Here is a 55,852-nt window from a genome sequence, read left to right as displayed (position 1 = left end):
GTGAAGGACCCACGAAAGCCAAGAGCGGCCCCCACATCTCGCCAAAGACCGGGGCCGCTCTTGTTCATCCAATCCACTCGAACTGGAGGTTCTCCAGGATGCCCCATCCCATCCCGATCCGGCGAGAGCGCGGCGGCCGGCCGCGGCTGCTGGATCTGTTCTCCTGCGCCGGCGGCGCAGGCATGGGCTACCACCAGGCCGGCTTCGACGTCACCGGCGTCGACATCAACCCCCAGCCGAACTACCCCTTCACCCACCACGTCGCCGACGCCATCGACTACCTCTCCGCGCATGGGCACGAGTACGACGCCGTCCACGCCAGCCCTCCGTGCCAGCACTACAGCCCGCTGAACGCCTACAACCACAAGACCTACCCCGACCTCATCGCCCCCGTCCGCGACGCCCTCCAGACCGTCGGCCTGCCATACGTCATCGAGAACGTCGAGACCGCCGCCAGCGAACTGCGCGACCCGGCGCTGCTGTGCGGGCCGATGTTCGACCTGAAGGTGTACCGGCATCGGCTCTTCGAGACGAACTGGCCCCTCACCACCCCACCCCACCCGGCCCACACCGCCGCCTGCACGCGAAACGGCTACCTGCCCACCCAGGCCAAGCCGTTCATGACCATCACCGGCGGCCGACACTCCCGCGCCTGGCAAAACGCCGCCAGCGACGCCCTCCAAATGCCGTGGATCAAAGTCCCGCCCAGCGGAGATATCCCCCGCGGCATCCGCGAGGTCTGCGAGGCCATCCCACCCGCCTACACCCACTGGATCGGCACCCAGCTCCAAGCCCGGACCTCTCTGGAGGTGGCCGCGTGACCACCCTCCCCACCATTGACCTGGCCGGCCTCGACCTGCTCGCCCACGCCGTCGCGGCGGCCGAACGCGGGTGGCACGTCTTCCCGCTCCGCCCCCGCGACAAGCGGCCCGCCGGCCACGCCGCGGCCCGCTGCCCCGGCACCAGCCGCTGCGCCAACGGCCACCGCACCCCCGAACAGCGCGCCACTACCGACCCGGACCTGCTCGCCGCCGCCTGGACCCACGCCCCGTACAACATCGGGATCGCCACTGGCCCGTCCGGGCTGCTCGTGGTCGACCTGGACACGCTCAAGCCGACAGACGAGGAAGGAACGCCTGACGGCGTGACTTCCTTTGAGGCGCTCTGCGAGCGCGCCGGGAAGGCCGTCCCCACCACCTACCGGGTGCGGACCGCGCGCGGCGGGATGCACCTGTACTTCACCCAACCCGAAGGCGCCCGTCTCGGCTGCACCGCTGGACGCCTCGGCAAGCACGTCGACACCCGCGGCTGGGGCGGGTACGTCGTCGCCCCCGGCAGCCACACCCACGACGGCGCCTACACCGTCATCGACAGCATCAGCCCCATCCCGCTGCCCGGATGGCTTGCCGACGCGCTCGCGGCCCGCCCCAAGCCCGTCAGGGACGTTCCGGGGCCGCTGACGGTGAACGGGCCCCGGTACGCGAAAGCGGCTCTGGACGACGAGGTCCGCAACGTCGCCCATGCAGAAGCCGGGACCCGCAACGCCACACTGCTCAGGGCCGCGAGGGCTCTGGGGCGATTCGTCGCGTCGGGCGACCTCGCCCGCGGGGACGTTGAGCGGGCTCTTAGGAGCGCGGCGGCAAGCAACGCGACCCAGCCGCAGCGCTACTACGACGACGTCATCACCCGAGGGCTGGACTGGTCAGTCACCAACAACCCCGCCGGCAGCCGGAGGGCGGCATGACCAACCCCCCTGCCCCGCCTCTAAGAGCTTTTCACCAGCGTCGCGTTCCGAAGGGCGCCAACCAGCCCCAGCCCGAACGGGCGGTGGGCGCCCCGAAGGGCGTCGCCGAAGGCGTCCCCAACAGCCCTGACCTGCACCTGCCCGCCGATCCGCTCAGCAAAGGCCTCGGCCTGCTCCTGGCCGAAGGGAGGACCACCGCATGACTACGCACGACCCTGAACTGTGGGCGGGGTTCGACGAGATGACCGCCGAGGACCTCGCCGGGCCTGTCTGGGACGAGCCGGTGCCTATCAACACCCGCGGGCAGCTCCCCGCCTTTCCCGTCGATGCGCTGCCCGACTGGCTCGGCAACATGACGGCCGGCGTCGCCGAGGAGACCCAGACGCCCGTCGACCTCGCCGGGTGCCTCGCGCTCGCCGTCATCGGCACCGCCGCCGGCGGCCGCCTCACCGTGACCGTGCGCGGGCAGTGGAGCGAGCCCGTCAACATCTACACAGCCGTCGCGCTCCCGCCCGGCAACCGCAAGAGCGCCGTCTTCGGCCTCATGGTCAAGCCCCTGCTCGCCGCCGAAAAGGCCCTCGTCGAGCTCACCGCACCCCAGCGCGCCGAGGCCGCCGCATCCGCGCGCATCGCGAAGGCCGCCGCCGAGCGGGCCGAGAAGCAGGCCGCCAACGCCGAGGCCGACAAGATGGCCGAGCTGACCGCCCAGGCCGCAGCCCTGTCCCAGGCCGCCGAGCGCGCGGTCGTCCCGGCCGAGCCGCAGCTCATCGCCGACGACGTCACCGCAGAGAGCCTGACCACCCTCCTCGCCCAGCAGGACGGACGTATCTCGATCATGTCTCCCGAGGGCGAGATCTTCGAGATCATCGCGGGGCGCTACTCCGGCGCCCCGAACATGGGCATCTTCCTCAAGGGCCACGCCGGCGACCTGGCCCGCGTCAACCGCCAGGCCCGCGACGCCCAGCACATCGAGAATCCCTCGATCACCATGGGCCTCGCCGTCCAGCCTGAAGTCCTCGACTCCATCGGCCAGATCAAGGGCGCCGACGGCCGCGGGCTGCTCGCCCGGTTCCTCTACTCCAAGCCCGAGTCCCTCGTCGGCTATCGCAACCTCACCCCCGAGCTCCTCAGCCCCGACACCGCCGCCACCTACGCCCACAAGCTCGGCCGCCTGGCCCTGACCCTCGCGGCCTGGACCGAGACCGCCGAGCTCACCCTCTCTCCCGAGGCTGATGCGGTTCTCCTCGCCTACCAGCGCGTCACCGAATCCCGCCTCCGCAAAGACGGCTCCCTCGCCCCGATCCTGAACTGGGCCAGCAAGCGCGACGGAGCCGTCGCCCGCATCGCCGGGCTCCTCCACCTTGCCACCCATCCCGATGACGCGTGGAACCGGCCGATCGCCGCCGAGACGATGGCTGACGCCACCCGCCTCGGCGACTACTTCACCGCCCACGCCCTCGACGTCTTCGACGCCATGAAAGCCGACCCCGCCCAGGAAGCCGCCCACACGCTCCTGACCCACCTCAGCGAGAACCGCACCGCCACCTTCACCCGCCGCGACCTCTTCCGAGCAATGCCCCGCAGCGAGTTCCCCGCCATGAGCGACCTCGACCCCGCCCTGAACCTCCTGGAGGAACACGGCTGGGTCCGCCAACAGCCCCCAGCGCCCCGCACCACCCGCGGCGGCCGGCCGCCCTCCCCCCGCTACGAGACCCACCCCCGCCTCACCCCCAGCGCCTGAAAACCCCGAAACCCGTGACAGAACTGACAGAACCTCCCGACTAGCCGCCTGACCTGCGGAAACAGCCGCTCTCGGAGCTCTGACAAAACCTCCGAAAACTCTGACAGAACTCAAAAAACCTCGACCCGTCCGGGCCCGCCCACGCTGACACAACCTAGGTTTCCGAGGTTCTGTCAGAGTTTTTTGAGGTTTTGTCACGACAGTTGAACCGGCCAAACCCCCAGGTCAGAGGTCATACGGCGAGGTTCTGTCAGTTCTGTCAGCACTTTCCGGGGTTCTGGCACCCCGGACCGAGCTGAAGGAGCCCCATGGCAACCGCCAAGACGCCCGCTCCCGCGGAGCCGATGCCGCTTCAGCGGCGACTCCACCCTGTGCCTGACGCTGCATACCTCCTCGGCTTCGAGCGCACCACCGTGTGGGAGGAGATCCGCCTCGGACGCCTCCGGACCGTACGCGTCGGGCGCCGGCGCCTCGTCCCGACCGAGTACATCGACGAGTACGTCGAGATGCTGAAGCGCGAGTCCGACGCCGCCTGAGACCAAGAACCGCACACCGAGGCCGCACCCATCGGGTGCGGCCTCCTGTCATTCGAGAGGCAACGCACCCCATGCCCACCAACGAACCCTCGCCGCGCAAGAAGGCAGGAAACGGCGAAGACTCGATCTACTGGGACAGCTCCAAGAACCGATACATCGGCGCCATCTCTCTTGGTTATGGACCCAACGGAAAGCGGCGGCGCTCGAAGGTTTCGGGGAAGACGAAGACGGAGGTTCGCAGCAAGCTGCGGAAGCTCCGGAGCGAGCTGGTGGAAGGGGTTCGTACCTCGCCGAAGAACACCGTCGAGGACGTCGTCAACAGTTGGCTCACACGTGGGCTGCGCGGCCGCGAGGAGAGCAGCATCAAGGTCTACCGCAGCTTGGCCGCCAACCACGTCGTCCCGGACCTGGGTAAGGCCAAGGTGCACGAGCTCTCGCCCGACGAAGTCGACGAGTGGTTGACGGCGAAGTCTGACGAACTCTCCCACGAGAGCCTGAAGCGAGTCCGATCCATCCTCCGCCGGTCCCTCGCCCAAGCTCAGCGCGAGGGAAAGGTAAGCCGGAACGTCGCCGAGTTCGTTGAGCTCCCTCATGGCCAGGAGGGACGTCCCAGCAAGTCCCTGTCCCTGGAAGAAGCCCAGGCAGTCCTTCAGGCCCGACAAGGAACCTGGATTCACGCCTACGTAGTCCTCGCGCTGCTCGTCGGAGTCCGGACCGAGGAGGAGAGACCGCTCACCTGGTCCCATGTACACATCGACCCGGAGGGTGACGAACGCCCCTACGTCGACGTGTGGCGCTCGGTGAGGAAGAAGGGGGAGACGAAAACACAGAAGAGCCGACGATCACTGACCATGCCGCATTACGCCGCTGTCGTTCTGGCCAAGCATCGACAGCGCCAGCTCGAAGAGTGCGCGGCCCGAGGAGAGGAATGGTCCGATCATCGATTCGTCTTCGCTCACTCAGACGGATCGCAGCGGAGCTCGACCAACGTGCTACGAGCGCTGCGGTCCCTACTCAAGGCGGCCGGCTTCGCGGCTCCAGAGCGTTGGACGACGCGGGAGCTGCGCACCAGCTTCGTCTCGCTGCTTTCCGATCACGGTACGCCGATCGAGGTCATCGCCAGGCTCGTGGGGCACAACGGGACAGCTACGACCGAGACTGTCTACCGCAAGCAGATCCGCCCCGTGATCACGGACGGAGCGGAAGCCATGGACGAGATCTTCAAGGCCTGAGAAGGAGCGCTCCCGCTAGCCGGTGGCTCCCCTTTTGGCTCCCTCGGCGCCAGTCCCGGCACCCGAGGGGGCCCTGACCTGCGATCACGGCGGACTCGCTGTAATCGATCGGTTACCGCTGAGGTAATGCGGGGCGACCCGGGCGCCCCGGCCGAGAGCCCAGGCCGCCGGCCCCCGGGCGGGCGCCGTACGTCGGCGCCGCCTGCGCTCACCAGGGGGCGCGGCGAGCGAGGCAGACGTAGGCCGCCAGGGTGACCACGGCAGTTCGTGCGGCGCGGCTCCGCGTGTCGGCATTCGAACAGGAGTACTATTCACGCGTGGCTGAGACCCTCCCCTTTCCCGACGACCTGATCCAGGCCCAGCAGCGCCTCCACGAGGCCCACGCCGCGTACGCGGCGTTGTGCCGCGCACTGCCCTGGTCGGTCGAGCCGCTGCCCGGTTGGCCCGGCACGAAGCACCCCCACACCGATCAGGTCATCGGTGGACGAGAGCCGTCCCCCGGCTACACCCCCGAGCAGGAGGCCGAGGAACGCCGCCTGTGGGAGCTCATCCGTGAGCTGTCCGTCCAGGTCTGCACGCACCCGTACTGGGACAGCCTCGACAAGGGACCCGCGCGGGTGGACGCACGGAGCCGGCTCAAGCACCACCCGAAGGCCCAGCCGGACGCGGCCGGCACCACGGAGGCCGCGTGACGCGGTGTCCGTATGTCGGACAGCGTGTCCGCCAGGACCGAACATGGTGGGAATCCGGCGCTCCGCATGATGCGATAAGCGCATGAGCATCACTCTCACCACCTGGTCCCTCGAGCAGACCTCGCCCGCCGACCTGCGTCCGGTCCCCGCCCCCGAGGGCCGGGACCTGAGGATCGCGCGGGCCGAGGTGCCCTCGGCGGAGTTCAGCCGCTTCCTCTATACCGCGGTCGGCGGCGACATCCGCTGGACCGACCGCCTGTCGCTGACGTACGCGCAGTGGCAGGAGATAGTGGAGAAGCCGGGCGCCGAGATCTGGGTGGCGTACGAGAGGGGGACGCCGGCCGGGTACGTGGAGCTGGATCCGCAGGACGACGGTGTGGTCGAGATCGTCTACTTCGGACTGATCCCCGGCTTCCGGGGCCACGGGATCGGCGGCCACCTCCTCTCGTACGGGGTCGAGCGCGCCTGGGACCTCGCGGAGCGCTGGCCCGACCGGGAGCCGACCAAGCGGGTGTGGCTGCACACCTGCTCGCTGGACGGCGAGCACGCGATGGCCAACTACGAGCGACGCGGCTTCCGGCTGTTCGACACGAAGGTGGAGCAGGTCGAGGAGGTCGAGACGCCGGGGCCCTGGCCGGGCGCCCACGCCTGAGCCACGCGACCACCCCCGGCGCCGCCCCACCGCGCCACGCCCAGCCGCGAGCCTCCCGCCGCCACAGGCGACACGCACCACCGGCCCGCACCGCTCGCCGCCCCAGGCGACACGCACCACCGGCCCGCACCGCTCGCCGCCCCGGGCGACCCGCACCACCAGCACCACGCGGACCACTCGCACCACGCGCACAACGCGCACCACGCGCACCACCCCGCCCCACCCCGCCGAAGGGGCCCTGAGCTGGGCCCCTTTCGCGTGACCCACACCACACCGTCTCGTGCAGCGAGACGACACTGTCCATATTCTGGACGAAGCTGGACTGGGTCCAAAGTCCCGTGACACGCTTCCGTCATGTCTGGAACTGGAATTGCCTTGGTGAGTCGGCGGCACGTCGACCTCGGCCGCATGTCCAGCGCCATCTGTTCGGCGCGCTGAGTACTTCAGCAGCGCCGCACATTCTCCTGACGTCCCGTTCGCTGCGCACTGCCGCGCCACCCTCACATCCGAGCGCGAGTGTGCAGGTCAGAGCCGCCCTCTCGCAGTCCCGAAGGACATATCGCCATGGCCGCCACCCCGGAAAACCCCACTCCCGCCACCGCCCGCCGCAAGGCCGGGCGGCACCGTGGCGAGGGTCAGTGGGCCGCGGGGCACTTCACCCCGCTGAACGGCAATGAGCAGTTCAAGAAGGATGACGACGGTCTCAATGTGCGGACACGTATTGAGACGATCTACTCCAAGCGCGGATTCGACTCCATCGACCCCAACGACCTGCGCGGACGCATGCGCTGGTGGGGTCTCTACACGCAGCGTCGCGAGGGCCTCGACGGCACCAAGACGGGCGTCCTGGAGCCGGAGGAGCTGGACGCGGAGTACTTCATGCTCCGGGTCCGCATCGACGGCGGCCGGCTGACGACCGAGCAGCTGCGCGTCATCGGCGAGATCTCCGAGGAGTTCGCGCGCGGCACCGCCGACATCACCGACCGGCAGAACGTCCAGTACCACTGGATCCGCATCGAGGACGTGCCGGAGATCTGGCGGCGCCTGGAGGCCGTCGGCCTGTCGACGACCGAGGCCTGCGGTGACACCCCGCGCGTCATCCTCGGCTCGCCGGTCGCCGGGATCGCCGAGGACGAGATCATCGACGGCACCCCCGCCATCGACGAGATCCAGCGGCGGATCGTCGGCAACAAGGACTTCTCCAACCTGCCCCGTAAGTTCAAGTCCGCGGTCTCCGGCTCGCCGCTGCTCGACGTGGCGCACGAGATCAACGACATCGCCTTCGTCGGCGTGGAGCACCCCGAGCACGGTCCCGGCTTCGACGTCTGGGTCGGCGGCGGCCTGTCCACCAACCCCAAGCTGGGCGTGCGGCTGGGCACCTGGGTCTCGCTCGACGAGGTGCCGGACGTCTACGAGGGCGTCATCTCGATCTTCCGCGACTACGGCTACCGCCGGCTGCGCAACCGCGCGCGCCTGAAGTTCCTCGTCGCCGACTGGGGCCCGGAGAAGTTCCGTCAGGTCCTGGAGGACGAGTACCTGAAGCGCAAGCTGACGGACGGGCCCGCCCCCGCGGAGCCGGCCGGCCGGTGGCGTGACCACGTGGGCGTCCACAAGCAGAAGGACGGGCGCTTCTACGTGGGCTTCGCCCCGCGCGTCGGCCGGGTCGACGGCGCCACGCTGACGAAGATCGCCGAGGTCGCCGAGGCGCACGGCTCGGGCCGGGTGCGCACCACCGCCGAGCAGAAGATGATCGTCCTCGACATCGACGAGTCGAAGGTCGAGTCGATCGTCTCCGCGCTGGAGTCGCTGGACCTGCGGGTCACCCCGTCGCCGTTCCGGCGCGGCACGATGGCCTGCACCGGCATCGAGTTCTGCAAGCTGGCCATCGTCGAGACGAAGGGCCGCGGCTCCTCGCTCATCGACGAACTGGAGCGCCGCATCCCGGACTTCGACGAGCCGATCACCATCAACATCAACGGCTGCCCGAACGCCTGCGCCCGTATCCAGGTCGCCGACATCGGTCTCAAGGGCCAGCTGGTCCTGGACGACGACGGCAACCGGGTCGAGGGCTACCAGGTGCACCTGGGCGGCGCGCTCGGCCTGGAGGCCGGCTTCGGCCGCAAGGTCCGCGGTCTGAAGGTCACCTCGGCCGAGCTGCCGGACTACGTCGAGCGGCTCCTCAAGCGCTTCCAGGCGGAGCGCGAGGACGGCGAGCGCTTCGCCACCTGGGCGGCGCGCGCCTCCGAGGAGGCCCTGTCGTGAGCGAGCGTGCCGCGCCGTTCCACTGCCCGTACTGCGGGGACGAGGACCTGCGTCCCGGCGAGCAGGGTCACGGCACCTGGGAATGCAGGGCGTGCAGTCGAGCCTTCCAGCTGAGGTTCCTGGGGCTGCTCGCCCCGGGTACTTCGAGCAATTCCGTTGGAGGGGAAGAGATATGACCATCAGTCAGGACGCGACCGCGGCCGACCTGAAGGCACTCGCCGAGCAGGCCGGCCGCGAGCTGGAGGACGCCTCCGCGCTGGAGATCCTCCAGTGGGCCGCGGACACCTTCGGCGAGCGCTTCTGCGTCACCTCCTCCATGGAGGACGCGGTCGTCGCCCACCTCGCCTCGCGCGCCAGGCCCGGCGTGGACGTCGTCTTCCTCGACACCGGCTACCACTTCGAGGAGACCATCGGCACCCGTGACGCGGTCGACGCGGTGATGGACGTCAACGTCATCACCCTGACCCCGCGTCAGACGGTCGCCGAGCAGGACGCCGAGTACGGCCCGAGGCTGCACGACCGCGACCCCGACCTGTGCTGCGCGCTGCGCAAGGTCAAGCCCCTCGAAGAGGGTCTGACCCGGTACGCCGCGTGGGCGACCGGCCTGCGCCGCGACGAGTCCCCGACCCGGGCGAACACCCCGGTCGTCGGCTGGGACGAGAAGCGGCAGAAGGTGAAGATCTCGCCGATCGCCCGCTGGACGCAGGACGACGTCGAGGCCTACGTCCTGGAGCACGGGGTGCTCACCAACCCGCTGCTCATGGACGGCTACGCCTCCGTCGGCTGCGCCCCGTGCACCCGCCGGGTCGCCGAGGGCGAGGACGCCCGGGCCGGCCGCTGGGCCGGCCGCGGCAAGACCGAATGCGGGCTGCACGGCTGATGACCACCACCCCCCAGACCTCCCAGGAGAACCACGTGACCGGTGCCACCATCTGGCTCACGGGCCTGCCCAGCGCCGGCAAGACCACCATCGCGTACGAGCTGGCCGGCCGGCTGCGCGCGGAAGGGCAGCGCGTCGAGGTCCTCGACGGCGACGAGATCCGCGAGTTCCTGTCCGCGGGCCTCGGCTTCTCCCGCGAGGACCGCCACACCAACGTGCAGCGGATCGGCTTCGTCGCCGAGCTGCTCGCCTCGAACGGCGTGAAGGTGCTGGTCCCCGTGATCGCCCCGTACGCCGACAGCCGCGAGGCCGTCCGCAAGCGCCACCAGGCCGAGGGCACCGCGTACGTCGAGGTGCACGTGGCCACTCCCCTGGACGTGTGCTCGGTCCGCGACGTCAAGGGCCTGTACGCCAAGCAGGCGGCGGGCGAGATCAGTGGGCTCACCGGCGTCGACGACCCGTACGAGGCGCCCGAGACGCCCGATCTCCGGATCGAGTCCCAGAACCAGACCGTGCAGGAGTCCGCGGCGCAGCTCCACGCGCTGCTCACCGAGAGGGGTCTGCTGTGACCACCGTCGCCCATGCTCACGACACCACGGACAGTCCGTTCGCGCTGTCGCACCTCGACTCCCTGGAGTCCGAGGCCGTCCACATCTTCCGCGAGGTGGCGGGCGAGTTCGAGCGGCCGGTGATCCTCTTCTCCGGCGGCAAGGACTCCATCGTCATGCTGCACCTGGCGCTGAAGGCCTTCGCCCCGGCGGCGATCCCCTTCTCGCTGCTGCACGTCGACACCGGGCACAACTTCCCCGAGGTCATCGAGTACCGCGACCGCGTGGTCGCCGAGCACGGGCTGCGGCTGCACGTCGCCTCCGTGCAGGACTACATCGACGCGGGCAAGCTGCGCGAGCGCCCGGACGGCACCCGCAACCCGCTGCAGACCGTTCCGCTGACCGAGGCCATCCAGCAGCACCGCTTCGACGCGGTGTTCGGCGGCGGCCGCCGCGACGAGGAGAAGGCCCGCGCCAAGGAGCGGGTGTTCAGCCTCCGTGACGAGTTCTCGCAGTGGGACCCGCGCCGTCAGCGGCCCGAGCTGTGGCAGCTGTACAACGGCCGGCACGCCCCCGGTGAGCACGTGCGGGTCTTCCCGCTGTCGAACTGGACCGAGCTGGACGTCTGGCAGTACATCCAGCGGGAGCGGATCGCGCTTCCGGAGATCTACTTCGCGCACGAGCGCGACGTGTTCCAGCGCAACGGCATGTGGCTGACGGCCGGCGAGTGGGGCGGTCCGAAGGACTCGGAGACCGTCGAGACCCGGCTGATCCGCTACCGCACCGTCGGTGACATGTCCTGCACCGGCGCGGTGGACTCCGACGCCACCACGCTGGATGCCGTGATCGCCGAGATCGCCGCGTCCCGGCTCACCGAGCGGGGCGCCACCCGGGCGGACGACAAGCTGTCCGAAGCCGCGATGGAAGACCGCAAGCGCGAGGGGTACTTCTAACCATGAGCACGTCCACCGAGCAGCCCACCGGCGGGCACGCCGAGCTGGCCGCCACCACCCTGCTGCGCTTCGCCACCGCTGGGTCCGTCGACGACGGCAAGTCCACCCTGGTGGGCCGGCTCCTGCACGACTCCAAGTCGGTCCTCGTCGACCAGCTGGAGGCCGTGGAGCACGCCTCGCGTTCGCGCGGCCAGGAGGCCCCCGACCTGGCGCTGCTGACCGACGGTCTGCGGGCCGAGCGGGAGCAGGGCATCACCATCGACGTGGCGTACCGCTACTTCGCGACCCCGCGGCGCCGGTTCATCCTGGCCGACACCCCCGGGCACGTGCAGTACACCCGGAACATGGTGACGGGCGCCTCGACGGCCGAGCTGGCCGTGGTCCTGGTCGACGCCCGCAACGGCGTCGTCGAGCAGACCCGCCGGCACGCCGCCGTCGCCGCGCTGCTGCGCGTCCCGCACGTGGTCCTGGCCGTGAACAAGATGGACCTGGTGGACTACCAGGAGTCCGTCTTCGCCGCGATCGCCGAGGAGTTCACGACGTACGCGTCGGAGCTGGGCGTCCCGGAGATCACCGCGATCCCGATCTCCGCGCTCGCCGGTGACAACGTCGTGGAGCCGTCCGCGAACATGGACTGGTACGGCGGCCCGACCGTCCTGGAGCACCTGGAGACCGTCCCGGTCAGCCACGACCTGACGGCCTGCCACGCGCGCTTCCCGGTGCAGTACGTGATCCGCCCGCAGACGTCCGAGCACCCCGACTACCGCGGTTACGCGGGCCAGATCGCGGCCGGCGCGTTCCGGGTCGGCGAGGAGATCACCGTCCTGCCCTCCGGCAAGACGTCCACGATCACCGCGATCGACGCGCTCGGCGAGTCCGTGGACATCGCCTGGGCCCCGCAGTCGGTCACCATCCGGCTCGCCGACGACATCGACATCTCGCGCGGCGACCTGCTCGCCCCGAGCGCCGACGCCCCGGCGACCAGCCAGGACGTCGAGGCGACCGTGTGCCACGTGGCGGACCAGCCGCTCACCGTGGGCCAGCGGGTGCTGCTCAAGCACACCACCCGCACGGTCAAGGCGATCGTGAAGGAGATCCCGTCCCGGCTCACCCTGGACGACCTCTCCCAGCACCCGAGCCCGGGGCAGCTGGTCGCCAACGACATCGGCCGGGTCAAGGTCCGCACCGCCGAGCCGCTCGCGCTCGACGCGTACGCCGACTCGCGCCGCACCGGCTCGTTCCTGCTGATCGACCCCGCGGACGGCACCACGCTCGCGGCCGGCATGGCGGGCGAGTCCTTCGCCACCACCAAGACCGTCACCGCGGTCGACGACGAAGAAGGATGGGACTTCTGAGCATGTTCACGAACATGTACTCCACCTTCGCCAAGGAAGGCGGCCGGGTGGGTTCCGGCACCCTCGGGGCCGGCATGGGAGGTGTCGCCCGATGTGCGTGCTGACCTCCGTGCGCCGCTCCGGCGGTGCGACGCCGCTCCACCCGCTCCACCCGCTCCACCCCGAAAGACATAGACACCGACTGCGAAGTCGCTGAACCGAGGGGAACCCTCCCGTGCCTGCCACCACCCGTACCACCCTGCACCGCGGCCTGGCCGCCGCGGCCGCTCTGCCCCTGCTGGTCGGAGCGCTCGCCTCTTGCGGCTACGGCTCCGAGGCCAAGAACGACGAGAAGAAGGTGGCAGCCGAGGGCACGAAGCTCTCCGCCGACACCGTACGGCTCGGGTACTTCCCCAATCTCACGCACGCCACGGCCCTGGTCGGCGACCAGGAGGGCATCTTCCAGAAGGAGCTGGGCGGCACCGTCCTCCAGCCCACCACCTTCAACGCCGGTCCGTCCGAGATCGAGGCGCTGAACGCGGGCTCGATCGACATCGGCTTCATCGGCCCCTCGCCGTCCATCAACGGCTACACCAAGTCCAAGGGCACCAACCTGCGCATCATCGGCGGCTCGGCCTCCGGCGGCGTGAAGCTGGTGGTCAACCCCGAGAAGATCAAGACCCTGGACGACGTGAAGGGCAAGCGGATCGCCACCCCGCAGCTCGGCAACACCCAGGACGTGGCCTTCCTCAACTGGGTAGCCGAAAAGGGCTGGAAGGTCGACTCGCAGAGCGGCAAGGGCGACGTCTCCGTCCTCCGCACGGACAACAAGATCACCCCGGACGCCTACAAGGCCGGCTCCATCGACGGCGCCTGGGTGCCGGAGCCGACCGCGTCCAAGCTGGTCAGCGAGGGCGCGAAGGTCCTGCTCGACGAGTCCGACCTGTGGCCGGACAAGAAGTTCGTCATCACCAACATCATCGTGTCGCAGAAGTTCCTCAAGGAGCACCCCGACGTGGTGGAGGCCGTGCTGCGCGGCTCGGTGAAGACCAACGAGTGGATCAACGCGAACCCGGAGAAGGCGAAGGCCTCGGCCAACGCCAAGCTGAAGAAGCTCTCCGGCAAGGCCCTCGGTGACAAGGTCATCAACAACGCCTGGCCGTCGATCCAGTTCATCGACGACCCGCTGGCCGCCACCCTCCAGGCGCAGGCCGACCACGCCGTGAAGGCGGGTCTGCTCAAGCAGCCCGACCTCAACGGCATCTACGACCTGAAGGCCCTCAACAAGGTCCTGAAGGCCGCGGGCAAGCCCGAGGTCTCCGACGCCGGCCTCGGCGTCAAGTAAGCAGTCCGAAAGCGCTACCCAGGAGGTGACGACCATGGCCACGACCACGACGCTCGCCAAGGCCGAGGACCGCGTCCGCGCGGCCGGGCACGCCGCGCGCATCGAGCACGTCTCGAAGTCCTTCGGCGGTCCCGCCGGCGGTCAGCTCGTCCTCGACGACATCTCGCTCGATGTCGCCCCGGGCGAGTTCGTCACCCTCCTGGGGGCCTCGGGCTGCGGCAAGTCCACGCTGCTCAACCTGGTCGCCGGGCTCGACCGGCCGTCCGCGGGGTCCATCGAGACCCCCGGCGGCCGGCCGGCCCTGATGTTCCAGGAGCACGCCCTTTTCCCGTGGCTCACGGCGGGCAAGAACATCGAACTCGCGCTGAAGCTGCGCGGGCTGCCGAAGGCGGAGCGCCGCCCGGAGGCCGAGCGGCTGCTCGAACTCGTGCGGCTCGGCGGCTCGTACGGCAAGCGGGTGCACGAGCTGTCCGGCGGCATGCGCCAGCGGGTCGCGCTGGCCCGGGCGCTCGCCCAGGACAGCGACCTGCTGCTGATGGACGAGCCGTTCGCGGCGCTCGACGCGATCACCCGCGACGTCCTGCACGACGAGCTGACCCGGATCTGGCGCGAGACGCGGCTCTCGGTCCTGTTCGTCACCCACAACGTGCGCGAGGCCGTGCGGCTGGCCGAGCGTGTCGTCCTGCTCTCCTCCCGGCCCGGCCGGATCGCCCGGGAGTGGACCATCGACATCCCGCAGCCGCGCCGCATCGAGGACACCGCCGTGGCGGAGCTGTCCGTCGAGATCACCGAACACCTGCGTGGGGAGATCCGCCGTCATGGCCAGCACTGAGACCACCGCCGACGCCGTCAAGGCCGACGACCTCGCCGGCCTGGAGGCCGGACTCGACGCCCTGGACAGCGTGCAGCTCCACCGCACGCCGGTGCGTGAGGTCCTCCTGAAGAAGGTCCTGCCGCCGGTCCTCGCGATCGCGCTCGTCCTCGTGGTCTGGCAGCTGCTGGTGACCGCGAAGGTCGCCGAGGAGGGCAAGCTGCCCTCGCCCGGCGCCGTGTGGGACAGCCTGACCACGATGTGGCTGGAGGGCACGCTCCTCGAGGTGCTGTGGACCAGCGTGTCCCGCGCGCTGCTCGGCTTCCTGCTCGCGCTGGCGATCGGCACCCCGCTGGGACTGGTCGTCGCCCGGGTGGGCGTGATCCGTACCGCGATCGGCCCGATCCTGTCGGGTCTGCAGTCGCTGCCCTCGGTGGCCTGGGTGGCGCCGGCGGTGCTGTGGCTGGGCCTCAACGACAGCATGATGTACGCGGTGATCCTGCTCGGCGCGGTGCCGTCGATCGCCAACGGCCTGGTGGCCGGCGTGGACCAGGTGCCGCCGCTCTTCCTGCGGGCGGGCCGGACGCTCGGCGCGACCGGGCTCAAGGGCGCCTGGCACATCGTGATGCCGGCCGCGCTGCCGGGCTATCTCGCGGGCCTGAAGCAGGGCTGGGCGTTCTCGTGGCGTTCGCTGATGGCGGCGGAGATCATCGCCTCGTCGCCCGACCTGGGCCTCGGCCTCGGCCAGCTCCTGGAGAACGGCCGCAACAACTTCGACATGCCGGGGATCTTCCTGGCGATCATCCTGATCCTGCTCGTCGGTGTCGCCATCGACCTGCTGTTCTTCAGCCCCCTGGAGCGCGCGGTGCTGCGCCGCCGCGGCCTGCTGGTGAAGGCCTGACCATGACCGCCCCGACCCTCCTCGTCATCGCCCACGGCAGCCGCGACCCGCGGCACGCGGCGACCGTCCAGGCGCTCGTGCGCCGGGCCGGTCTGCTGCGGCCCGGGCTGCGGGTGGAGACGGCGTTCCTGGACTTCAACCTGCCGTCCGTGCCGGGGGTGCTCGACCGGCTCGCCGCGGACGGGGTGCGGGAGGTCGTGGCCCTGCCGCTGCTGCTCACCCGCGCCTTCCACGCGAAGGCGGACATCCCCGCCGTGCTGCGCCAGGCCCCGGCCGGGCTGCGGGTGCGGCAGGCGGACGTCCTGGGCCCGTCCCCGCTGCTGCTCGCGGCGGTGGAACGGCGCCTGTACGAGGCCGGGCTGACGCCCGGCGACAAGAGCACGACCGGGGTCGTCCTGGCCTCGGCGGGCTCCACCGACCCGGAGGCGATCGCAGTGATCGCAGAAACGGCGCGGGAGCTGCGGCGCACCGGTTGGTGCTCCGTGCGGCCTGCGTTCGCCTCCGCATCTCTTCCGCGCACGGACGAGGCGGTCCGCGCCCTGCGCGCGGAGCCCGGCGTCCGGCGCGTGGCGGTCTCCCCGTACGTGATCGCCCCGGGCCGTCTCCCGGACCGCATCGCCGACGGCGCGGCCGAGGCCGACGTCCTCGCGGACGTCCTGGGCCCCTCCCCGGAACTGGCCCGGCTGCTGCTCGACCGCTACGAGGAGGCCGTGCGCGCCCCGGAGCGGGTGGCGGTCGCCGGTTAGGGCTTACGGCCGCTCGCCGCGAGGGCCCGCGTGAAGGCCCCGGCCTCGGCGGGGACCGCGACCGGGGCGGCGAAGCCCTCGTACGTGCGGTACATCTCGGCGTAGCGCTCGACGACGTCGAGGAGGTGGCGGCCGGTGTCCTCGGGCAGGGTGAAGTCCTGGCCGGTGGCTTGGGCCAGGTCCCAGCCGTGCAGCGCGAGTTCGGCGACGAGCATGGCGGCGATCTCGCCGGCGGGCAGGGAACTTCCGCCGCCGAAGTCGATGTCGCCCTCCCATGCCTCGGGCTTGGCCCAGGCGGCGAGGGCCCGGTCGAGCTGGGCGGCGTACCGCTCGGACCAGTCGGCGTCGGCGGTGAAGTCGCGGGTCACCAGCTCCTCGGGGAGCTCGGTGCGCAGGGCGCGGCGTTCGAGGCCGTGCGCCGTGTAGAGGACGAGGTGGTTGGCGAGCTCGCGGACGGTCCAGTCGGTGCAGCCGGACGGTCCGGCGAGCTGCTCGGGGGTGATGCCGCGGGTGACCCGGGCGGCCTCGGCGGCGCAGGCGGTGAGGTGGGCGTGGATCTCGTTCATGCCGTCCACGCTAGGGAGCCCGCTCGGCGCCGGTCTTGAACTTTCGCGACACCCGGGCGCCGCGGCCGGCGCCCGGCCGGTCGGTCAGCCGAAGTCGAGGCCGCCGGTGCGGGTGCGCTTGAGCTCGAAGAGGTCGGGGTGGCCGGCCAGGACGCGGAAGCCGTCGAAGAGTTCGGTGGCCTTCTTGCCGCGCGGGATGGCTCGGAGCACCGGGCCGAACCAGACGGTGCCGTCGACGTGGATCGTGGGGGTGCCGACGTACCCGCCGGCCTCGGGGTCCATGCCGGCGTTGTGGCTGCGGCGGACCACCTCGTCGTAGGCCGGGTCGTGGGCGGCGGCGGCGAGGTCGGCGGGAAGGCGGAGTTCGGCGAGCGACTCGGCGATCACGGCGTCGAAGTCCTTGTTCTTCCGCTCGTGGATGCGGGTGCCGTACGCGGTGTAGAGCGGGCGCAGGATCTCCTCGCCGGCCTTGTCGGCCGCGGCGGCGGCGACCCGGACGGGGCCGATGGAGGCGTCGACGAGGGTGCGGTACCAGTCGGGGAGTTCGTTGCCCTCGTTGTGGAAGTAGAGGCTCATGAGCCGGAAGCGGAGGTCGATGTCGCGGTGCCGCTCGACTTCGAGGATCCAGCGGGAGGTGATCCAGGCGAAGGGGCAGGCGGGGTCGAAGTAGAAGTCCACGGTCGTCGTCATGCGGGAAGAGTAATCCGGGTTTGGCCCGGCGCTCCGGGCCATTCAGGCGCTGTTCGACTGGGCCATTTCAGCTGTGCGGGCCGGTCATCTCGACGAGCTTGACCACGGTGTTCCAGTTCCGCGCCGTGACCGTGAGGCCCTTGAAGAGGGCCGGCCGGGAGAGGGCTTCGCCGAGCTTGGAGCGGCCCAGCCCCTCGGGGGCGTAGAGGTAGAGGACCCGGTCGCCGAGCGCGAACTCCTCGGGCAGGAAGGCGTCCCGGTCCAGTCCGGCGAATCGCTTCTCGTCGACGGCGCCGGAGAGGTAGAAGGCGTGGAGCTGCTTGCCCTGGAGCTCCGCGGCGGGGAAGGGACAGTTCTCGACGACGGCGACGAGGTAGTCGTGGTCGCGGACCAGACAGTCGACGGTGAATCCGAAGCGCTTCTCGATCGCCGCCTCGACGGCCTGCCGCACGGTCTCGTCGGAGTGGTCCGCGCCGGCGGTGAAGACGGCGTTGCCGCTCTGGAGGTAGGTCTTCACGTCCCGGTAGCCGAGGCCTTCGAGGACCGAACGCAGCTCCGCCATCGGGACCTTGCGGTGTCCCCCGACATTGATCCCACGGAGCAGCAGGGCGTACGTCGTCGTCATGGTCACACCATAGGGCGGCCGCCGCGCCCCGTGGGGGAGGGCACGGCGGCCGCCGTTCAGGGGTTCGCCGTCACTACTCGACGATCTTCAGGAGCCGGTTGGCGGTGCCGGGGCTCGCGTTGCCGATCTTGTCGGGCGTGGCCCCGGTGATCAGCGCCTGGGCGACCTGGTCCGGGGTGGCGTCCTGGTGCGCCGCGAGGTACACGGCGGCGGCGCCCACGACGTGCGGGGTGGCCATCGAGGTGCCGGAGATGGTCTTGGTCCCGGTGTCGCTGTCGTTCCAGGCCGAGGTGATCTCCGAGCCCGGGGCGTAGAGGTCCACGACCGAGCCGAAGTTGGAGAAGTCGGACTGCTGGTCGTCCTTGGTGGAGGAGGCGACGGTGATCGCCTCGGGCACGCGGGACGGGGAGCCCTGGCCGGCGTCGGAGGACTCGTTGCCGGCGGCGACGCCGAAGGTGACGCCGGAGGCGATGGCCTTCTTGACCGCGTCGTCGAGGGCCGGGTCCGCGCCTCCGCCGAGGCTCATGTTGGCGACGGACGGGCCCTGGTGGTTCTTGGTGACCCAGTCGATGCCGGCGACGACCTGCTCGGTGGTGCCGGAGCCGGCGTCGTCCAGGACGCGGACGGCGACGATCTTGGCCTTCTTGGCGATGCCGTGCTCGGTTCCGGCGATGGTGCCGGCCACGTGCGTGCCGTGGCCGTTGCCGTCCTGGGCGGTGTCGTCGTTGTCGACCGCGTCGAAGCCGTACGAGGCACGGCCGCCGAAGTCCTTGTGGCTGATGCGGACGCCGGTGTCGATGACGTACGCGGTGACGCCCTCGCCGGCGCCGTCGGGGTAGGTGTACTTGGAGTCGCCGGCGGTGTCGGTCTGGTCGACCCGGTCCAGGCCCCAGGAAGGCGGGTTCTCCTGGGTGGCGCTGATGGAGAACTTTCGGTTCTGGACGACCTTGGCGACGGCCGGGTCGGCGGCGAGGCGCTTGGCCTCGGTCTCGGTGAGGCCGTTGACGGAGAAGCCGTTGATGGCGGAGTCGTAGCTGCGGCGCAGGGTGCCGCCGTACTCCTTCGCCAGGTCGGCCTTGTTCGCCTTCTCGTCGAGCAGCACGACGTAGCTGCCCGCCACGGCGCCCTCGACGCCGAGGCCGTAGACCGTTCCTTCGGCGGGCGCGGGGGCCGCGCCGGCGAACGGGCCGGCGAGGACGGTGACTCCGGCCGCCGCGGCGATCGCGGTCGTAACGGCGATGATCCGGACGCGCTTGCGGTCACGCTTGTGTATTGCCATGAAGAGGGGTCTCCTCGTCAGGATTTGTGGGGGGTAGGGCCGTTGGAAGGAAACCCTCCGGCGGCCCGTTCGAAACCCTGACCGATTGACGAGTGCAAATCAAGGCCTTCACAGACCTGTGACTTTTTCAACAAGGTTTCTTAATAAGAAAACAGGGCGAGTCGGATCAACTCGCCCTGCTCGCATACGCGTCGACGCCGTCGCGATTCCGCCAGCCCCGCCTCGATCAGGTCAGCCGCGCGCCGCGCCCCGCCTTCGCACGCCATCCCCTTCGCGATCTCCCGCGCCCGGCGGGAGACTTGGGGATCGTCGGCGAGGGCATCGCGGTGGGGAGGCCCTCCTGACTGCTTCCGGCGCCCGCGGCCCGCCCCTGCCGCACAGGATCTAGCCGCGCTGGTAGCGGGCGAGGACCCGGTTGCCGTCCGTGACCAGTCGGCGGCGCAGCTCCTCGGTGTCGATCGCGCCGCTGTAGTACTCCTGGAAGGCCGGGGTGGCGACCTTGTCCTTCCACTCGGGGTAGCCGCGCACCGACTGGGCGGGGGCCGGCCGCAGCTGCCGGGCGACGGCCGCGCCGGTGGCCCAGCCGAACTCCGGGGTGTGCAGGGCGGGATCGGCGAGAGCGGCGGTCGAGGTGGGCAGCATCCAGTCGCCGAGGGCGAGCCGGACCATGTTGCGCGGCTGGAGGAAGAAGTCGAGGAACAGCGCCGCCTCCTTCTTGTGAGGGCTGTCCTCGGCGATGGAGAGGGTCTGCGGGCTGACCCCCTGCGCGAGGCCGCCGGCCCCGGCGGGAGCGGGCAGCACGATCCAGTCGAAGCCCTTGGGCGCCTGCTGCGCGATCTGCTGCCGGTACGAGAAGCCCAGCGGGACCATCGCGTACCGGCCCCCGAAGAAGCCCGGAAGCGTGTCGGAGCCGCCGCTGCCGAGGGTGGCGCGGGAGGCCGTGCGGTCGGTGTCGATCATGGCTCGGACGGTGCCGGGGACGACCGCGTCGGCGTCGGTGAAGCGGAGCGTGACCTTGTCGTCCGCGCCCCGGTGGAAGAGCCGGCCACCCGCCGACAGTCCCAGGTTGAGCGAGACGGAGACCGGTTCCTTGAGCGGCCAGGCGACGGCGTACCGCCCCTCCCCCATCCGCGCCGTCAGGTCCCGCGCGACCTGCCGGAACTCCTGCCACGTCCAGGGCCGTCCGGCGGTCGGGATCCGGACTCCGGCCTCGGTCAGGATCCTGCGGTTGGCCATGATCACGCGTGGTTCCTGGAGGAACGGCACGGCGTGGATCCCGTCGCCGAAGGTGGTGGTGCGCCAGCTGTGCGCGGGGATGTCGGCGCGCAGCCGCTCGGACAGCAGGGGCCGCAGGTCGGCGAGGTAGCCGCCGTAGGCGAAGTCCGCGAGGTCGTCGGAGGCGTCGTGGATGAGGTCGGGCGCCTCGCCGCCCTCGAAGGAGGTGAGCAGCTGGTCGTGGACGGAGTCCCAGCTGCCCTGGACGTAGTCGACCTGGATGTCCGGGTGGGCCGCGTTCCACTCCCTGACGAGCTGCTTGTTGGCGTCGACGGACTCGTTCTGCCAGGCGAGGGACTGGAAGCGGAGCCGGATCACGCCGTCGTCGGCGCCGCGCGAGCCGTGGCCGGCGGTGCAGCCGGTGAGCAGCAGCGCGAGGGCGGCGGCCGCGGCGAACACCCGTACGCGACGGAGCCGGACGCCCCTCATGACTTCACCGCCCCGGCGGCCAGGCCCCCGGTGATCCGCCGCTGGATGAGGGCGAAGACGACGAGCGAGGGCAGGGTGGCGAGGAAGGCCGCGGCGGCGAGCGGGCCGAGGTCGGCGACGCCCTCCGCGCCGAGGAAGTGGGTGAGGACCACGGGCAGCGTCTGTTTCTCCGGGGTCTTGAGGAGGACGAGGGCGAAGAAGAACTCGTTCCACGCGGTGACGAAGGCGAAGAGCGCGGTGGCGACGACGCCGGGCGCGAGCAGCGGGCCGATGACGGAGACGAGGGTGCGCAGCCGGCCGGCGCCGTCGACGGCGGCGGCCTCCTCCAGTTCGGCGGGTACGGCCCGGACGTAGCCGGTGAGCATCCACAGGGCGAAGGGCAGCGACCAGACCACGTAGACCAGGACCAGGCCCGGCAGGCTGTTGACCAGGTGCAGGTTCTTGAGCACGAGGAACAGCGGGATGATCAGCAGGACGAACGGGAAGGCCTGGCTGACCACGACCCAGCCGCTGGCGGCGGCGGTGAGCCGGGAGCGGTGGCGGGCGAGGACGTAGGCCATGGGGGTGGCGACGGCGACCGCGACGAGCGCGGCGGCGAGCGCCGCCAGCAGGCTGTTCCCGGCGGCTCTCAGGAGCGGCTGCTCGTCGAAGGCCTGCCGGAAGTTGTCGAGGGTGGGGTCCCGCGGGATCCAGGTGGGGTGCAGCGAGCCGAGTTCCGTCGCGGGCTTGAAGGCGGTCGACACCAGCCACAGGAACGGGAAGGCGAGGAAGACCAGGTACGCGAGGAGCGCCGCGTACTGGCCGGCGCGGGCGGGTCCACTGGTGCGGAAGGCGCTCACCGGGCTTTCACCGTTCCTCCTTGAGCCGGCCGACGAGATACAGGGCGAGGAGTACGGAGACGACGGCGACGAGCACACAGCCCATGGCGGCGGCGTAGCCGAACTGCCCGTAGCGGAAGGCCTCCTCGTAGGCGAAGAGCATGGGGAGCCGGGTGCGGCCGCCCGGCCCGCCGTTGGTCAGCACGTAGACCAGGGCGAAGGAGTTGAGGTTCCAGACGAAGTTCAGCGCGGTGACGGCGAGGGCGACCGGGCGCAGGGCGGGCCAGGTGACGGTGCGGAAACGGCGCCAGGCGCCGGCGCCGTCGAGGGCGGCGGCCTCGTGGAGCTCGCGCGGGGTGTTCTGGACGCCGGCGAGCAGCGCGACCGTGGTCTGCGGCATGCCGGCCCAGACGCCCACCACGATCACCGCGGGCAGTGCGGTGCCGAGCCCGCTGAGCCAGGCCCGGCCGTCGCCGAGGCCGAGGTCGTGGAGGGTCTCGTTGAGGATGCCGGCGTCGGGGTTGTAGACCAGCCGCCACATGATGCCGACGACGACCTCGGGCATGGCCCAGGGGACGATCGCGAGCGCCCGGGCGAGCCAGCGCAGCCGGAGGTTCTGGTTGAGGAGCAGGGCGAGCCCGAGGGACAGCAGGAACTGCGGGACGGTGACGCCGACCGCCCACAGCAGGCCGATGCGGAACGAGTCCCAGAACAGGGTGTCGTGCAGCAGGTCCTGGAAGTTGAGGGTGCCGGTCCAGCGGGTGGCCTGGGTGCGGCCCGACTGGGCGTCGGTGAAGGCGAGCGCGATGCCGTAGAGGAGCGGCCCGACGCTGAGGACCAGGATCGGCAGGAGCGCGGGCAGGACCAGGAACCAGGCGCCGAAGTCCCGGCCGGCACCGCCGCGGGACCGGCCCGGGGTGGTGCGCTCTGCGGACCGCTCGGGCACGGTCGTCACACTCACCGATGCTCCCCCTGTGCGCTGTGTCACCTAGGGCATGGGACTCGGTCATCGTCGTGACGGGCCGTCGGTTCGTCAAGGTGACCTGCGTGGATGCGAGACTTTGGCGGAATCGCATCTGCGGTGCGCACCTGCTTGTGGGGAGAGAACGATGGACGAGGCGCGGGCCCGAGAGCTCCTGGCCGCCGCGGGACTGCGGGCGGCCGACGCGAGGCTGCTGGCGCTGGGCGAGAACGCGGTCTTCGCGCTCGGCGACCTGGTGGTCAAGGTCGGCCGGGACGCCGAGTTGCTGCCGCGCGCCGCACGCGAACTCGCCCTGGCCGGCTGGCTGGAGGCGGCCGGTGTCCCGGCCGTACGGGCCGCCGAGGCCGAGCCGCTGACGGCCGAGGGGCACCCGGTCACGCTGTGGCACCGGCTGCCGGAGGCCGTGCGGCCCACCGAGCCCCGCGATCTGGCCCCGCTGCTGCGCCTGGTCCACGCGCTGCCCGAGCCGCCCGGCCTCACGCTGCCGCGCCGTGAGCTGCTCGGCGGGGTCGAGCGCTGGCTGCGGCTCGCCGGCGACGCGATCGACCCGGCCGACGCGGCCTTCCTGCGCGAGCGCCGCGACTCCTTCGCCCCGGCGGCCGCCGCGCTCACCCCGCACCTCACGCCCGGTCCGATCCACGGCGACGCGCTCCCCCGCAACGTCCACGTCGGGCCCGAGGGGCCGGTCCTGGTGGACCTGGAGACCTTCTCGTCCGATCTGCGCGAGCACGACCTCGTGGTGCTCGCCCTCTCCCGGGACCGCTACGGCCTCGACCCGGCCGCCTACGACGCCTTCACCGAGGCCTACGGCTGGGACGTCCGGGAGTGGGAGGGCTGCGCGGTGCTGCGCGGGGCGCGGGAGACGGCGAGCTGCGCCTGGGTGGCCCAGCACGCCCCGGCGAACCCGAAGGCGCTCGCGGAGTTCGAGCGGCGGGTGGCCTCCCTGCGGGAGGGCGATCCCGAGGTGCGCTGGTACTCCTTCTGACGGGCCGTCCGTCACCGGGACCTGGCATCATGGGCCGGTCGAACCGACCGGTAACGAACGGGGTGTTGTGATGCGGATGGAACTGTCGGAGGTCACGCTCGACGTCGAGGTCAGCGGCGAGGGACCGGCCGTGCTGCTGCTGCACGGCTTCCCGGACTCGCACCGGCTGTGGCGCCACCAGATTCCGGTGCTCAACGCGGCGGGGTTCCGGACGGTCACGCCCACCCTGCGCGGCTTCGGCGGGTCGGACCGGCCGGAGGGCGGCGTCGAGGCGTACCACCCGGCGAAGCACGTGGGCGACATGCTGGAGCTGCTCGCCCGGCTCGACGTCGACCGCTGCCATGTGGTGGGTCACGACTGGGGCTCCGGGGTGGCGCAGGGCCTCGCGCAGTTCGCCGCCGAGCGGGTGGCGAGCCTGACGGTGATGTCGGTGGGCGACATCACGGCGGTGCTGGGGCCGGACAGCTGGCAGGAGCGCCAGCGCATGTGGCACATGACGATGTTCCAGTTCGAGGGGCTCGCCGAGGAGTGGCTGTCCCGCGAGGACTTCGCCCACCTGCGCGAGATGCTCACCGACCACGCCGACCTCGACGAGGTGCTGGAGCCGTTGCGCGCGCCCGGCGCCCTGACCGCGGCATTGAACATCTACCGCGCCGCCCTGCCGATGGAGGTCCAGCTGGGGGTGCCTCCGACGCCGACGTCTTTCACCATGCCGGTGATGGGTGTCTGGTCCACCGGCGACCGCTTTCTCACCGAGCGCCAGATGACGGCCATGGCCGCGCGTGCCCCCGAGCGCTGGCGCTACGAGCGTGTCGAGGACGCCGGGCACTGGTTCCAGCTGGACCAGCCCGAGCGGGTGAACGAGCTGCTGCTCTCCTTCCTGAAGGAGAACGGCTAGCCGACGACCGGCGCCGGCTCGCGCACCGGCCAGGTCGGGTCGACGACCGCGTCCGCGTCGCCCTTGCGGCGCAGGAAGGACTGGAAGTCCTCGGCCCACTCCCGGTACCAGCCGATCTGGCGCTCGTGCAGCGCGGCCGGGTCGAGCGCGGCGACCGAGGCGTGCCGCTCGGCTATCGCGATCGCGACCCGGACGGCGGCGAGCGCGTCGGCGGCGGCCTGGTGGGCGGCGGTGAGCTCCACCCCGTACTCCGCGCAGACCGCCTCCAGGGTGCGCTTGCCGCGCCGGTAGCGGTCGACGGCCCGGTCGATCGTGTACGGGTCGACGACCGGGCCCATGCCCCGGCCGCCGAGCCGCTCCTCCAGCGAGGGCAGCCCGTGCCGCCGCAGTTCGGCGGTGAGCAGGGTCAGGTCGAACGAGGCGTTGTACGCCACGACCGGGACGCCCTGCGCCCAGTAGCCGGTCAGGGTCTCGGCGATCTCGTCGGCCACCTCGCGCACCGGGCGTCCCTCGGCGGCGGCGCGCTCGGTGCTGATGCCGTGGATCGCGGACGCCTGCGCCGGGATGCGGATGCCCGGGTCGGCGAGCCAGTCGCGCTGCCGGACCACCCGGCCGCCGTGGACGCCGACGATCGAGGCCGTGACGATACGGGCCTCCAGCGGGTCGGTGCCGGTCGTCTCCAGGTCGAAGCCGACCAGCGGTTCCCCATGCCAAGCCATCGGGTCCTCCTTACGTGATCTCCCCCGTGGTGAGGGACACCCTCGCACGCGGCACTGACATTCCGGTCGGGGGGCGTCAGGAGACCGGCCGGGAGTCGAGCCACACCGACTCGAACTCCTCCCTGTATGTTGCGAAAAGTCCGTTTTCGCCGTCCCGGTCGAAACCCTGCCCGGCACGCACCACGTTCCGCCCGCCGCCGCGCAGCACGAGGACCGGCGCCTCCATGCCGCGGGCCTTGCGCAGATAGGACTGCACGACCGCGACCCCGTCCGGGCCGTCACCGTCGACCAGGTACACGGTGAAGCGCGGGGTCTCGTCGAAGACGTGGATCTGGAAGGCGCCCGGGTCGCGCAGCCGGGAGCGCACCCGGCGCATGTGCAGGATGTTCATCTCGACCGAGCGGCTGAGCTCGCCTTTCTTCAGACCGAGTTCCCGCTCCCGCCGCTTGACCGCACTGCTGGCCGGGTTGAGGAAGAGCAGCCGTATGCGGCAGCCGGACTCGGCGAGCCGGACCATGCGCCGGCCGGAGAAGTTCTGCACGAGCAGATTGAGACCTATGCCCGTGGCGTCGAGCCGGCGGGCGCCGCCGAAGAGGTCCTCGGCCGGCAGCTGCCGCTGCAGCCTGACCCGGTCGGGGTGGACCGAGACCACGTCCGCGTACCGGTCGCCCACCAGGTCCTCGACGGCGTCGACCGGCAGCCGGTCGGCCGAGGGGACCCCCGCCCCGCTCCCGAGGATCTCCAGGAGCCGGGCGGAGGCCCGTTCGGACTGGGCGAGCACGGTCAGCGACAGCGCCCGGTTGCGGGAGACGACGTTGCGGGTCACCTCCAGCTCGTCCAGCGCGAGCTCGACCTCGCGCCGGTCGTCGAAGTAGGGCTCGAAGCACGGCCAGTGCTGGACCATCAGCTCCCGCAGCTGCGGGAGCGTGAGGAAGCTGAGGACGTTGTCGTCGGCCGGGTCGAGGAGATAGCCCTTGCGCCGCGAGACCTCACGGACGGCCACGGCCCGCTGGACCCACTCCTGGCCCGCCGGCCCCGCGGCCGCCACGACCCACTCCTCGCCGTGCACCGGCTCGTAGACCGGCCGCAACACCGCCGCGACGACGGCCCGCAGCCGCTGCTCGACGAGATTCAGCCAGATGTAGGCGCGGCCGGCCCGCTGGGCCCGGGTGCGCACCTCGCTCCACGCCTCCGCGCCCCACTCCAGCTCGGCCCCGATCTCCACCGGCCGTGCGACGGAGACCGCACCGGGCGGACCCTCCGCGGGGTCGGCCGGCCCTCCGTCGTGACCCGCCTCGCCTGGGGGCAGCTCCAGACCTCCCGAGCTCACCCGCGCACCGCCTTCTGCTCCCGGACATCCGGTCCGGCCGACTGGAACACCATCTGACAACGATCAAGGAAGGGTACTCCGGGAGCGGGAGGCGGTGCAGCCGGATCGACCGGCCCTTTGCTCAACTGCCCTGGCGCGGCGCCCCGTTCTGGCCGGCGAGATCGGCCGGAGTGAGCGGATTCATAGCGGTTACGTCCCTGGGCACGAGCTGGAATCCCTGCCAGTGCACGGGCATCGGCTGCTGGTCCTCGTCCCGGGCGACGTGGTGGAACCCGATGTTGACCCACACGGCCGGGTCGGTCAGCGTCTCCCCGTTGACCCACTTGTCCACGCTGTCGGGGGCGTTGCGCCCGCAGTCGAGGATGTTGTTGCTGGCGAACTGCTCACAGGCGCGGGCCTGGGTGAAGTAGAGGTCGTGCTTGGTGAAGCCGCGGCCCGCGTAGGTGTTGGTGTGGCCGGGAACGATCTCGTACGAACGGGCGTGGCCGTCCTTGTTCTTGCCGGTCGCGCTCACCACCCGCCACCAGCGCATGTTCCGGGCGTCCCCGGCCAGTTCCCTGGTGACCGGCGTGCGCTTGGTCTTCACGGTGGGGCTGCCGTCGCGGGCCGGCGGGGTGACCGTGGAGTCGTACTGCTCGATCCGGCCCTTGGTGCTGCCGTCGAGGCCGAAGTCCAGCTTCCAGAAGACGTTGTGGGCGTGGCTGGTGGCGTAGTCGCGGGCCCCCTTGCCGATGGGCCAGCCACGTCCGTCGGTGGCGTTGTAGTCGCCGGGCGAGAGGCTGCCGGTGGCGCCGACGTTGGCGGCGATGGTGCCGTCGGAGGAGAACCGCCACTCGGTGATGTACTCGTACCAGGCCACCTTGTTGACGGTGTAGACGAGCAGGTCCTTGCCCTGGGCCTGCCAGACCTTGGTGCCTTCGTCGTTGGCCATGCGGTAGGCGTGGCCGCGGGCCCGGGTGGTGGTGCACAGGCCCTTCACCTGGCCGCTGTCGGGCACCTTCACGGAGGTGATGGTGCCGCCGGGACACTCGCCGGGCTTGAGGTTCTGCAGGCCCCAGCCGAAGCCGGCGCCGGTGAGGTCGTCGTACTCGGCGTTGCCGTCGTCGTAGGGGACGTGGATCTGGGCGAGCTTGGCGCTGTTGAGGACCCGGATCGGGGCGGGCTCGCCGGGCGGCTGGTAGGTCACCTTGTCCAGGATCAGCCCGGAGTCGGTGGAGTAGCGCCAGCACATGCGCCACACGGTGCCCCCGTCGAGCTTCTGCTCGATGCGGTACGCGGCGGAGCAGTCGGCCGGCGCGGGGGCCGCCGGCGCGGCCGGGGCGGCGCTCACGGGCGTGGCGCCGCTCGTGGTGGCGACGGTGCCGAACAGGGCGCCTGCGGCGAGGACGGTGCCCGCCGTGCGGGCATGCCGAAGTCGCGGAGAGGTCATGTCGAACGTACTCCCTCGGTACGGACGTGCGGGGTGGAACCGGGCCGGTGGTCAGCCGACGCGGGTGACGCTCCTGGCGCTGAGGTCGACGACCAGGTCGCGGGTGTCGATCCAGGAGCCGTTGAGGATCTTGGTGACGAGCCGGACGCACCGGTGCTCGCCGCACTTCCGCAGCTCCGCGGGCACCTTCGCCTCGCGGTAGGTGCGGTAGACGTCGCCGTTGAACCAGAGCTGTCCCGTGGAGGTGAGCTCCTTGCCGGTGGCGTCCTTGTAGTCCTCCTTGACGCCCTGGCCGAGCGGGCTCGCCAGGATGAGCTCCAGGGCCGCGCGGAGCTCCTCGGGGTGGGCGGAGGGCTGCACCCCGCGCTGGCTGCCGGACTGCTCGACCTTGCCGGTGGCGAGGTCGACCGTGCGGGTGACGAGCTCGTCGCGCCCGTAGTCGTAGAAGCGGACGACGGCGCGGCGGGGGCCGCCTGCCGGGTCACCGGGCCGCGGGTCGGCGAGCTCGGTGCCGAGGTGCTGGGGACCGCGGCCGCCCTCGGCGTTCCTCCCCCAGGATGCGGCCGGCGGTGCCCCCGCGGCGGCGGCCGGCGGGGTCAGCGCCAGGGCCTCGGCCCGCTTGAGCTCGTCGTCGGTGAGCGGGTCGGTGCCGACGCCCCGCGCGCCCTCGGGCGGCGCGGAGGCGAGGGTCGCGGGGCCGGGCTCGGGTCCGTCGGTGCGCGGCGCGCCCGGGGTCCCGGGGGCCGTGCCGTCGGTGGCGGCGGCGCCTCGGGGCACCTCGTCCGCCCCGGCGCTGCCGGGCAGGGTGACCGCGACCGCGACGGCGGTCCCGGTGATCGCCATGGCCGTGCCCGCCACCACCTTGCCCAGATGGCGGCGCACTATTTCGTACACTTATCCCCCCAGCTGTTCAATTTTCCCCCTATTGAGGCGGGTGGTCACCCGGTAGGACGGGTCGAAGTCCTAGGAGGTTGCCCCTGTTTCGGGCAGGATCTGGCCGAAGTACCCCCCTTACCCCCGGATCAGAAGTGGAAGAGTTTCGCCTATGCAGGTCTGGCCGGGACAGGCGTATCCCTTGGGCGCCACCTACGACGGCGCAGGAACGAATTTCGCGGTCTTCTCGGAGGCCGCGGACAGGATCGAGCTGTGTCTGCTCCATGACGACGGCTCGGAGACGGCGGTGGAGCTGCGCGAGACCGACGCGTTCGTACGGCACGCCTATCTGCCGGGCGTGATGCCCGGCCAGCGGTACGGGTTCCGGGTGCACGGCCCGTACGCGCCGGAGCGCGGGCTGCGCTGCAACCCCGCGAAACTGCTCCTCGACCCGTACGCGCGTGCGATCTCGGGTCAGGTGAAGTGGGGCGAGGCGGTGTACGGCTACCCCTTCGGGCGGCCGGACGCGCGCAACGACCTCGACTCGGCGCCGCACACGATGACCTCGGTCGTGGTGAACCCGTACTTCGACTGGGGCGACGACCGGCGCCCGCGCACCGAGTACCACCACACGGTGATCTACGAGGCCCACGTGAAGGGCCTGACCAAGCTCCACCCGGACCTCCCGGAGGAGCTGCGCGGCACCTACGCGGGGCTCGCGCACCCGGCCGTCATCGGCCATCTGAAGGAGCTGGGCGTCACGGCCCTGGAGTTGATGCCGGTCCACCAGTTCGTGAACGACCACCGGCTGGCCGACGCGGGGCTCGCCAACTACTGGGGCTACAACACCATCGGCTTCTTCGCCCCGCACAACGCCTATGCCTCCTGGGGCGACCGGGGGCAGCAGGTCCTGGAGTTCAAGTCCGCGGTGCGGGCGCTGCACCAGGCCGGCATCGAGGTGATCCTCGACGTGGTCTACAACCACACCGCCGAGGGCAACCACCTGGGCCCGACGCTCTCCTTCCGGGGCCTGGACAACCCCTCGTACTACCGGCTCATGGGCGACCCCCGCTACTACATGGACACCACCGGCACCGGGAACTCGCTGCTCATGCGGTCCCCGCACGTGCTCCAGATGATCATGGACAGTCTGCGGTACTGGGTCACGGAGATGCACGTGGACGGCTTCCGCTTCGACCTGGCGGCCACCCTGGCCCGCCAGTTCCACGAGGTGGACCGGCTGTCCTCGTTCTTCGACCTGGTGCAGCAGGACCCGGTGGTCAGCCAGGTGAAGCTGATCGCCGAGCCCTGGGACCTGGGCGAGGGCGGCTACCAGGTGGGCAACTTCCCGCCGCAGTGGGCCGAGTGGAACGGCATGTACCGGGACTGCGTGCGCGATCTGTGGCGCGGCGAGCCTCGGACGCTCGCCGAGTTCGCCTCCCGGCTCACCGGCTCCTCGGACCTCTACCAGGACGACGGGCGCCGCCCGCTCGCCTCGGTCAACTTCGTGACCTGCCACGACGGCTTCACGCTGCGCGACCTCGTCTCGTACAACGAGAAGCACAACGAGGCCAACGGGGAGGGCAACCGGGACGGCGAGAGCTACAACCGCTCGTGGAACTGCGGCACCGAGGGCGAGACGGACGACATCGGCATCCGCGAGCTGAGGGCCCGCCAGATGCGCAACTTCCTGGCCACGCTGATGCTGTCGCAGGGCGTGCCGATGCTCGCCCACGGCGACGAGTTCGGACGCACCCAGGGCGGCAACAACAACGCCTACTGCCAGGACAGCGAGGTCGCCTGGGTACGCTGGCCGAAGTCGGGCAGCGAACCGGAGGCCACGCTCCTGGAGTTCACCCGGGCGATGGTGCGGCTGCGCCGCGACCATCCGGTCTTCCGGCGCCGTCGCTTCTTCCACGGGCGACCGGTGGAGGGCACCCACGACGAGCTCACCGACATCGCCTGGTTCACCCCGCAGGGCGAGGAGATGACCGCCCGGGACTGGCAGGCGGCGCACGCCCGGGCGCTGACCGTGTTCCTCAACGGCAACGCGATCTCCGAGCCGGGCCCGCAGGGCGAGCGGATCACCGACGACTCCTTCCTGCTGATGTTCAACGCCTCCTCGCAGGAGCTGGATTTCGAGGTGCCCGACAGTCACGGCGAGTGCTGGAAGGTGGTCGTGGACACCTCCCACCCGGAGGGGATGCCCCCGGAGGAGGGCCCGAAGGTGGGCGCCGGCGAGCGGGTGACCCTGGCCCCGCTCACGCTGACGGTGCTGCGCCGGCCGGCCTGAGCGGCCGCGCACTCTCCGCCTGCGCCCGCCGCCCTCCGTCCGCCGCCCTGCGCCCTCCGTCCCGGCGGGCGTAGGGCGGGCCGACCCGGGCACGGCCGGCCGACCCGGGCGCGGCGGGCCGCCCGGCCCCGCGGCGGGCCCGGCCGGTGCGCCGGCAGCGGGGGCACGTCCGTTCGGCGGCACTCGTACGAGTGAATCCGCGCCCGTCGCCGCCCGTCGCCCGCCGGGGCGGCGCCCGTACGTAACGCGCGCCACACGAACGGACGCGGGCGGCGATGACACAGACCGCTCCGCGCGGGGTACGTACGTTCGCATGACGTCCTCCTCGGAACGGGCGCTGCCCTCCGCCACCTACCGGCTCCAACTCCGTCCGGAGTTCCCGTTCGCCGCGGCCGAGCAGGCCGTGCCGTACCTCGCGGAGCTCGGGATCTCGCACCTCCATCTGTCCCCGGTCCTGGAGGCGGTGCCCGGCTCCGCCCACGGCTACGACGTGACCGACCACCGTTCGGTACGGGCCGAGCTCGGCGGCGAGGCGGGGCTCCGCGCGCTCGCCGCCACCGCCCGGGCGCGCGGGCTCGGCCTGGTCCTGGACCTGGTGCCCAACCACATGGCGGCCTCGCCCCGGCACAACCACGCGCTGCGCGCCGTGCTGCGCGAGGGCCCGGACTCGCCGTACGCCCGCTGGTTCGACATCGACTGGGCGGGGGGCGACGGACGGATCCTGCTTCCGGTGCTGCCGGGCCGCCTCTCCGAGGTACGCGAGCGGATGCGGGTCGCGGACGGGGTGCTCCTCCTCGACGGGCAGGAGTTCCCGCTGCGCGAGGGCACCGCGGAGCTGCCGCTCGACGAGCTGCTCGACGCCCAGTGGTACCGGCTCGCCTGGTGGCGGCTGGCCCGCACCGAGCTCAACTACCGCCGCTTCTTCACCATCTCCGATCTGATCGGGGTCCGGGTCGAGGACCCGGAGGTCTTCGCCGCGACCCACGCGAAGGTCCTGGAGCTGGTGGCGGACGGGATCGTCGAGGGGCTGCGGATCGACCACCCGGACGGGCTCGCCGACCCGGAGGGCTATCTGGAGCGCCTGGAGGAGGCCACCGGCGGGCGGTGCTGGACGGTGGTGGAGAAGATCCTCACCGGTGCCGAGCCGCTGCCCCCGTCCTGGCCGGTGGCCGGCACCACCGGCTACGACGCCCTGCGCCAGGTCGACGGGGTCTTCACCGATCCGATCGGCGCCGCCGAACTGAGCGACGTCTACCGCGAGTTCGTCGGCCGGGCCGGGGACCGGGGCGGCTACTGGGAGGCGACCGCCCGGCGCGCCGCGTACAAGGTGGTGACCCACGAACTGGCAGCCGAGACGGCCGCGCTGACCCGGCTCGCGGACCGGATCTGCGCCGCCGACCCGGGGCTGCGCGACCACGCGCCCTGGGCGCTGCACACCGCGATCCGCGAACTCCTCGTCCGGGTGCCGGTGTACCGCACGTACCGCACCGGCGGGGAGCTGGTGCTCACCCCGGAGGCGGCGCGCGGCGCGAAGGCCGCGTTCGCGGTGCCGGAGGAGGCGACCGCGGTGGACGTGGTCCGGGACCTGGCCCTCGGCGCGGCCGGCGACGGGCCCACCCACCGGGCGTTCCGGGCCCGCTTCGCGCAGACCTCCTCGGCGCTGCGGGCGAAGTCCGTGGAGGACACCGCCTTCTACCGCTACACCCCGCTGCTCTCGGCGAACGAGGTCGGCGGCGATCCGGGCCGCCCGGCGGTCGCCCCGGACGAGTTCCACGCCTTCTGCGCACGGCTCGCGCGGGACTGGCCGGCCACCGGGACCGTGCTGACCACCCACGACACCAAGCGCAGTGCCGACGTACGGGCCGGGATCGCGGTCCTCGCGCAGTGCCCGCAGCGCTGGGCCGAGCTCCTGGAGGAGGTCTCCGGCGTCCCCGCGCCCGATCCGCACCTGGCGTGGACGGCCTGGCAGACCGCCTTCGGCTTCGGCAGCCCGGACGCGGCGCGGCTCGGGCCCGCGATCCTCAAGTCCGTCCGGGAGGCGGGCCTGCACACCAGCTGGACGGAGCCGGACGCCGGGTACGAGCGGGCCGTGGCCGACTTCGTGGCGGCCGGGCCCGGCCGGATCCCGCTGCGGACCGCTTCGGAGACCGCGTTCGGCCTGGAGCCGCACATCCGGGCCCACCTCCTCGGCGCCGCGCTCGTGCAGCTGACGATGCCGGGGGTGCCGGAGCTCTACCAGGGCACCGAGCGGGAGTACCGGGCCCTCGTCGACCCGGACAACCGGGCGCCGTTCGCGATCGGCCCGGACGACGACAAGACGGCCCTGGTCCGCGCGGCCCTGCGGCTGCGCCGCGCCCACCCGGAGTCCTTCGGCCCCACGGGCACGTACGCCCCGCTGACCGCCACCGGCCCGGCGGCCCCGCACTGCCTGGCCTTCGGGCGCGGGTCCCGGGTCCTGACGGCGGTCACCCGGCTCCCGCTGCGGCTCGAGGAGGCGGGCGGCTGGCAGGACACGTCGCTCGCGCTGCCGGCGGGCCGCTGGCTCGACGTCCTGGACGGGATCCGGGAGTTCACCGGCGGCCCGGACACACCGGTGAAGCTGGCGGAGCTGTTCGAGGAGCGGCCCGTGGCGCTGCTCGCGCGGGGCTCCGAGGCGTCCGGCGAGGAGCCGCGATGACAAGATGACGATCATGAGAAGAGATCGAGTCGGACGGCTCGTCGGCGCGGCTTTCGGGCTCGTCTTCATCCAGGCGAACGTGGGCGCCCTGCCGGCGCACGTGGCCTCACCGCTGCGGGTGCTCGCGGTCGCCGCCTTCGTGGCCCTGGTCGTCTTCGGACGGCGCCCCGTGGCGGCCGGTACGGCGACTACGGCCGTGACCGGGGCCGGGAGCGAGCCGGGGAGCGGGGCCGGGAGCGAGCCGGGGACGGCGTCGTTCGGGCGGCGCTACTGGTACGTGGTGGCGGCCGAGGTGCTCGGGCTGGCGGCCGGTCTCGTGGTGATCGCCCGGGTGCTCCACGCGCCCGAGGCGTCCGTGGGCTGGATCGCGTTCGTGGTCGGTGTGCACTTCTTCGGCCTCGCGGCCGCCTGGCGCAGGCCTTCCCTGCACCTGCTCGGCGCGGGCATCGCGGTCTGCGGGGCGGCCGGCCTGGCGCTCGCCGCCGGCGGCGCGTCGACCTCGGTGATCCGGCTGACGGCCGGTGTCCTGCCCGGCGTACTGCTGCTCGCCTCGGCCGGGTGGGCCGGGCGGCCTCGGGCCGGCGCGGCCCCGGCGGTGTCCTGACCGGGGCGCGGCCCATGGGCGTGAGGGGGCGAGGAGAGCGAACGGACTACGGACGAATTCGGTTTCGTGAGAAGGAAGCCCGTTCATGGCCTCGCCCCGGAAGGACCGTAACACTCAGGCGGGGATCAGGTCGCGCAGGTTTTCCGGTGTGATCACGAGCGAGCCCGGGGGCAGACCGTCGGGGCGCGCCAGCCCGACGAAGGTGACGGGCTCCTCCGGCAGGGTCCGGCCGTCCCACAGCGTGGTGCGCGCTCCCGCCCCGGCCATCAGGTCCGTGAGGTGCCGGACGGTCAGGGGGGTCCGTTCGACCAGTCCGCGCACCAGCACCGCGAAGGTCACCACGTTCTCCTCGACGCGGTTCTCCGCGGGCTCGCCCTTGAGGTAAAGGTGCAGCCAGCGGGCCTGCCAGCGGCCCTCGGCGTCGCGCTGGAAGGCGAGCGGAAGCGCGATCCGGCCGGGCCCGCGCAGGTCCGACTTCATGCGCACCGTGCGCGGTTCGAAGGGCCGGCCCTTCTGGTCGGCGTCGCGCAGCATGAAGCCGAAGAACGACTCCTCGACGCGGTCGAAGCCCTCCCCGGCGTAGACGTGCACCTGCGGGACGATGAAGCTGCCGCGCACTCCGGCCAGCCGCAGGTCGATGAACTCCGAGGCCCCGTCGGGGGCTTCGACGACATCGCCGGAGTGGGCGCCTTCGAGCGTGGCGAGGGAGGTGTACGACAGCCACGTGACGGCGTCGTAGTCGGCGTCCAGGAGGATCGCCGACAGGTCGTGGTCCGTGGTGCGCCCCGACTGCTTCCAGTACGTGAAGAAGCGCAGCAGTTCGCCCTCGACCGGCGAGACGGAACCGCGCGGCAGGGTGCCGAGCCCCGGGGCGGCCGCCCGGCCGCTCAGCGGGAGCGCCACGTCCAGGACGTCGGGGTCGACGAGCAGCCGCTCCGGGACGGTGAGCCGGCGCCGGGTCTCCGCGTCGAGGACCGCGACGAGCCGCTCGCGGACGGCCGGCGGCAGCGGCGGCCGGGTGTCCTCCGTGACCCAGGCGCCACCGCTCCGGTTGACGAACACCCGGCGCGACTCGCCCTGCCCGGTGCGGTTCCGGACGTGCTCGCGCACGGAGAGCACGACCCGCCCGGAGACGCGCGGCGCGGCCCGCTCGGCGGCGGCGAGGACGGCCTCGCGCTGCTCGCCCTCGGCGGCCGTGCGCAGCAGGCGGTCCAGGGAGCGGAAGAGGGCGCCGGGCGCGGTGGCGGCCAGCAGGCCGGCGGCCCCGGTGACGTCGCCCTCGCCGAGCAGCCGCTCGACGCGGCGGGCGAGCGACGGCGCCCGCCGTTCGCCGCGGGCCACGGCGAACACCTCGGCCGCGTGCGGCCACTGCGGGTACTCGTGCGGGTGCAGCCGTTCCCCGAGCCGCTTCCACGCCTCCCGGCGCGCGGGTACGTCGGCGAGCTTGGCCGGGTCCGCCGCGACGAGGGCGTCGAGGCCCGCGAGCAGGGCCCGGCGGTGCGGCCGGGACGGCGCGCGGAACCGGGTCGGCTCGCGCAGGCCCACGTCCCCGTCCGAGAGGGCGCAGGCCAGCCGCAGGACGTCGGTGACGGTGTCGAGCAGCAGGCCGGCGCCGGCCTGGAGCCGGGCCCGGTTGACCACGGCGCGGATCTCCCGGACCGGGAGGGCGGCCGGCTGGGGTCCGTGGGCGTGGTGCCCGGCGAGCACCGCCAGGTCGCCCAGGTGCTCCTCGCCGAGCGGCGCGCGGCTTCCGGCGAGGGCCAGGTACAGCGCCTCGGCCTCCTCGTCGAGGGACGCGCCGAGGTGCAGCACCGTCACGCGGTCGCGCGCCGACGCGATCAACTCGTCGTGGACGGCGGCCATCTCCTCGTACGTGTGCCGGTACCGGCCGTACGTCGGCAGGGTCAGCAGGTCGATCCGGCCCTCGCGCAGCCGGGCGAGCGTCCCGGGGCGCGTCTCCCGGTCGGCGAGGGCGAGGGCGACGCACTCGTTCCAGAAGGCGCCGGTGTCGGGCACGTTGGCGGGGAAGTCGACGAAGTACGGGTTGTGCCGGACGTCGTCGCCGACGAGTTCGCGGACCGTCTCCAGGGTCCGGGCGGCGGTCTCCAGGACCGTCTTCTCGTCCCGCGCGGACAACTCGGCGAGCAGCCCGGTCGAGAGCTTGAAGCCCAGGGACATCAGGGTCACGTCGAACTGCCGTGCGGCGACGCCTCCTTGCCCGGGTCGGTCCGCACCGGCCGGGACGGGAACGCGAAGGGTGTGCCGTACGACCAGTCGTTCGAGAGTGTGACGCATGGGGGAAATGCTCGCAGCCGCCCAGGCCATGTCGCACACGGATTTCGGCCGGTCCGCGTGAGGCACGCATAGGTCGGGCGTCAGCGGTTACCCGGGCACAGAAGGCGAGTGCAGGTGGAGAAGGGAGAGCGACATGTCCGAACCGCGGCGACGCGAGGACCGCGCCGGACACACGGCGGCACCTCCGGTCGGCCCCTGGCGGACGACGGGCCGGCGGGTGTACGCCGACCTGGAGTTCCCGATCGAGGTGACGTTCTCCTACGACCCCGACGATCCGTGGGCGGTCCGGGTCTCCTTCGGGCAGATGGACCGCTCGGTGGACTGGACGCTCTCCCGGGAGCTGCTGCACACCGGGATCCGCACCTCCTGCGGCGAGGGCGACGTGCAGCTGTGGCCCCTGCGGGTCGGCGGCCGCGGCGGCACCCTGAGGATCCGCCTCGGCGGTACGGGCGTCCCGGTCCTCGTCGACATCGACCGGACCGCGCTCCGCCGCTGGCTCGCGGCGACGTTCCGCACGGTACCGGCCGGGACCGAGGAGACGCGCATCGACTGGGCGGCCGAGGCGGCGCACATCGGCCCCGGGGTGGCACCGGGCCTGCCGAAGGACACCCCCTAAGGGGTGGGGAGTTCGGCCCTGCCGAAGAGGAGGGCGTAGCCCGCGGGCAGTTGGCCGATGATGCGGTCGGTCAGCTCGGGACCGGCCAGGCGGGCGAGGGGAGCGAGGACCGCGCCGACGTCCCAGCGGGTGGTGGCGAGGCTGCCGCCGGTGCGCTGGGCGAGGTCCTTGACGAACTCCCAGCCGGTGAGGGGCGTGGTGGCGGGTACCTGTGCCGTGAGGACCAACGCCGCTTCGACGGGCAGCCGGGCGGCGAGGTCGACGCGCTCGTCGCCCACGAGCTGCCGTCCCAGCGCCGCGAGTACCGCGCGGACGGCCTGCTCGGCGCGCTCCCGGGTCGGGTACGCGCCTTCGTAGCGGACGCGTTCGAGGAATCGCGGGTAGGACGACGCGCCGTGGTCGGTCCTGGGCGCGGGGGCCGTGAGGTCGGTCTGGAGGGTCATGGTGGTGCTGATCGCCGTTCTCTTCGGGCCCGGCCGCGGGGCCGGGCGGAGCGAACAGGTTCGACAAGGCGTGCCGGGCTCACCTCGGGGGGTGCGGCCGGCCGAAGAGGAGGTCGTAGCCGGGTGGGAGCTGCAGGAGCATCTGGGCGGTGAGTTCCTCACCCGCCGCGTCGGCGGCGACGCTGAGGACGGCACTGACGTCCCAGGCGGCGGTCCGTTCGGTGGCTCCCTCGATCCACGCGGCGGTCGCGCGGACGAAGCGTTCCGGTGAGAGCGGTTCGCCGGCCTGCAGCGGGTTGAGCAGGATGACGGCGAAGGTCTCCGGGAGCCGGGCGGCGAGCGCGGCCCGCACGTCGCCGACGAGATGGGCCCCGAGCAGGGCCAGCACCACGCGGGCGGCGCGTTCGGCCTCGTGCGGCGTCCGGTAGTCACCGCGTTCCTGGACCTGCTCCAGGAACGCCTGCCATCGCAGTCTCATCGCGGCCCCTTCCTCTTCGGGGTGCGGAGTGACGGGATCGGGAGGCGGGAGCGGAGGGCGAAGGAGGGGGAGGGTGGTGTCCTCCGCTCCCGGACCGTGGGCGACTCAGCCGCTGATCTGCTTGCGGTCGTCGCGACTGATGGTGATCTTGCGCGGCTTCGCGCGCTCGGCGATCGGAATGCGCAGAGTGAGGACACCTGCCTCGTAGCTCGCCGTGATCCTCTCCGTGTCGAGGGTGTCGGCCAGCATCAGCTGGCGCGAGAAGACGCCGAGGGGCCGCTCGGACAGCTCCATCTGGACGTCGTCGGGCTTCTCGACCGGTCGCCGCTCGGCCTTGACCGTCAGCATGTTCCGCTCGACGTCGATGTCGATCGCGTCCGTCGAGACACCGGGGAGATCCATCATGATCACGTATTCGTCGCCCTCGCGGTACGCGTCCATCGGGACGGCCGCGGGACGGGACCACGTGCCGGTCGTGCCCAGCATCTGCTGCGTGAGGCGGTCGAGCTCGCGGAACGGGTCAGTGCGCATCAACATCGGAACACCTCCGTCGGGTCGGGCAATGGTCGCCAATGCGCTTCACCTGACTCCGTTGTAACATGTCAACGGATGGACGACAAGTTCAACGTCAATGGATGGACGACATTCGGAGGGTGTGACCCGATGGCAGCAGCCGACCGCCCCGTCGCCTTTCACGCGGCCCTGACCGCACTGGCCGCGATCGACGACACCGTCCGCGAAGCCCGGTCGGCGAGCGCCCCCGGCGCGCCCGCGAGTGCCTCGCCCGAGGAGGCCCTCGCCGCGCTCCTGCTGCTGCGCACGCTGCGCGAGCAGCTCGCCACCTGGGAGTCCGGCCTCATCGAGGTCGCCCGGGACGCGGGCGCCAGCTGGGCCGACCTCGCCCAGCCCCTCGGCGTCACCAGCAGACAGGCGGCCGAACGCCGCTACCTGCGCGTACGCCCCGGGCGTCCCGGTGCCACCGGGGAGGAACGCGTCCAGGCCACCCGGGACCGCCGCGCCGCCGACCGCACCGTCACCACCTGGGCCCGGGACAACGCCGCCGACCTCCGCCAGCTCGCCGGACAGATCAGCGCCCTCGACGGCCTCCCCTCGCCCCTCCGGCACGAGCTCACCCAGGCCCTCGCGGACAACGACCCCGCCCGTCTCCTCGAACCGCTCACCCGCGCCGAGGCCCACCCGGCCCCCCTCCCGCCCGATCTCGCCGAGCGCCTCGACACCCTGCGGCGGCACACCGCCCACCTCCGCGACCAGAGCGACCAGCGCCGCTCCTCGCAGCCCTGAGGAGCGCACCGACCGACGCGGGCTCCGGCCGTCCGTCAGGCCAGGTCGGCGCTGCCGCGGCCGAGGGCGATGTGGAACAGGCGGAGGGTGCCGGTGATCTCGAACAGCCGGCGGATCTGATCGGTCATCGGCCCGACGAGCACGAGCCGGCCGGGACCGTGGTGGCTCCTGATCAGTTCGTGCAGGAAGGAGGAGTCGCCGAAGGTGACGCCGGAGAGGTCGAGGAGGATCCGGTCGCACCCGTCCTGCCGGGCGTCGAGGAGCGCCTCGCGAAGGCAGGACACGCTCTCGCTGTCGAACTCGCCGACCGCGCACAGGATCCATGTGGCGCCCGAGCCGCTGCTCTCCCGCCGCACGAAGGCGGCACCGTCGGCCGACCGGTAACCGCGCACGCCGTCGGAGAGGAAGGCGTGCGGGACCCCGCCCTCCTCGGAGCTGCGCCGGGTGGGGGTCATACGAGGCACCTCGCTCCCGGGTGAGCGACGACGTGCGTGAGGCCCTTTCAGTGTGCGCCCTCTCCGGGTCCGTGTCAGTCGTCGTCCGTGTCGCTCGTCGTCCCTCTCGGTCGTCGTCCGCGTCGGTCGTCGTCAGGGTGACGGGTCGATGTGGGCGTGGACGGTCTTGCCGTCCGGATGCCCGGAGACGGTGACGTCGGTGGCCAGGCGGGTGATGATGCCCCAGCCGAAGCCGCCCTCCTCGCCGGGCGCCCGCTGTCGGGGGCGGGGCGCCGCCGGGCTGTGGTCGCTGACGTCGATGTCGATACCGTCCTGCCGCAGCGCCAGGTCCAGGGAGCATTCGCCGCCCGCGTACCGCACGGCGTTCGTCACCAGCTCGCTCACGACGATCACCGTGTCGTCCTCGGCCGCGGCGTCCACCGGGCGGCCCGCGCGGAGCGCCTCCTGCGCGAGACGGCGCACCTCCTGCCGGGCTTGCGCTGCCGCGCCCGGACCGTGGATGTCGCAGTGTCGTCGCACCGGGGCCGCCATCGTCATCCTCCTTCGACCGGCCGCGCGAAGCGGTCTCCGACCGGCCTCTGCCCTAAATGTGACGAGCGATACACGCGGCGTCGCCGCGATTCCCGCCGGTCTCGCCACGCGGGGGCGGGCGGGAGTTCGACGACAGGGCCTAGCTAGCCGCCCGGCCGGACGAGCAGGTTCCGGGGCGCGCGGGTGATCACACCCGTGCGCTCCGGGCGGAAACCGTCGACCAGGCGGAGGCGGGGCATGGCCTGGAAGAGGGCGCGCAGGGCGTACTCGGCCTCCAGTCGGGCGAGGGTGACGGCCGGGCAGGGGCCGCCGCCGTAGGTGAGCTGGTCCGGGTCTTCGCGCAGCGGGTCGAAGCGGTCCGGGTCGCGGAAGCGTTCGGGGTCGCGGCCGGCGGCGCCGATGAGCAGGGCCACGGACGCGCCGGAGGGGATGGTGCCGCCGGAGACCCTGATCTCGCCGCGGGCGCGCCGCATGACGATCTGGACCGGGGGCTCGCGGCGCAGGGACTCGGTCCAGGCCCGGGCGACCAGGCCGGCGGGCGCGTCGCGGAAGGCGGCGACCTGGTCGGGGTCGGTGAGGACGTCGGCCAGGAAGCCGGCCAGGGCCTTCTCGCGTACGGCGATCTGGGCCGTGCACTGCCCGGCGAGCGCCGAGGCGGCCCGGCCGCGGACCAGCCGCATCATGTCCCGGTAGGGCACGCCGACGGCCGCGGCGACCGTGCCCGCGGGCAGCCAGTGGCAGAAGTCGGCGACCAGGTCGGCCCGCGGACGGTCGGCGATCCGGCGGGCGAGGACGAACGCGGTGCGTTCGGCGACGGCCCGCAGCTCCGCCTCGTCGGCATCGTCGAAGTCGGAGTGGATCTCGGCGCACGGCGGGTCGCCGGGCCGGTGGCCGTGGGTGAAGCGGGCGTCGGTGAGGGCGGCGGCCACGTCCGCGTACCGGCTGAGCACCCAGGCCCGCAGAAGCGGGTCGTGGGTGAGCGGGAACTCCTCCCGGAGCACCCGGTAGGTACGGTACGGGTCCCGCGTGGCGCCCGGCTCCAGCGGGCTGGGCGCGATCCGGCGGGCGGTGCGGTCCGCCGGGGCGGTCACGGCCCGGCTCCCGGCCGGTGCCATGGTGGGCAGCGTGGCCCAGGGGCCCGGTCGCGGTGCGCGGTGCGGCGTGTGCTTCGGCTCGTCGCTCATCTCGCCCCCTCGTCGGTCAGCGGCGCGCGTCTACCCAGACCACCACCGGGAAGTCCCGGTCGCAGCAGGTATACCGCCGAACGAGCGATTCCAGCAGACGAAGGCACGCCACTCCCCGCCCACCCGGCCTCCGTGCGGGCCCGCGCCCCTCCGCCACCCGCCCCGTGAGCCCGCGCCCCTCCGCCACCCGCCCCGCGGGCCCGCGCCCCTCCGCCACCCGCCGCGTGGGCCCGCGCCCCTCCGCCACCCGCCGCGCGGGCCCGCGCCCCTCCGTCAACCCGCCGTGTGGGCAATCGTCCCGCGGGGCGGGACGGGTGGGCACACGGGACGGCACCCCGGCGGGTGCTTCCGCCCCCGCCCCCACGCCCGGCCCCACGGCCCCGCACCAGACCCCCTGCCTCCGCGCCCGGCCCCACGGCCCGCGCCCGGCCCCACGGCCCGCGCCCGGCCCCACGCCCCCGCCCGGGCGCCGCAGCCCCGCGCCCGGGCGCCACGGCCCCGCGTCAGGTGAGCGAGAGCCGGAACGCCATCTGGCCGAACGAGACCGCGTCCCCCGCCCGCACCACCACCGCGCCCGTGACCCGCCGCCCGTTCACCGTGGTGCCGTTGGTGGAACCGAGGTCCCGCAGCACCCACAGCCCGTCCTGCAGCGACAGCTCCGCGTGCAGCCGGGAGACCGTCTCGTGGCTGAGCCGCAGCCCGTTCACCGGATCGCGGCCGATCCGCAGCGGATACGGCCCCGGCTGCGGGAGCAGCAGCTTCGGCAGCCGCTCGGCCTGCCAGGCCCGACCCAGCTTCGCCGTGAACGCGGACATCCGCTCGACCGCGCTCACCACCTTCCGCGTCCACGTCGACTCGGTCGTCAGATCGGCGGTCAGCAGCGCCAGTTCGTCGGAGCGGCGGGCGACCAGCGCCCGCTCCATCCGGAAGAGGAAGGTGTCGTGGGACAGACGCCCCTGTGCCGCGCCCTCACGGAGCACGGCGAGCGCGCGCTCCCGCTCGGCGTCGCTCAGCCGAGGGGAGTCCGGCGGGTTGGCCGGCAGCTCGTAAGGGGTCGTCACATGGGTGATTGTCGGCCGGAAGGGCCCGGGGTGTCCAGAAGGGCCCCGACAACTCGGATGCCCACCGGCCTGATCGTTGCTACGGTCTGCCCCTTCGACCACCTGGGGGAATCCCGTACATGACCGTTGCACCCGCCGAACCCGCGCTCGTCGTCCGGCCGCTCGCCGGCCCGCGGGAGCTCGACCTCTTCCACCGTCTCGACTACGTCCTCGACCACGAGCTCGCGGACGATCTGGCCACCGGCCGCCGCCTGCCCGAGTGGATGTGGGTGGCGCTGCGCGGCGACCGGCTCGTCGGGCGGATCGCCTGGTGGACCTCGCGGCCCGGCGCCGGGCCGCAGGCGCTGGACTTCTTCGACCTGGACCCGGAACTGCCGCCCGAGCAGGCCTCCGAGACCGGCCTCCGCCTCCTGCAGACCGCGTCCGCGGCGGTCCTCGCGGGCGGCCCGCGGCCCGAGTACGGGCGCTTCATGCCGGCGGACTGGCGGGAGGTGCCGGAGACCCGCCGGTACCTGGAGACGCTCTTCGGCGTCCTGGAGGCCTCGGGCGCCCGCCCGCTGGTCGAGCGGCTCCGCCTGGAGTGGCGGTCGGGCACTCCGGTCGCCGGGCCGGGCGACCGCCTGTCCTTCCGGCCGGTCCGGGACCGCGAGGACCTGCTCGCGCTGATGACCCCGGTGATGGAGGGCACCCTCGACGCCCACGGGCAGGCCGATCTGGCCTCCGGGCTCTCGCCGCGCGAGGCGGCCGAGCAGCACTACGACGAGGAGCTCGCGCACTACCGCACGCCCCGTGAGTGGTGGCGGATCGCCGAGCTGCCGGGGACCGGCGAGCCGGTCGGCTTCGTCGTCCCCGTCCGCAACAACTACCACCCGATCATCGCCTACATCGGCGTACTGCCCGCCCACCGCGGCCACGGCTACATCGACGACATCCTGGCCGAGGGCACCCGGGTGCTCGCCGCCCAGGACGTGCCGCGGATCCGCGCGGCGACCGACCTCGGCAACGTACCGATGGCGAAATCCTTCGCCCGGGCCGGTTACATCACCTTCGAGCGGGCGATCAACTTCGTGTGGGACGCGCCGGGCACGCCGGGCGACTGACTGCCAGGATGGTCCCGTAGCCGTGCTCCAGGCGCACGGACGTCGGATCCACGCTCCGGATCCGATGTCCACGCGCCCTCGACGAGGGGACCATCGCGTGCTGTTCGAGGTATGGGCTCCGCACGCCCGTGACCGGGTGACGCTGGAGATCGACGGCGTCCGGCATCCGCTGGAGCGGGACGCCGAGCGCCCCGGCTGGTGGACGGGCGTCGTCGCCGCCGCCGACGGCGCCCGTTACGGCTTCGCCCTCGACGACGGGCCCCTGCTGCCCGACCCCCGGGCCCGCCGCCTCCCGGACGGCCCCGACGGCCTCGCCGCGGTCGTCGACCACGACACGTACGTCTGGCGCCACGACTCCCCGCGGCTCCGGCTGCGCAGCGGCGTCCTGTACGAGCTGCACGTGGGCACCTTCACCCCCGAGGGCACCCTGGACGCGGCGGCGGAGCGGCTCGGGGAGCTCGCGGGCCTCGGCATCACCCATGTGGAGCTGATGCCGCTGTGCCCGTTCCCCGGCGTGAACGGCTGGGGCTACGACGGGGTCGCACCCTGGGCGGTGCACGAGCCGTACGGGGGCCCGGAGGCGCTCAAGCGGTTCGTGGACACCGCCCACGGGCTCGGTCTCGGCGTGGTCCTGGACGTGGTGCACAACCACCTCGGCCCGGACGGCAACCATCTGCCGTCCTTCGGCCCGTACTTCACCGAGACCCACCACACGCCGTGGGGCGCGGCGGTCAACCTGGACGCGCCCGGCTCCGACGAGGTCCGGGCGTACTTCCTCGGCAGCGCCCTCGCCTGGCTGCGGGACTACCGGATCGACGGCCTGCGGCTGGACGCGGTGCACGCGCTCGCCGACACCCGGGCGCTGACCTTCCTGGAGGAGCTGTCGGCGGCCGTCGACGCGCTGGCCAAGGAGCAGGGCCGGCAGCACTTCCTGATCGCCGAGTCCGATCTCGCCGACCCCCGCACCACCACCCCGCGCGCGGTCGGCGGACTCGGCATCCACGCCCAGTGGAACGACGACTTCCACCACGCCCTGCACACCGCGCTGACCGGCGAGTCCCAGGGCTACTACGCGGACTTCGCGCGCGCCCCGATGGCCGCGCTCGCCAAGACCCTCACCCGGGTCTTCTTCCACGACGGCACCTGGTCCGCCTTCCGCGGCCGGCACCACGGGCGCCCGGTGGACCGCGAGCGCACACCCGCGCACCGCTTCCTCGGCTACGCCCAGACGCACGACCAGATCGGCAACCGCGCGACCGGGGACCGGCTTTCGGCCACCCTCTCCCCCGGCCTCCTCGCCTGCGCGGCGACCCTGGTGCTGACCGGGCCGTCGGTGCCGATGCTCTTCATGGGCGAGGAGTGGGGCGCGAAGACGCCCTGGATGTACTTCACCGACCACACCGACCCGGAGCTCGCCGAGGCGGTACGGCGCGGCCGGCGCCGGGAGTTCGCGGCGCACGGCTGGGCCGAGGAGGATGTGCCCGACCCGCAGGAACAGGCCACCCGCGACCGCTCGGTCCTGGACCGCTCCGAACGCGAACGCGACCCGCACAAGCGCCTGCTGGCCTGGCACCGCGAGCTGATCGCGCTGCGCCGCACCCAGCCGGACCTCACCGACCCGGACCTGGCCGGCGTGAAGGTGGCGTACGACGAGGAGGCCCGCTGGCTGGTGTTCCGGCGCGGCGACATCCGGGTCGCGGTGAACCTGGGCAAGGAGCCGGCCGACATCGCGCTCGGCTCCAACGGCCGCGACCGGGTGCTCGCCGCGTGGGAGCGGATCGAGGCACCCGGCCGTGACGGCCTGCTGCGGCTTCCCGCGGAGTCGGCGGTCGTCCTGACGGACGGCTGAGCGGGGCCGCCTACTCCACGATCGCCATCTCCCGCGAGGTGTTGTTGAAGCGGCGGCCGGCGCCGTCCTCGGTGAGCGTCACGATGTCCTCGATGCGCACCCCGAAGCGGCCGGGCAGGTAGACGCCCGGTTCGATCGAGAAGCACATGCCGGGGACGATCGGGCGCTCCTCGCCCTCGATCATGTACGGGGGCTCGTGGGTGGTGACGCCGATGCCGTGGCCGGTGCGGTGGATGAAGTACTCGCCGTAGCCGCCGTCCGTGATGACCCTGCGGGCCGCCCGGTCCACGTCCTGGCACGCGGCCCCGTGCCGTACCGCCTCGAAACCGGCCTGCTGCGCCTCCCGTACGAGCTCGTGGACGCGCCGCTCCTCGTCCGTCGGCTCGCCCACGTGGACGGTGCGCGTGGTGTCGGAGCCGTAGCCGTGCTTGAGCCCGCCGAAGTCGAGGACGACCATGTCGCCGTGCTCGATGACCCGGTCGCCGGCCTCGTGGTGCGGGTTGGCGCCGTTGGGGCCCGAGCCGACCACGGTGAAGTCGACCTGGGAGTGGCCGAAGTCCAGGAGCAGTGCGGCCAGCTGGGCGGCCACCTCGGTCTCCTTGCGGCCGGCGAACCGGACCTGCAGGATCTCGCCGTACGCCTGGTCGGCCGCGGCGCCGGCGGCCGCGATCCGGGCGAGCTCGTGCTCGTCCTTGACGGCGCGGAGCATCGGCAGGGCCTCGGTGAGCGAGACGTACGAGGTGTCGGGCACGGCCTGCTGGAGGCCGAGGAGGTGCAACGCCCAGGCGTTGTCGCTGACGCCGAAGCGCCCTCCGGCGTCGAGCAGCGGGGCGGTGACCGCGTACGGGTCCTTGCCGTCGGTCCAGTCGCGCAGCGTGAGCGCGCCGGCCCCGGCGGCCTTCTCGGCGTCCGGGGCCTCCAGGGTGGGCACGACGAGCACCGGGTCCCGGCCGGGGGCGATGACGAGGACGGTGAGCCGCTCGGTGATCGCGGTGGGCTGGTAGCCGGTGAGGTAGACCAGGTCGGGGCCGGGGGCGACGAGGACGCCGGCGAGGCCCGCCGCGGCGGCGGAGTCGGCGGCGCGGGCCATCCGGGCCCGGTAGTCGGCGGCGGTGAAGGGGGCGGGTGCGGGGCTCTCGGGCATGTGCTGTCTCCTCCTCGACGTAGGTCATCCTGCCCGGCGGCCGACGGGGGCGCGACCCGTCAGTCCCGGCCGTCGGGGTGCCGCACGATGAGGCGTTCCAGGAGGGCCTGGAACTCCTCGCCGACGACGATCCGCAGCTCTCCGTCCTCCTCGCCGTGCTCGCTGAGCTGGGTGAGCGTGCCGGCCCGCCACCAGAAGACGTACGGGCTGATGGCGCCGGGCGTGTCCTCGTAACCGGAGGCGGCGAAGGAGGCCATCGCACCGAGCGCGGGCACGATGGTGGTGTCCCGGATCGGGTGGAAGGCGAGCTGGTGCCGGAAGGGCATGGCGACGAGGGCGCCGTCCTCGGTGAGCGGGCGGCCGGTGACCCGGCGGACGACGGCGTCGAGGTCGAGGACGCGGCTCGCGGTGTAGAAGGAGTCCCCGAGGATGACCTCGAAGCGCATCCCGTCGGAGTCCTTGACGGTCTCGTGGCCCTCGACGGGCAGGTCACGCAGGTTGTGCAGGGCGCGCTCGCGCAGCCGGGCCGGGTCGCCGAGCCGTTCCAGGGCCTCGTCGGTGAGCGTCATCACGCTCTCCGGCAGGTCGAGGGCGAGCACCTCGTACAGCCCGGGCGCGACGGTCCGCGCGTAGCCGAAGGCGCCGGGGTCGATGCCCTCGCCGCTGACCACGCGCGGGTAGAGCTGGGCCCGGATCTGCTCGGGCGGGAGGGTGTCCAGGGCGGACGGCCCGTCGAGGGCGCGGACCACGAGCCGCACGTGGCGGGAGATCAGCTGGGGCCAGACGCGGGTGCCGCGCGGGTCCTGGTGGCAGACGGCGGCGAGGTTGCCGAGGCCGAAGCGGCGCCCGGAGTCGTCGGTCACGGAGTCGGCGTAGACGGTGACTTCGAGGCCCTGTTCGGCGAAGGCCGCGCGGACCCGGCCGCGGAAGAGGGCGGCCTCGCGCTCGGAGAGGTACGTGAACTCCGGGTCCCGCGGCGCGTCCTCGCCGTCCCGCCTGGGTCCTCGCCGGAACCACCCCACGTCGTCCCGCCTTTCGTCGCCGTCTGCGCGCCGTCGTCCCCCGCCGTGGGCCAGATTAGCGACCGGCCGTCGGGCGGGTGGCGAGTCGGCGGGCCAACTCGGCTGCCGGCCCGGCCGGTTCGGCGCCGGTGTGGAGGAGTTCGGTGCGGTGCGCGAGCCGCGGCGCGGCCAGCGGCACCGGGACGGCGCCCGGAACGCCCGCGACCGCGAAGGCCGGTAGCAGGGCGAGGCCGTGGCCCGCGGCGGCCAGCGTGGCGACGACGCGGGCGTCGGTGCCCTCGTAGCGCAGGGCGGTGCGGAAGCCGTGCCCGCCCGGGCCGCCGTGCGCGGCGCGCAGCCGGTCGAGCGGGAGGCCGGCGCCGGGGGCGTCGAGCCAGCGGGCGTCCACGAGGTCGGCGAGGTCGAGCCCGGTGCGGCCGGCGAGCGGGTGGCCGGCCGGCAGGACGACGGCGAGCGGCTCCTCGGCGACCCGCCGGGCGGTGAGCGGGGCGACGTCGGGGAGCCGCAGCGGGTCGCTGGGCGCGGTGACGCCGTCGACGAGCCCGAGATCGGCCTCGCCGACCGCGACGGCCGCGGGGATCTCCTCGCGCGGCAGGGTGCGCACGGTGACGCCGGTGGCGGGCAGCGCGGCGAGCACCTCGGGATGGAGGGCGAGCGGGGCGGCGGCCAGGGTGAGGGTCTCCCGGGGCGCGGCGGCGAACCGGGCGAGGTCGGAGCGGGCCGCGTCGAGCCGCAGCAGCAGCGAACCGGCGTGTTCGAGCAGCCGCCGGCCGGCCGGGGTGGGGGCGACGGGCCGGCGGGTCAGCAGCGGCAGGCCGAGGTCGGCTTCGAGGGCGGCGACGTGCTGGGAGACGGCGGACTGGGTGTAGCCGAGGTCGCGGGCCGCCTCCGAGAAGGAGGCGAGCCGGGCGACGGCGACGTACGTGCGGAGCAGGTGCGGGTCCACCGGTTCAGGACCCCTGCGGGGTCTTCAGGAGGTCCTGGGCGTAGTGGGCGAGGGAGCGGTTGTAGCGGGGCAGCAGCGGCGAGAGGGCGCCGAGCGCGAGCGACAGCGCCTCCCGGTCGCGGCCGGTGTCGGCGAGGGCGAGCGCGAGGAAGGCGTCGACGGCGGCGGTCAGGGCGGTCTCGTCGGCGTCGAGGCGCTCGGCGGGGATCGCCCGCTCCTCGGTGAGGAGTTCGACGCTCCGGTCGGGGCGGCCGAGGTTGCGCAGGCTGCTGGCGAGCTGGATGACGGCGCGGCGCCGGCGCAGCCCGGTGAGGCCGCCGGCGAGGGCCCGCCGGTAGAGGCGCACGGCCTCCTCGGGCTCGCCGGTGGAGTCGTGGGCGGCGCCCCGTTCGAAGAGACCGACGGGGTCGTCGGCGGGCCGCTCGGCGACGAGTCCGGCGATGCGGGCGCGGAACGCGGCGGGGTCCTCGAAGGAGTCGAGCTCGGCCCAGGCGGCGGCGAGGCGCCGCTCCCAGTCGGGGGAGTCGCTGGTGGTCATGGCGGCAGCCTACCGACATCGACATAAGCGCTCGTGATGCGAAGTCCAGGAATCATCGTTGGACGTGAACGGGCGGGCCCGCGAAGGATGGAGGCCATGAACACCCACACCGCACCCCGTCCGCAGTCCCCCACCGCGGCCCCCGCCACCCCCGCGGCCACCCCCCACGTCCCGCGGATCGCCCTGGTCGGCGACCGCTCCCCGCACGTGAAGTCCCACGTCCGGATCCCGATGCTGCTCGACGCGCTGGCCGAGCGGGAGGGGCTCGTCCTCGACGCGTACTGGATCCCCAGCGGCGACGCGGAGGAGCCGGGCGCGGTCGAGGGCTTCGACGCGGTGTGGCTGATTCCGGGCAGTCCGTACGCCAGCGAGGCGGGCGCGCTGGCCGCGGTGCGCACGGCCCGCGAGGCCGGCATCCCGTTCCTCGGCACCTGCGCGGGCTTCCAGCACGCGATGATCGAGTACGCGCGGGACGTCTGCGGCCTGACCCGCGCCGCGCACGCCGAGAACGACCCCGAGGCCGACGCCGGCGACCTGCTGATCGCCCCGCTCGCCTGCTCCCTCGTCGGCCACGAGGGCGCGGTGCGGGTGACGCCGGGCTCGCTCGCGGAGTCGGTCCTGGGCGCCGAGCGGACGACCGAGCGCTACCACTGCAACTACGGCCCCGACAGCCGCCATCTGGACACGCTGCGCGCGTACGGGATGCGCTTCACGGGCACGGACGAGGACGGCCAGATCCGCATCCTGGAGCTGCCCGGCCACCCCTTCTTCATGGCGACCCTGTTCCAGCCGGAGCTGGCGGGCGACGGCAGCCGCCCGCACCCGATCGTCCGCGCGCTGGCGCGGGCGGCGGTCGCGAACCTCGCGCTTTCACGAAGCAGGCTGTCCAGCAGGTGACCAAGTAAGCGAAAAGTGCCTCTGCCCAGCGAGAATGAGGATTGTCGAGGTCCTTGTTCCCGTACCAGCAGGACGCGGCCGCGACCGGGAAGAAGACCTTCGGCCACCACCCGCTGTTCGCGTTCGTCGACCACGGCCGCGAGGGCTCCGGGGAACCGGTCGCCGGGCTGCTGCGGCCGGGCAACGCGGGCAGCAACACCGCCGCCGACCACATCGAAGCCGCCGTCTCGCCCTAGCCCAGCTGCCGAAGACCTACCGGCGCGGACGGCGGACGCTGATCCGCACGGACTCCGGCGGCGGCACCCACGAGTTCCTCAACTGGCTCACCCAGCCGGGGCGGTGGCTGTCCCACGCGGTCGGCATGGTCATCACCGAGCAGATTCACCAGGCCGTGCTGAAGGTGCCGGGCTCGGCCTGGACCCCAGCGGTCGAGCCGGACGGCGAGGTCCGCAACGGGCCGCCGGGAACTGCCTGACAGGCTGGCCGGCCGGGATGCGGCTGATCGTGCACAAGGAACGGCCCCACCCCGGCGCCCAGTTGCGCATCACCGACGCGGACGGGATGCGCATCACCTGCTTCGCCACCAACACCAAAGACACCCCCATCCCCCCTGGAGCTGCCGCACCGCCAGCGCGCCAGGGCCGAGGACCACATCCGCGCCGCCCGCGACACCGGCCTGCGCAAACTCCCCCTCCACCACACCGCGCAGAACCGGATCTGGCTGGAGATCATCCAGATCGCACTCGACCTGCTCGTCTGGATGCCCATGCTTGCCCTGCCCGGACCACCCGCCGATAGGAACCCAAGCGCCTGCGGCTGCGACTGTTCTCCGCCGCCGCCCAGCTCGTCACCACCGGCCGCCGCCGCATCCTCCGCCTCGCGAAGCACTGGCCCCGAACCAGGCTGATCACCAGCGCGTTCACACGACTGCAAGCCCTGCCGAACCTCGGCTGACCAGCGATAACGACCTGCCCCGACGAGCACCCACCACCCCGGAACCGTGGAACCCGGCGCCCACCCGACGCGACAGCCGGGCCGCCAACCCGCCCATCACCACCCCCGCAAGCGAAAACGGCCCGCCGGATGAACCGACGGACCGTCACGAAAGATCGAGGTTAGCGGAGCCGCTCGAATGTATGCCGCTGAGGCCACTCCGGCAACCAGTCCGTCTCGATCTCCCCCCTGAATACACCTTCGAGCCATGAGATGAGACCGAGGTTGGTCGAATACCAGTCACCCCAACCTCGACGGAATGCAGAGACGGTCCATTTGCCCTCATCATCCTGCGGCACCAGGAAGAGCTGATCACCTTCGACCGTGTGCCCCCAGTAGAGCATTCCCCCTGAATGAGGAAGAACCGGGTCGACAATCAGTCGGGAATTACCCTCTTCGACATATCGACTCATCCACCTGCCCTTCTCTTCCATGGTGCTCGGGCCGTAGATGAACAGGAAGTCATCGATAAGCGTGTCTCCATAGAGGGCAGAGATTTCCTTTACCTCGTCCGGAAGTGCGGAGCCCCACGCCTCCTCAATCCCACTGAGGTCCAATCTATCTGACCAGGGGCCCGGCCCAAGGATGCCGGACAGGGCTGAAGTGTCCGCCACTGCCATTTCAGTTCTCCTCCCAGCTACCAGCACTTATACGTCGCGACAGCATTATTATCAAACTCGCACCTGACATCCACTGTACCCCATGAAATGAACTCCACCTTGGTGGGCATCACCGAGTTCCTATTTCCATACACGGGCCTCACGTGAACAAATTGCGTACCCCCATTCTTTATCGACTGGACCACATAATCCTCAGCGTGGTCATACATTGCCTGATTTGCCGTCTGATACATCGGGATGAAGTTCCGAGTGTCCTTGTTTGAGCCACCCATCGCGTATCCGATGAGGTGGCCACGTGCTCGGTTATCCGCCGGTAGATCTGTCAACCCGGGAAGCGCGAACTTCAGGGCCGGCCTGGGGGGTGCCGTGTAATCGGCATTCGTCAGGGTTGCAAATGCGCCTGTCGCGACACACGCACCGGCATGTTCCTTCCGCGGGAGATAGACCTTCCCACCATCAAACGCGGCGCCGGTGTCGCACCGGTCACCCGTTCTGCGGCCGCCGTTTCCGCTTCCACCTCCCTGAGTTGCTGCAGCAAGATCGACCTGTACCTGAGCGACCGAGGCATCGATTGCGTCCTGAACCTCATTTGGGACGATCGGTGCACTCGCTTCTACTATGGCCTCGTCGATCGCCACTCCGAAGTACTGAGCGTTCTGCAAGGACTGCTGTCGAATCCTTGCGACATCCACCTGAGGCTTCGGCTTGGGTCGGCTTGCCGAAGGCTTAGGGTTCTTTCCGCGGGTCGGGTTCTTCGGTTCCGTGGGCCGGGGCGGCTTGCTGGTGCGCGACGCGTCGCCCCGGTTTCCGTTGTTCCCCCGGTTTCCGTTGTTCCCCCGGTTTGCCGACTGACCGTTGGTCCCCCGGCAGGAGCCAGTGTAGGCGCAGCCCTTGGGCTTCCCGTTTCCTCTTCCAGGACGGGGCGTAGTCACCTTGCAGGTGGCCGTGTACTTGGAGCACTCTTGGTTGCTCGGTCGCCGACCGGTGCGTGTGCCCGGCCGTCCGCTCTTGCTCTTGCAGCGCGACGAGTGACGGGAGCACTCCTGGGTCCTGGACGACCTGCTTCCGGGGCGTGTACCGGCCGTACGGGTCGATCCCCGGGTTCGCCCGACGCTTCCGCCTCCGCTCGGGCCACCGCCACCGCCCCGTCCACCTGCCCCAGGTGTTCCTCCGCATCCGCATCGAGGATCGAAGGCGTGTCCCGTCGGATCCGTGCCGCCCAGCGGATTGCCCTCCCCGTATCCGTAACGGTTGGCACTGCCCGAAGGTGTGGGGTCGAGTTGCCAGGTGTCGCGTGAAGCGAACCCGCCGATGCCGGGCTGGTACCAGCGGGCGGCCATGTTGACTTCGCCCGTGGCAGGGTCGGTCCAGCCGGACTGGTATCCCAGCGCCGGGTTGGCCCCGTCCGATGCGGTGACCTTACCGAAGGGGTCGTAGGCGCGGGAGCCGGTGATGGATGTGCCGTCCGCGCTCAGACCTGCGACGAGGTCGGTGTGCTGGTCTGTGATGGCAAGGCGTTCAAGGCCAGCGGTGTTGAGGCCGGCACTGGCAAGGAGGACACCATCCGGGGTGCGGGTGTAAGCGGTGGTGGCGTCGGTGACGAGGTTGTTGGTGACGCCGTCGTAAGTGAAGGCCGCGCCGTCGTCGGTCAGGACGCGGTCGAGCGAGTCGTAGGTGAAGGTGCTGCTTCCGTTGGAGACGGCCCGCTCAAAGGCGTCGAAGGTCAGCGAGCGCGTCGTTCCGCCGGTTTGCGTGATGGTGTCTGTGGTGCCTCGGGGGCTGTAGGTGTAGGTCTGCGTGCCCCAGGTCTCGAGCCGGTTGCGTGCGTCGTAGGCGCCGAGGGTGGCGCCCTGCTTGACCAGGTTGCCGGCCTCGTCCCAGCTGTAGTCGGTGGTGCTGGTGCCGCTGGTCCAGGAGGTCATGCGGCTGGCCAGATCATAGGTGTAGGTGTTCTCGGCAGCGCCTGCGGTGCCGGTCGTGGTCTTCCGCACGAGGTGGTCGTCGAGGTCGTATCCGTATGTGGAGTTCCCGACGGGCGTGCCTGTGGCCGTGCGCGTGACGGTGTCGGTGGTCTGTCGGCCGAGGCTGTCGTAGCCGTAGGTCCGCTGGGATGCGACCGTGCTCAATCCGCCTGCGGCGGTGCGGGCGTACTCCTCCAATGTGAGACGGCCCGCCTCGTCGTAGCGGTACTGGACGCGTGTCCCGGTCAGGGGGTCGGTCGCCGCGTCGAGCCGACTGGCGGTGTCATAGGTGTACGTGGTGCTTCCCGCGGCGTCCGTGCGGGAGTTCATGTTGCCGTCGGCGTCATATGCGTACTGGGAGTTCCCGGACGGGCCCCCAGCGCGCAGGATCATGCCCCGGTCGTTGTAGGTGTACGTGTTTGCCGGACCGGTGGCGCTCGTGCCCGCCCCCGTCAGACGGCCGTCGAGGTCGTAGATGAATGTGCGGGGTGTGGTCGTGATGGTGGTGCCAGAGCCTTCCTCACGGGTGAGGCGGCCGAGGGCGTCGAAGGTGCGCTGGCGCTTGACGTTGCCGGGCAGGAGTTCGGTGACGGGCTCGCCCATGGCGTTGTAGACCGTTGTCCAGGTGCGATCGGCCGTGTCGGGGTGTCTGGTGGTGGAGGGCTCGATGGTGGATTCGGGCAGGTTCCAGACGTTGAACGTGTAGTGGGTGGAGTTACTGCGGCCGTCAGTGAAGCGGGTCTGGTTTCCGCGTGCGTCGTAGCCGAAGGTGGAGGTGATCGTCTTCGTGTCCGAGACCTTCTCCTCCTGGCGGGCGAGTCGGCCGAGCGCGTCGTAGACGAAGGTCGTGCTTCCTCCCTCAGGCGTGGTCGCCGAGGTCTTATTGCCTTCCTCGTCGAATTCCGAGAAGTAGGTGCGCAAGGCCGTAGTTCCGGTGCCGTAGTCGGCGGCCGCGGTGACATTGTCGAGCAGGTCGTAGGTGAACGTCGTCTTGCGGTTGGTCCCGTCAGTGACCGATGTCTGGCGGCCAAGGCCGTCGTAGGAATAGCGGATGGTGCCCTGACCGGACGGAGTCATGGTGAGGGTTTCGCCAGCTGGGTTGTACGTCCATGTCGACACGCGTCCGGCCGGCGACGTCACGGCGCTCTGGTTGTCAGCGTCGTCCCAGGTGTATCGGGTCGTCAGATTCTGCAGGAACGGGTACCGCTCGACCGCGGTCGCGGTGAGCTGACGACCGAGCCCGTCGTAGGTGGCTTCCGTGCGGGCCCCGGTGGGTGTGGTGACTGACAGCGGCAGGCCTGTCGGGGTCCAGGTGTAGTGGGTAACCCCTTCGCCGGACAGGGATGTGTTCGTTTCAGTCAAAGGATTGGGCGAGGGCTCGTTCAGGGGGGTGGTTCCGCCGGCGAGGGGGTCGAACCGGTCGGTCAGCTGATCGAACTGGTCGTAGGCGTAGCGTGTGATGCGCTGCAGCGGGAGCAATGCTCAGGACTTGTGGATCGGCCTGGGGCGAGGTGCCTTGTGAGACACGGAGGGCGTACCTTCCCGGGTGATCGACTCATGGTCACCGA

53 protein-coding genes and 1 pseudogene are annotated in these 55,852 nt (G+C 71.9%); 29 read left to right on the top strand and 25 right to left on the bottom strand.

The features are described 5' to 3' along the window. Positions 1-98: 98 nt before the first annotated feature. From ACIGXE_RS32900 to ACIGXE_RS32815, 18 genes are all read left to right on the top strand, one after another. Positions 99-821, top strand: a complete 723-nt coding sequence (locus tag ACIGXE_RS32900; protein ID WP_399753259.1) for an SAM-dependent methyltransferase — start codon at positions 99-101, stop codon at positions 819-821. Beyond that, positions 818-1,744, top strand: coding sequence for a bifunctional DNA primase/polymerase (locus ACIGXE_RS32895; protein WP_399753256.1), 927 nt, complete (start codon positions 818-820; stop codon positions 1,742-1,744). The genes ACIGXE_RS32900 and ACIGXE_RS32895 overlap by 4 nt, the downstream gene beginning before the upstream one ends. Positions 1,745-1,943: 199 nt before the next feature. Next, positions 1,944-3,485 carry a YfjI family protein gene (locus ACIGXE_RS32890; RefSeq protein WP_399753254.1) on the top strand — a complete coding sequence of 514 codons (1,542 nt, stop codon included), beginning with the start codon at positions 1,944-1,946 and terminating at the stop codon, positions 3,483-3,485. A gap of 371 nt (positions 3,486-3,856) precedes the next feature. Next, positions 3,857-4,021: an excisionase family DNA-binding protein gene (locus ACIGXE_RS32885; RefSeq protein ID WP_399753252.1), complete on the top strand. Its 165-nt coding sequence runs from the start codon at positions 3,857-3,859 to the stop codon at positions 4,019-4,021. Positions 4,022-4,092: 71 nt separating this feature from the next. Continuing rightward, a complete protein-coding gene (gene xerC, locus ACIGXE_RS32880) occupies positions 4,093-5,253 on the top strand; it encodes a tyrosine recombinase XerC (RefSeq protein WP_399753250.1) in 1,161 nt (386 codons plus the stop codon). A 317-nt stretch (positions 5,254-5,570) separates the two neighbouring features. Beyond that, positions 5,571-5,945, top strand: coding sequence for a hypothetical protein (locus ACIGXE_RS32875; RefSeq protein WP_399753248.1), 375 nt, complete (start codon positions 5,571-5,573; stop codon positions 5,943-5,945). An 82-nt stretch (positions 5,946-6,027) separates the two neighbouring features. Then, the gene (locus ACIGXE_RS32870; protein WP_399753245.1) at positions 6,028-6,597 is read left to right on the top strand and encodes a GNAT family N-acetyltransferase; all 570 of its coding nucleotides are present in this window, start codon (positions 6,028-6,030) and stop codon (positions 6,595-6,597) included. A 354-nt stretch (positions 6,598-6,951) separates the two neighbouring features. Further along, on the top strand, positions 6,952-7,035 hold the full coding sequence (locus tag ACIGXE_RS32865) for a putative leader peptide (RefSeq protein WP_351188065.1): 84 nt from the start codon (positions 6,952-6,954) through the stop codon (positions 7,033-7,035). 126 nt (positions 7,036-7,161) lie between these two features. Beyond that, the gene (locus ACIGXE_RS32860) at positions 7,162-8,859 is read left to right on the top strand and encodes a nitrite/sulfite reductase (protein WP_399753243.1); all 1,698 of its coding nucleotides are present in this window, start codon (positions 7,162-7,164) and stop codon (positions 8,857-8,859) included. Then, positions 8,856-9,035, top strand: a complete 180-nt coding sequence (locus ACIGXE_RS32855; RefSeq protein ID WP_399753242.1) for a hypothetical protein — start codon at positions 8,856-8,858, stop codon at positions 9,033-9,035. Before ACIGXE_RS32860 ends, ACIGXE_RS32855 begins: the two co-directional genes overlap by 4 nt. Continuing rightward, the gene (locus tag ACIGXE_RS32850; RefSeq protein ID WP_399753241.1) at positions 9,032-9,739 is read left to right on the top strand and encodes a phosphoadenylyl-sulfate reductase; all 708 of its coding nucleotides are present in this window, start codon (positions 9,032-9,034) and stop codon (positions 9,737-9,739) included. The genes ACIGXE_RS32855 and ACIGXE_RS32850 overlap by 4 nt, the downstream gene beginning before the upstream one ends. Continuing rightward, positions 9,739-10,308, top strand: coding sequence for an adenylyl-sulfate kinase (gene cysC / locus ACIGXE_RS32845; protein WP_399753239.1), 570 nt, complete (start codon positions 9,739-9,741; stop codon positions 10,306-10,308). The genes ACIGXE_RS32850 and cysC overlap by 1 nt, the downstream gene beginning before the upstream one ends. Further along, positions 10,305-11,240, top strand: coding sequence for a sulfate adenylyltransferase subunit CysD (gene cysD, locus ACIGXE_RS32840; RefSeq protein ID WP_399753237.1), 936 nt, complete (start codon positions 10,305-10,307; stop codon positions 11,238-11,240). The genes cysC and cysD overlap by 4 nt, the downstream gene beginning before the upstream one ends. A gap of 2 nt (positions 11,241-11,242) precedes the next feature. Then, positions 11,243-12,595: a sulfate adenylyltransferase subunit 1 gene (locus ACIGXE_RS32835; protein WP_399753235.1), complete on the top strand. Its 1,353-nt coding sequence runs from the start codon at positions 11,243-11,245 to the stop codon at positions 12,593-12,595. A 214-nt stretch (positions 12,596-12,809) separates the two neighbouring features. Continuing rightward, the gene (locus ACIGXE_RS32830) at positions 12,810-13,919 is read left to right on the top strand and encodes an aliphatic sulfonate ABC transporter substrate-binding protein (RefSeq protein WP_399753232.1); all 1,110 of its coding nucleotides are present in this window, start codon (positions 12,810-12,812) and stop codon (positions 13,917-13,919) included. Between the two features lie 34 nt (positions 13,920-13,953). Beyond that, positions 13,954-14,751: an ABC transporter ATP-binding protein gene (locus ACIGXE_RS32825; RefSeq protein ID WP_399753230.1), complete on the top strand. Its 798-nt coding sequence runs from the start codon at positions 13,954-13,956 to the stop codon at positions 14,749-14,751. Further along, positions 14,738-15,631, top strand: a complete 894-nt coding sequence (locus tag ACIGXE_RS32820; protein ID WP_399753229.1) for an ABC transporter permease — start codon at positions 14,738-14,740, stop codon at positions 15,629-15,631. The genes ACIGXE_RS32825 and ACIGXE_RS32820 overlap by 14 nt, the downstream gene beginning before the upstream one ends. Before the next feature lie 2 nt (positions 15,632-15,633). Then, positions 15,634-16,377 carry a sirohydrochlorin chelatase gene (locus ACIGXE_RS32815; protein ID WP_399753227.1) on the top strand — a complete coding sequence of 248 codons (744 nt, stop codon included), beginning with the start codon at positions 15,634-15,636 and terminating at the stop codon, positions 16,375-16,377. Here the strand turns inward: ACIGXE_RS32815 and ACIGXE_RS32810 are convergent. The 7 genes from ACIGXE_RS32810 to ACIGXE_RS32780 all read right to left on the bottom strand — a co-directional run bounded on the left by ACIGXE_RS32810 (position 16,374) and on the right by ACIGXE_RS32780 (position 23,014). After that, positions 16,374-16,943, bottom strand: a complete 570-nt coding sequence (locus ACIGXE_RS32810) for a TIGR03086 family metal-binding protein (protein WP_399753226.1) — start codon at positions 16,941-16,943, stop codon at positions 16,374-16,376. The genes ACIGXE_RS32815 and ACIGXE_RS32810 overlap by 4 nt on opposite strands. A gap of 84 nt (positions 16,944-17,027) precedes the next feature. Further along, positions 17,028-17,633 (bottom strand): DsbA family protein, encoded by a 606-nt coding sequence (locus tag ACIGXE_RS32805; RefSeq protein WP_399753224.1) that lies wholly within the window; start codon positions 17,631-17,633, stop codon positions 17,028-17,030. A 67-nt stretch (positions 17,634-17,700) separates the two neighbouring features. Beyond that, positions 17,701-18,258 (bottom strand): DUF1697 domain-containing protein, encoded by a 558-nt coding sequence (locus ACIGXE_RS32800; RefSeq protein WP_399753222.1) that lies wholly within the window; start codon positions 18,256-18,258, stop codon positions 17,701-17,703. Between the two features lie 73 nt (positions 18,259-18,331). Continuing rightward, complete coding sequence (locus ACIGXE_RS32795) at positions 18,332-19,537, bottom strand: S8 family peptidase (protein WP_399753220.1); 1,206 nt, start codon at positions 19,535-19,537, stop codon at positions 18,332-18,334. A 384-nt stretch (positions 19,538-19,921) separates the two neighbouring features. Continuing rightward, positions 19,922-21,241: an ABC transporter substrate-binding protein gene (locus tag ACIGXE_RS32790; protein ID WP_399753218.1), complete on the bottom strand. Its 1,320-nt coding sequence runs from the start codon at positions 21,239-21,241 to the stop codon at positions 19,922-19,924. Beyond that, on the bottom strand, positions 21,238-22,080 hold the full coding sequence (locus ACIGXE_RS32785) for a carbohydrate ABC transporter permease (protein WP_399753216.1): 843 nt from the start codon (positions 22,078-22,080) through the stop codon (positions 21,238-21,240). The genes ACIGXE_RS32790 and ACIGXE_RS32785 overlap by 4 nt, the downstream gene beginning before the upstream one ends. A gap of 7 nt (positions 22,081-22,087) precedes the next feature. After that, the gene (locus ACIGXE_RS32780) at positions 22,088-23,014 is read right to left on the bottom strand and encodes a carbohydrate ABC transporter permease (RefSeq protein ID WP_399753354.1); all 927 of its coding nucleotides are present in this window, start codon (positions 23,012-23,014) and stop codon (positions 22,088-22,090) included. A gap of 154 nt (positions 23,015-23,168) precedes the next feature. Here ACIGXE_RS32780 and ACIGXE_RS32775 point away from each other — a divergent pair, with 154 nt between their 5' ends. Both ACIGXE_RS32775 and ACIGXE_RS32770 read left to right on the top strand, forming a co-directional pair. Continuing rightward, positions 23,169-24,026, top strand: a complete 858-nt coding sequence (locus ACIGXE_RS32775) for a phosphotransferase enzyme family protein (RefSeq protein WP_399753214.1) — start codon at positions 23,169-23,171, stop codon at positions 24,024-24,026. A gap of 76 nt (positions 24,027-24,102) precedes the next feature. Next, complete coding sequence (locus ACIGXE_RS32770; RefSeq protein WP_399753212.1) at positions 24,103-24,924, top strand: alpha/beta fold hydrolase; 822 nt, start codon at positions 24,103-24,105, stop codon at positions 24,922-24,924. Here ACIGXE_RS32770 and ACIGXE_RS32765 read toward each other — a convergent pair. From ACIGXE_RS32765 to ACIGXE_RS32750, 4 genes are all read right to left on the bottom strand, one after another. Beyond that, a complete protein-coding gene (locus ACIGXE_RS32765) occupies positions 24,921-25,643 on the bottom strand; it encodes a 3'-5' exonuclease (RefSeq protein WP_399753211.1) in 723 nt (240 codons plus the stop codon). The two genes, ACIGXE_RS32770 and ACIGXE_RS32765, sit on opposite strands and share 4 nt — an antisense overlap. A gap of 76 nt (positions 25,644-25,719) precedes the next feature. After that, positions 25,720-26,973: an SAV2148 family HEPN domain-containing protein gene (locus ACIGXE_RS32760; RefSeq protein WP_399753209.1), complete on the bottom strand. Its 1,254-nt coding sequence runs from the start codon at positions 26,971-26,973 to the stop codon at positions 25,720-25,722. Between the two features lie 121 nt (positions 26,974-27,094). Continuing rightward, positions 27,095-28,402, bottom strand: a complete 1,308-nt coding sequence (locus ACIGXE_RS32755) for a copper amine oxidase (protein ID WP_399753206.1) — start codon at positions 28,400-28,402, stop codon at positions 27,095-27,097. 51 nt (positions 28,403-28,453) lie between these two features. After that, on the bottom strand, positions 28,454-29,296 hold the full coding sequence (locus tag ACIGXE_RS32750) for a Tat pathway signal sequence domain protein (protein ID WP_399753205.1): 843 nt from the start codon (positions 29,294-29,296) through the stop codon (positions 28,454-28,456). A 151-nt stretch (positions 29,297-29,447) separates the two neighbouring features. On the opposite strand from ACIGXE_RS32750, the gene glgX reads away from it, so the two are divergent. The 3 genes from glgX (at position 29,448) to ACIGXE_RS32735 (ending at position 34,849) form a co-directional block, all read left to right on the top strand. Then, positions 29,448-31,568 carry a glycogen debranching protein GlgX gene (gene glgX / locus ACIGXE_RS32745; protein WP_399753204.1) on the top strand — a complete coding sequence of 707 codons (2,121 nt, stop codon included), beginning with the start codon at positions 29,448-29,450 and terminating at the stop codon, positions 31,566-31,568. A gap of 313 nt (positions 31,569-31,881) precedes the next feature. Further along, positions 31,882-34,245: a malto-oligosyltrehalose synthase gene (treY, locus tag ACIGXE_RS32740; RefSeq protein WP_399753202.1), complete on the top strand. Its 2,364-nt coding sequence runs from the start codon at positions 31,882-31,884 to the stop codon at positions 34,243-34,245. A 13-nt stretch (positions 34,246-34,258) separates the two neighbouring features. Next, positions 34,259-34,849 (top strand): hypothetical protein, encoded by a 591-nt coding sequence (locus ACIGXE_RS32735; protein WP_399753200.1) that lies wholly within the window; start codon positions 34,259-34,261, stop codon positions 34,847-34,849. Positions 34,850-34,963: 114 nt separating this feature from the next. Here ACIGXE_RS32735 and ACIGXE_RS32730 read toward each other — a convergent pair whose 3' ends face one another. Then, positions 34,964-37,144: a hypothetical protein gene (locus tag ACIGXE_RS32730; RefSeq protein WP_399753199.1), complete on the bottom strand. Its 2,181-nt coding sequence runs from the start codon at positions 37,142-37,144 to the stop codon at positions 34,964-34,966. A 133-nt stretch (positions 37,145-37,277) separates the two neighbouring features. On the opposite strand from ACIGXE_RS32730, the gene ACIGXE_RS32725 reads away from it, so the two are divergent. Continuing rightward, positions 37,278-37,760, top strand: coding sequence for an SsgA family sporulation/cell division regulator (locus ACIGXE_RS32725; RefSeq protein ID WP_399753197.1), 483 nt, complete (start codon positions 37,278-37,280; stop codon positions 37,758-37,760). On the opposite strand, the gene ACIGXE_RS32720 is transcribed toward ACIGXE_RS32725, so the two are convergent. The 3 genes from ACIGXE_RS32720 to ACIGXE_RS32710 all read right to left on the bottom strand — a co-directional run bounded on the left by ACIGXE_RS32720 (position 37,757) and on the right by ACIGXE_RS32710 (position 39,218). After that, on the bottom strand, positions 37,757-38,203 hold the full coding sequence (locus tag ACIGXE_RS32720; protein ID WP_399753195.1) for a DUF2267 domain-containing protein: 447 nt from the start codon (positions 38,201-38,203) through the stop codon (positions 37,757-37,759). The genes ACIGXE_RS32725 and ACIGXE_RS32720 overlap by 4 nt on opposite strands. A gap of 79 nt (positions 38,204-38,282) precedes the next feature. Beyond that, entirely contained in the window at positions 38,283-38,681 is a 399-nt protein-coding gene (locus ACIGXE_RS32715) for a DUF2267 domain-containing protein (protein WP_399753193.1), read from the bottom strand. 105 nt (positions 38,682-38,786) lie between these two features. Beyond that, positions 38,787-39,218 (bottom strand): Hsp20/alpha crystallin family protein, encoded by a 432-nt coding sequence (locus ACIGXE_RS32710; protein ID WP_399753191.1) that lies wholly within the window; start codon positions 39,216-39,218, stop codon positions 38,787-38,789. A gap of 126 nt (positions 39,219-39,344) precedes the next feature. Between ACIGXE_RS32710 and ACIGXE_RS32705 the strand changes: the two genes are divergently transcribed. Then, positions 39,345-39,983, top strand: coding sequence for a type III effector protein (locus ACIGXE_RS32705; RefSeq protein ID WP_399753189.1), 639 nt, complete (start codon positions 39,345-39,347; stop codon positions 39,981-39,983). A 35-nt stretch (positions 39,984-40,018) separates the two neighbouring features. On the opposite strand, the gene ACIGXE_RS32700 is transcribed toward ACIGXE_RS32705, so the two are convergent. The 4 genes from ACIGXE_RS32700 to ACIGXE_RS32685 form a co-directional block, all read right to left on the bottom strand. Further along, on the bottom strand, positions 40,019-40,438 hold the full coding sequence (locus ACIGXE_RS32700; RefSeq protein ID WP_399753188.1) for an STAS domain-containing protein: 420 nt from the start codon (positions 40,436-40,438) through the stop codon (positions 40,019-40,021). A gap of 132 nt (positions 40,439-40,570) precedes the next feature. Beyond that, complete coding sequence (locus ACIGXE_RS32695) at positions 40,571-40,969, bottom strand: ATP-binding protein (protein WP_399753186.1); 399 nt, start codon at positions 40,967-40,969, stop codon at positions 40,571-40,573. 143 nt (positions 40,970-41,112) lie between these two features. After that, positions 41,113-42,153: a cytochrome P450 gene (locus tag ACIGXE_RS32690; RefSeq protein ID WP_399753184.1), complete on the bottom strand. Its 1,041-nt coding sequence runs from the start codon at positions 42,151-42,153 to the stop codon at positions 41,113-41,115. 503 nt (positions 42,154-42,656) lie between these two features. Next, on the bottom strand, positions 42,657-43,214 hold the full coding sequence (locus ACIGXE_RS32685) for an FHA domain-containing protein (RefSeq protein ID WP_399753181.1): 558 nt from the start codon (positions 43,212-43,214) through the stop codon (positions 42,657-42,659). A gap of 119 nt (positions 43,215-43,333) precedes the next feature. Here ACIGXE_RS32685 and ACIGXE_RS32680 point away from each other — a divergent pair, with 119 nt between their 5' ends. Continuing rightward, positions 43,334-44,314 carry a GNAT family N-acetyltransferase gene (locus ACIGXE_RS32680; protein WP_399753180.1) on the top strand — a complete coding sequence of 327 codons (981 nt, stop codon included), beginning with the start codon at positions 43,334-43,336 and terminating at the stop codon, positions 44,312-44,314. Between the two features lie 97 nt (positions 44,315-44,411). After that, complete coding sequence (treZ, locus tag ACIGXE_RS32675; RefSeq protein WP_399753177.1) at positions 44,412-46,163, top strand: malto-oligosyltrehalose trehalohydrolase; 1,752 nt, start codon at positions 44,412-44,414, stop codon at positions 46,161-46,163. Positions 46,164-46,173: 10 nt separating this feature from the next. Here treZ and ACIGXE_RS32670 read toward each other — a convergent pair whose 3' ends face one another. Genes ACIGXE_RS32670 through ACIGXE_RS32655 form a run of 4 tightly spaced genes read right to left on the bottom strand, consistent with a single transcriptional unit; the run spans position 46,174 to position 49,813 of the window. Then, the gene (locus ACIGXE_RS32670) at positions 46,174-47,307 is read right to left on the bottom strand and encodes an aminopeptidase P family protein (protein WP_399753175.1); all 1,134 of its coding nucleotides are present in this window, start codon (positions 47,305-47,307) and stop codon (positions 46,174-46,176) included. A 59-nt stretch (positions 47,308-47,366) separates the two neighbouring features. Further along, positions 47,367-48,329 carry a hypothetical protein gene (locus tag ACIGXE_RS32665; RefSeq protein WP_399753174.1) on the bottom strand — a complete coding sequence of 321 codons (963 nt, stop codon included), beginning with the start codon at positions 48,327-48,329 and terminating at the stop codon, positions 47,367-47,369. 55 nt (positions 48,330-48,384) lie between these two features. Next, on the bottom strand, positions 48,385-49,275 hold the full coding sequence (locus tag ACIGXE_RS32660) for a LysR family transcriptional regulator (protein WP_399753172.1): 891 nt from the start codon (positions 49,273-49,275) through the stop codon (positions 48,385-48,387). A 4-nt stretch (positions 49,276-49,279) separates the two neighbouring features. Then, a complete protein-coding gene (locus tag ACIGXE_RS32655) occupies positions 49,280-49,813 on the bottom strand; it encodes a tetratricopeptide repeat protein (protein WP_399753170.1) in 534 nt (177 codons plus the stop codon). A 96-nt stretch (positions 49,814-49,909) separates the two neighbouring features. On the opposite strand from ACIGXE_RS32655, the gene ACIGXE_RS32650 reads away from it, so the two are divergent. Both ACIGXE_RS32650 and ACIGXE_RS32645 read left to right on the top strand, forming a co-directional pair. Next, positions 49,910-50,710 (top strand): hypothetical protein, encoded by an 801-nt coding sequence (locus tag ACIGXE_RS32650; protein ID WP_399753168.1) that lies wholly within the window; start codon positions 49,910-49,912, stop codon positions 50,708-50,710. Between the two features lie 65 nt (positions 50,711-50,775). Next, positions 50,776-51,664: pseudogene (locus ACIGXE_RS32645) on the top strand (IS1380 family transposase); the annotation flags it as partial. Between the two features lie 161 nt (positions 51,665-51,825). Here ACIGXE_RS32645 and ACIGXE_RS32640 read toward each other — a convergent pair. Then, a complete protein-coding gene (locus ACIGXE_RS32640) occupies positions 51,826-52,323 on the bottom strand; it encodes a hypothetical protein (protein ID WP_399753166.1) in 498 nt (165 codons plus the stop codon). Positions 52,324-52,340: 17 nt separating this feature from the next. Further along, positions 52,341-55,763 (bottom strand): RHS repeat-associated core domain-containing protein, encoded by a 3,423-nt coding sequence (locus tag ACIGXE_RS32635; RefSeq protein ID WP_399753164.1) that lies wholly within the window; start codon positions 55,761-55,763, stop codon positions 52,341-52,343. Positions 55,764-55,852 lie beyond the last annotated feature (89 nt).

It is taken from the genome of Streptomyces sp. NPDC053431, from assembly GCF_044544925.1.
Lineage (GTDB): Bacteria > Actinomycetota > Actinomycetes > Streptomycetales > Streptomycetaceae > Streptomyces.
This window is presented reverse-complemented; position numbering and strand designations above follow the sequence as displayed.

Excerpts from the sequence above, each read along its gene's own strand:
- ACIGXE_RS32865 (WP_351188065.1), top strand. The coding sequence starts at position 6,952 with ATGTCTGGAACTGGAATTGCCTTGGTGAGTCGGCGGCACGTCGACCTC.
- ACIGXE_RS32870 (WP_399753245.1), top strand. The coding sequence starts at position 6,028 with ATGAGCATCACTCTCACCACCTGGTCCCTCGAGCAGACCTCGCCCGCC.
- ACIGXE_RS32720 (WP_399753195.1), bottom strand. The coding sequence starts at position 38,203 with ATGACCCTCCAGACCGACCTCACGGCCCCCGCGCCCAGGACCGACCAC.
- ACIGXE_RS32705 (WP_399753189.1), top strand. The coding sequence starts at position 39,345 with ATGGCAGCAGCCGACCGCCCCGTCGCCTTTCACGCGGCCCTGACCGCA.
- ACIGXE_RS32800 (WP_399753222.1), bottom strand. The coding sequence starts at position 18,258 with ATGACGACGACGTACGCCCTGCTGCTCCGTGGGATCAATGTCGGGGGA.
- cysC (WP_399753239.1), top strand. The coding sequence starts at position 9,739 with ATGACCACCACCCCCCAGACCTCCCAGGAGAACCACGTGACCGGTGCC.
- ACIGXE_RS32715 (WP_399753193.1), bottom strand. The coding sequence starts at position 38,681 with ATGAGACTGCGATGGCAGGCGTTCCTGGAGCAGGTCCAGGAACGCGGT.
- ACIGXE_RS32860 (WP_399753243.1), top strand. The coding sequence starts at position 7,162 with ATGGCCGCCACCCCGGAAAACCCCACTCCCGCCACCGCCCGCCGCAAG.
- ACIGXE_RS32730 (WP_399753199.1), bottom strand. The coding sequence starts at position 37,144 with ATGCGTCACACTCTCGAACGACTGGTCGTACGGCACACCCTTCGCGTT.
- ACIGXE_RS32710 (WP_399753191.1), bottom strand. The coding sequence starts at position 39,218 with ATGTTGATGCGCACTGACCCGTTCCGCGAGCTCGACCGCCTCACGCAG.
- ACIGXE_RS32735 (WP_399753200.1), top strand. The coding sequence starts at position 34,259 with ATGAGAAGAGATCGAGTCGGACGGCTCGTCGGCGCGGCTTTCGGGCTC.
- ACIGXE_RS32650 (WP_399753168.1), top strand. The coding sequence starts at position 49,910 with ATGAACACCCACACCGCACCCCGTCCGCAGTCCCCCACCGCGGCCCCC.
- ACIGXE_RS32850 (WP_399753241.1), top strand. The coding sequence starts at position 9,032 with ATGACCATCAGTCAGGACGCGACCGCGGCCGACCTGAAGGCACTCGCC.
- ACIGXE_RS32755 (WP_399753206.1), bottom strand. The coding sequence starts at position 28,402 with ATGACCTCTCCGCGACTTCGGCATGCCCGCACGGCGGGCACCGTCCTC.
- ACIGXE_RS32695 (WP_399753186.1), bottom strand. The coding sequence starts at position 40,969 with ATGGCGGCCCCGGTGCGACGACACTGCGACATCCACGGTCCGGGCGCG.
- ACIGXE_RS32790 (WP_399753218.1), bottom strand. The coding sequence starts at position 21,241 with ATGAGGGGCGTCCGGCTCCGTCGCGTACGGGTGTTCGCCGCGGCCGCC.
- ACIGXE_RS32690 (WP_399753184.1), bottom strand. The coding sequence starts at position 42,153 with ATGAGCGACGAGCCGAAGCACACGCCGCACCGCGCACCGCGACCGGGC.
- ACIGXE_RS32815 (WP_399753227.1), top strand. The coding sequence starts at position 15,634 with ATGACCGCCCCGACCCTCCTCGTCATCGCCCACGGCAGCCGCGACCCG.
- ACIGXE_RS32655 (WP_399753170.1), bottom strand. The coding sequence starts at position 49,813 with ATGACCACCAGCGACTCCCCCGACTGGGAGCGGCGCCTCGCCGCCGCC.
- xerC (WP_399753250.1), top strand. The coding sequence starts at position 4,093 with ATGCCCACCAACGAACCCTCGCCGCGCAAGAAGGCAGGAAACGGCGAA.
- ACIGXE_RS32825 (WP_399753230.1), top strand. The coding sequence starts at position 13,954 with ATGGCCACGACCACGACGCTCGCCAAGGCCGAGGACCGCGTCCGCGCG.
- ACIGXE_RS32725 (WP_399753197.1), top strand. The coding sequence starts at position 37,278 with ATGTCCGAACCGCGGCGACGCGAGGACCGCGCCGGACACACGGCGGCA.
- ACIGXE_RS32640 (WP_399753166.1), bottom strand. The coding sequence starts at position 52,323 with ATGGCAGTGGCGGACACTTCAGCCCTGTCCGGCATCCTTGGGCCGGGC.
- ACIGXE_RS32770 (WP_399753212.1), top strand. The coding sequence starts at position 24,103 with ATGGAACTGTCGGAGGTCACGCTCGACGTCGAGGTCAGCGGCGAGGGA.
- ACIGXE_RS32670 (WP_399753175.1), bottom strand. The coding sequence starts at position 47,307 with ATGCCCGAGAGCCCCGCACCCGCCCCCTTCACCGCCGCCGACTACCGG.
- ACIGXE_RS32820 (WP_399753229.1), top strand. The coding sequence starts at position 14,738 with ATGGCCAGCACTGAGACCACCGCCGACGCCGTCAAGGCCGACGACCTC.
- ACIGXE_RS32775 (WP_399753214.1), top strand. The coding sequence starts at position 23,169 with ATGGACGAGGCGCGGGCCCGAGAGCTCCTGGCCGCCGCGGGACTGCGG.
- ACIGXE_RS32700 (WP_399753188.1), bottom strand. The coding sequence starts at position 40,438 with ATGACCCCCACCCGGCGCAGCTCCGAGGAGGGCGGGGTCCCGCACGCC.
- ACIGXE_RS32795 (WP_399753220.1), bottom strand. The coding sequence starts at position 19,537 with ATGGCAATACACAAGCGTGACCGCAAGCGCGTCCGGATCATCGCCGTT.
- ACIGXE_RS32835 (WP_399753235.1), top strand. The coding sequence starts at position 11,243 with ATGAGCACGTCCACCGAGCAGCCCACCGGCGGGCACGCCGAGCTGGCC.
- ACIGXE_RS32900 (WP_399753259.1), top strand. The coding sequence starts at position 99 with ATGCCCCATCCCATCCCGATCCGGCGAGAGCGCGGCGGCCGGCCGCGG.
- ACIGXE_RS32810 (WP_399753226.1), bottom strand. The coding sequence starts at position 16,943 with ATGAACGAGATCCACGCCCACCTCACCGCCTGCGCCGCCGAGGCCGCC.
- ACIGXE_RS32890 (WP_399753254.1), top strand. The coding sequence starts at position 1,944 with ATGACTACGCACGACCCTGAACTGTGGGCGGGGTTCGACGAGATGACC.
- treY (WP_399753202.1), top strand. The coding sequence starts at position 31,882 with ATGACGTCCTCCTCGGAACGGGCGCTGCCCTCCGCCACCTACCGGCTC.
- ACIGXE_RS32805 (WP_399753224.1), bottom strand. The coding sequence starts at position 17,633 with ATGACGACGACCGTGGACTTCTACTTCGACCCCGCCTGCCCCTTCGCC.
- ACIGXE_RS32680 (WP_399753180.1), top strand. The coding sequence starts at position 43,334 with ATGACCGTTGCACCCGCCGAACCCGCGCTCGTCGTCCGGCCGCTCGCC.
- glgX (WP_399753204.1), top strand. The coding sequence starts at position 29,448 with ATGCAGGTCTGGCCGGGACAGGCGTATCCCTTGGGCGCCACCTACGAC.
- ACIGXE_RS32765 (WP_399753211.1), bottom strand. The coding sequence starts at position 25,643 with ATGGCTTGGCATGGGGAACCGCTGGTCGGCTTCGACCTGGAGACGACC.